Source organism: Hungatella hathewayi WAL-18680 (genome assembly GCF_000235505.1).
Lineage (GTDB): Bacteria > Bacillota > Clostridia > Lachnospirales > Lachnospiraceae > Hungatella_A > Hungatella_A hathewayi_A.
Genome location: NZ_JH379030.1, coordinates 78,609 through 136,279, shown reverse-complemented (window position 1 = coordinate 136,279; position 57,671 = coordinate 78,609). Strand labels below are relative to the sequence as shown.

Sequence of the window (57,671 nt, the reverse complement as noted above, 5' to 3'; positions counted from 1 at the left end):
GCTTCGACGGTTGGAAGATGGTATTATAGATAACAGGAGGATTTATTTGGATAACAAATTGATTGTCCGGGAGACTGTAAAAGACATAAGGTAAGGGAGAAATAGAGAGTTATGAAGAAAGTAGAAGACTATGTTAGAAGTATACCTGATTTTCCGGAGCCGGGCATCATATTCCGGGATGTAACCACGATTCTCCAGGATGCGGACGGACTGCATCTGGCGGTTGACGAGATTTTGGACATGCTGAAGGATGTGGACTTTGATGTGGTGGTAGGTCCTGAGTCCAGAGGCTTTATCTTCGGCGTGCCGGTGGCCTATGCGGCCCACAAGGGCTTTGTACCAGTCAGAAAGAAGGGAAAACTTCCCTGTGAGACGGTGTCCATGGAGTACGATTTGGAGTACGGAAGCGCCGTGATAGAGATTCACAAGGATGCGATTAAGCCTGGACAGAAGGTAGTCATCGTGGATGACTTGATTGCCACAGGCGGTACCATAGAAGCGATTATCAAGCTGATTGAGGGCCTGGGCGGCGAAGTGGTGAAGATTTGTTTCGTCATGGAGCTGGCAGGATTGAAGGGAAGAGAAAAGCTGAGTGGGTATGATGTGGATTCCATCATTACCTATGAAGGGAATTAAGAGTTGAATCAAAACGCCGGAGCGTGGACAAGTATCAGTTGTCTGCGCCCCGGCGTTTTTTCTTTTTCATTTGCCGTGTACTGATTTGCTACGCACTGGTTACGTGGCGTTTATGGTGTCCACGATGGACATGGCGTGAATTCGTCTTACAGGACCAAGGACAGCGACGATGGCTGTGACGAGAACGATCAGCACGATGGCGCTTAAGGCATGAATGGGGAGAGTCCAGGGTTCTCCCCACTGGGCGGTGACCATGGTTTCATACAGATACTTATGGAGCGGCAGGCCCACTGCACAGCCAGTGATGCTGCCGCAGACGGCGTAGGAAGCGGCCTCCGCGGTGACCATCAAAACCAGCTGGCGGCTGCTCATACCGATGGCCCGCAGGGCACCGTACTGCCGGGTCCGCGCGGAGACGCTCATGGCGATGCTGTTGATGATGTTGAACACGGTGATCAGCGCAATCACGGCGAGGAACCCGTAGATAAAGAGGGCCATGGCCCAGTAGGCCCCCCGGGCCTCGGCGTTGCCTGTCCGCTGGTCGGAGAAGATGATACCAGGTCCGGCCAGATCACGCAGGGCTTTTACATCGTTTTCGGTGGCGTCTCTTTTGAGCTGGATATCTATGATGGTGTAGCCGGAAGCGCCGGTGAGCCGGCGGAAGGTATCCTCCGTGCAGATGACATTCTCTGTTCCTGCGTCCTGCGTAAAGGGGCAGGTGGACAGTACTCCCGCACAGTTGAGGTTTAATACCCCGCCGTTTGATTCCAGGGTGATCTGGCTGCCGATGGGCAGGGGGCTGTCGGGATGGTACACGGACAGCACGGCATTTTCATCTGCCTTCAGAGTGCTTAAGGCGCCGTCGACCACGGTGTCCCCGGCCCAGCGAAACTGGTGTTCCTCATAGGAAATTAGGTTGATCCGGATATCGTTTCCGTCTGCCCTGGCGGGAAGGCCGTAGGCGAACATGCGGCCATAGGCGCGCTTCACCGCGGGATGCTCCGACAGTTTTGCGGCAAGTCCCGGATCGATGGACAGAGTATTGTCCGGGCTGATGTAAGAGAGGTCCGGGGTGTAGGGCCTTAAGGGCCGGATGGCGTGGCCCATAAAATTCACCAGGGTTGAAAAGGATAAAAACAGGATGATGCTCAGTGCAAAGGAGCTTGTCATCAGGAGAAAATTTTTCTTGCTTGCCCTGGCGTGGTAGATGCCGAGGGCAGTCTCCACCTTGAAAAAACGGGGGAGAATCGGGCGGAAGAGGACTGCTTCTTTGAAGGCGGGAGCCGTCAGCGCCGCGCCGCCGGATGCCGCTGTCAGCGGTGAGACGCGGGAGGCGCGTTTGGCGGGAGAACCCGAGGCGATGTAGACGGTCAAAAGCCCTACTATTGCGCCGGACAGGATACCGGCCGGGCTGACCCCAAAGGCTGGCAGTCCTGAAAAATAGACCGGGCTTAAGAAGCGCAGCAGGGCGCAGAGAACCCAGACCACAGCAACTCCCGCACCGGCTCCCAGCGGAATCGCCAGACAGCACCAGCGAAGCGCCTCCAGCCGGACGAAGCGGATGATCTGTTTTTTGCTGGCGCCCAGACACCGCAGCATGCCGAAAAACTGGGTCCGCTGGGCTACATTGCTGTTTAAGCTGCCGGCAATCATGAGAATGCCGGCGGTCATCACCAGCAGAAACAGGATCACAGCCACCGCATACAGCATCATAATATAGGAACTGCCGGATTGCCCCATCACGCCCAGCAGTTTCACATTTTCACCCACCTGTGTTTCGGAGAGGTGGAATTCCTGTTTGATCTCGTTTATCTCTGCTCTCATATTGGCAGACTGGTCAAACTGCACGTAGTAGACGCCGTGATCCGGGGCCGGCGGCTGGCCGGTGGCATTCTGAAGGATGGACTGATACGTAGTTTTGGAGACAAAAGCTCCAGTAGCATCCCAGCGCAGCAGGGTGGAGGGATTCTCTGTAAAACCGGAGACGGTGAAATCCATGGAAACACTGTTTGGCAGTGTAATCGTGACGTCATCACCGAGAGCCACATTCTGGATGGCTTTGGCATTTTCGCTTAACAGGATTTCTCCGTCACCGGGATAGCTCCCCTCCAGGATGTCGGCCATGGTCATAATGTCCGTAAGAAGCGGCGGCTCGATTCCGCAGATGGCGGCCTGGCGTCCGTCAATGGCGTAGCCCTCGTCCAGCCGGTAGTTTAAAATATCGTACCAGGACATGGCAGCTACCTTGGGCCGGGCGGCGATTAAGGCCGCGTCCTCCCCGGTGATATCGGATAGCTGGATGTGCCAGTTTCCGTATTCGTGAAGGGCCTGGATGGTCTGGCTGCGGACCTCCATATCCGCCATACTGAATATCGTGGTGACAAGGAAGACGGAGAGCGCTATGCAGAGTAAAGTCATCCGGTGCTGCCTTGCGTGTACCCGGGAGGAGATGAGAATCAGTTCTAAATAATGTTTCATGGCCGCATCCCTCCAAGATCAGAAAGCACACCGTCGCTCACCTTCAAAACCCGGTCCACCGAGGAGGTGAGGCCTAAGTTGTGGGTGATCATCAGTATCGTCTGCTGATAATGCCTGGAGGCCCGGATCAACAAGTCCATCACATCCTGGCTACTCTTAGTATCTAGGTTTCCGGTGGGTTCGTCGGCCAGAATCAGGGACGGTTTCGTGATCAGGGCGCGTCCGATGGCGGCCCGCTGCTGCTGTCCGCCGGAGAGCTGGGAGGGAAGATGATTCCTGCGGTCGGTGAGACCCAGCATCTCCAGCAGCTCCTCCATGACGCCGGGGTCCGGTTTCTGATAATCCAGCAGGAGTGGGAACATGATATTCTGTTCCACGGTCAGTTCGGATATCAGCTGGAAGGATTGAAAGACAAAGCCCATATTCCGTCTTCGAAAGACGGTGCGGGCTTCCTCTTTCATGGTAAATAAATCACAGCCGTCCACAGTGATGCGTCCGCTTGTGGGGGTGTCCAGAGCACCAACGCAGTTTAACAGCGTGCTTTTGCCGGAGCCGGACTCGCCAACTACCGCCGCGAATTCTCCCTTCTGTAAGGAGAAGGAGACATGTTTTAAGGCATGAACGAAACTGGCACCCTGGCCGTAGGTTTTGCATAAATCGGTAACTGTAAGTATGTTCATAGATGGTTAAACCTCCTCTCGTTAACAAAAGTCTATCAGGCACAGATGACAATGAGGTGAATCCACACTTACAGTTTTGTAAGAAAGGAGATGGTGAACGTGGTTCCCACGCCTTCGGTGCTTGTAACCGTGATGACGCCTCCCTGTTCTTCAAGGATGGATTTGGCCAGCGGAAGGCCTAAACCGACACCCTGGGTATCCAGGGAATGCTGGCTGCGGTAAAAGCGTTTGAAAATATGATGAAGGTCCACGGAGGCGATTCCGCAGCCGTTATCGGCTACAAGGATACGCACCATGGAGGGGGAAGACTCCCAGGATATCCGGATGATGCCTCCCGCCCCAGTGTGGTCCAGTGCGTTTTTCACCAGGTTACCAAACGCCTCGGCAGTCCAGGAAAAGTCGCAGAGCAGCCGTTCCCCGCCGCCTTCCAAAATCAGTTCCTTCTCCTCCAGATGTGCTCTTACGTTTAAGTCCTGGATGGCGTGTTCCACAACTTCCCGGATAGGATGAAGTTCAAACTCAAAGGTGATATTGCCGGCATCCAGCCGTGTGATTTTCAACAGGGAGGCGATTAACTGCTCCATACGGTTGAGAGACTGGTGCATTTTGCCGGTAAAGGCAGACACGGTGTCCGGGTGGTCCGGTTCGGCGGCGATGATCTCACTGTACATCGTCATGGCCGCCAGCGGTGTTTTCAATTGATGGGAAATGTCGGAAATCGTATCTTTTAAGAACTCCTTCGTCCGGTGCTCCGTCTCGGTCTGGGAACGCAGCGCCATGGCCAGGCGGTCGATGGAGGAAAACAGCAGATGAAGGGTCCCCTCCTCGGTACGGGGTAAGTGAACGGAATAATCTCCGGCCGTGAAATGTGCCACAGCGTCAACTGCCTGTCGGTATAGGCGCTCCCGGCGGGTAAGAAAACACAGAGAACCTCCCAAAAGCAGCACGGTCATCAGCGCCAGCAGAAACAGGAGGAAACGGTTTAAGGATTGAAGCGGCGCTCTGACAGCCGGAAGATACCGTGAGGAGGTCTGGGCGGTCCGTCCGATCTTTTCCATCAGAGCATTCCCTTCGGGAGAGATGACAGAAGATGGACCGGAAGCCGTGACGGCTTTGACGGCTGCCGCCTCCGGGACTCCCTGTTCTAAGAGTGCGGAGAGAATAGCCCCGTCGTGGGACAGCAGCACGTCTTTTATAAGGCGGTCCTGTCGGAAGGAAAGTGCCAGAAACAGCGCAGAGAGCAGAACCAGAGTGCTAAAGAGAAAGAGAAGGTAATGCCTTGTCTGCCGGTCATGAAACAGCTTCACGAGGATCCCTCCTTCCACTGGTAGCCGAAGCCACGGACGGTGATTAAATGTTCCGGAGCTGACGGTTCGGCCTCCACCTTTTCCCGCAGCCGCCGGATATAGACGGATAAGGTGTTATCATCTACATATTTACCAGTGCCGTCCCACAGTTTATCGAAAATCATATCCCTGGTCAGGGTCTGGCCTGCATTTTGCACCAGCAGAGAGAGCAGCTTGTATTCCGCGCCGGTGAGCTCTAATGGGACGTCTTTTAAGACCGCCCGGTGGTTTAAGCGGTCGATGGTGAGATCGCCGCAGACAAGTGCGGAGACGGTGTCCTGCGGCGTTAAGGAGGTTCGTCTCAACTGGGCGCGGATGCGGGAGCACAGCTCCCCTAGGCGGAAGGGTTTGGTGATATAGTCATCCCCGCCGCAGTCTAAGCCGCGGATGACATGGACCTCCTCGTCAGAGGCCGTGAGGAAGAGGATGGGAGTTTTGCTGTCCCGGCTGCGAACATTCCGGCACACGTCAAACCCGGTTCCATCGGGCAGAGTCACATCTAACAGCAGTAAGTCATAATGCTCTCTGGCCAGCAGAACATTTGCTTCCTTCACAGTGCGGGCCACCTCTGGACGAAACCCGTTTTTTTGAAGCGCGTAAGTCAGGCCGTCCACCAGACTGAAGTCGTCCTCCAGCAGCAGAATTGTTTCGTTCATGGATATCGCCTCCTTTATGAACTCATTATAGGAAATGTAAGGAGATCGCGCAAGGCGATGCGCGCAGATTTTGCTTACAATTCTGTAAGGAAAGAGAAGGGGGAAGCTTCTTTCCGGTACTGGTAAGGCGTCTTTCCTGTGTAGCGCTTGAAGGAATAGCTGAAATAGTGGGAGGTTTCATAGCCCAGCGCGTCTGAAATCTCAAACACCTTCATGGTGGTTTCCCGAAGCATCCGTTTTCCTTCCTGCATTTTCACGTCCAGCAGGTAATCGTGGATGGTTTGTCCACATTCTTTTTTGAAAACCCCGCAGATATAATTGGTGGACATATAGACGGCGGAGGAAATATCGTTCAGCGTGATATTTTCCGTCCGGTGTTCCTGGATATAAGTCTTAATCTGTTCCACCAGCAGAAGATGGCGGTTCTGGTATTTGCGGGCAAAATGTTTTGCAATGGCCAGGAGGATATCCTGGGTGAAACGGCGGATTTCTGCCACGGTCTCCGCTTTTAAAATGGCCTGGGTGGCGGCGGTGTAGCGGGCGGCCATGTCGGGAAGTTCCTGCTCCGTTTCACAGAATTCCCGGTAGGCGTGGATGACCAGCTCAAAGAACTGGCCCCGGATATATTCCCGGGAGAGAGAACCCGGGCCGGTCAGTATCAGGAGATAATCATTCAGTGTACCGGCTATGAGAGCGGTGTCACCCGATTTTACATATTGGAGAAGCTGGCGGGCCAGAGTCTGAAGGCGGAAGCTTTCATCCTCGTTTAGGACTGTCCGGTGGGTGGTTGGGACGGTGATATCATCAATCTGGATAATAGCCTGGTTTCCCACAAAGAATTTGTGTTCCAGGGCTCTGCGGGCTTCGTTGTAGGAGTTGCAGGCCAGGCGGACGCCGGAGGCGGGGAGGCCGATGCCAAAGGAGATGGAGAGGCAGTCAAGCTCTCCAATCAGCCCGGCGATGGCTTCCAGAATACCGGCCATCTTATCGGGAATGCAGTACTCCCGGTGGAACAGCAGGACGAATTCATTGTCGCGGGTGGCAAAGCTCAAGCCGGCCTGGTAATTGTCCATGGTCCGCTCCATGATATCCCGGACGGCGAAATTCACCATCTGGACCTGGGATTCGCTGCGGCTTGACAACAGCTCCCCGTAATTGTCCAGAACACCGATGGCAGCCACCACGGTCTCCTCGGACTGGAAGGGAAGCTCAAAGTATTCCAGCTTTTCCTGGAGGGCCTCCTCCTGGTCCAGGGTTCCGTGGAGCAGGTTATGGAGGAAGGTGGCTCTGGCAAGGGGTAAATTTTCCCGAAGTCTTGTCTCGATTTTGTCTAAAAATGCAGCCCGGTTGGATTCCAGCTCGATGCTCTCCCGGACCTTCTTTAAGGTGGCAATGATCTCCTTTAAACGGATGGGTTTTAGGAGATAGCCGTCGGCCTGGACATCCAGAGCCGTGCGTGCGTAGTCAAAGTCCTGGATTCCGCTGATAAGGACCACTCTTGTCTTCTGGTTCTGTTCCCGAAGACAGAGAGCCACCTCCAGACCGCTCAGGAGAGGCATGCGGATGTCGGTGATGAGAAGGTCCGGTTTCTGCTCCAGGCAGAGTTCCAGAGTCTGCTTCCCGTCCTCGGCAAAGCCTATCATCTCCATGCCCAGTTCCTCCCATGGAATCATGCTTTGCAGCACATCCTTTACTAAATAATCGTCGTCTGCCAATAATACCCGTATCATGTCTGCTCCTCCGTATTTCGGTTCCTGTTGTTAGGATTGTTCGTTGTGCTGCCGTTTTCCAGCGGCAGGTGAATCTCGGCGGTGAGTCCGCCCTGGGGATTGTCTCTGTAATAGAGTCCGTATTCATTGCCGAATGCATTTTTAATCCGCTGGTGTACGTTGGTGATGGCAAAGGAATCCACGGAGTGGTCCTCCGGGGAGTTTAAAATATCGTTTAACTTTCCGGCGTCAGCGCCTGTGCCGTTGTCGGTGACGGAGATGACGATATCCTCCTCACTGCAGGCGGCGGCAATGGTGATGGAAAGCTGGTGGTTCTGGGAGGAGAATCCGTGGAGCACGGCATTTTCCACCAGAGGCTGGAGCGCCAGTTTGACGATTCGGACCCGGTATAAGCTGCCTGGTATCAAAAAGCGGTACTGTAAATTGGGGCCGTGGCGGATGGCCTGAAGTTCTAAGTAGGCCTGGGTGTGGCGGATTTCCTTTTCCAGCGTGATGACCGGCTCGCCGCGGCTTAAGGAGTAGCGGAAGAAGTCTGCCAGGGCATTAATCATGTCGCTGATTTGTGGCACGTTATATTTGATGGCGCTTAAGTTGATGGAGTCCAGGGTGTTGTAGAGAAAGTGGGGATTAATCTGGGCCTGGAGGGCTTTCAACTGCATTTCCTTGGCTTTCAGCTCCGCCTTCTGTTTGTTGGACTCGCTGATGTAGAGCCCGTCAATGAGCTGCTGGATTCTGGAAATCATCTTGTTGTACTGATTAATCAGATAGCGGAATTCATCATTTTTATCATACTGAATATCAATGGAAAAGTTACCGTCTCCCACGGTGCGCATGGAATCCACAATCGCCAGGATGGGTCGGGACAGATTGCGGGACAGCAAAAGGGCCGTGAATAGAGCGATGCCCATGCTGAGAATAATAAGGAACACCACAATCCAGGTCAGCGCGTTCTGGCTGCTGTTGATATCGTTCAGGTCCGTGATCACCACGATGGTCCAGTCCGCATTTTGAAGCGGTTCCGCGGCGATGACTACCGGGCGTCCATCCAGTTTCAGGCGGGTGGGCGAGGAGGAGAGGTTTGAAAATTCCTGCTTGAGGTAGGCGCTTTCATTGTCGGTCAAATCGCCGCTGGAGCTTAGGAGATTCTGGCCGGAATCGTAGATGAGGGTCTTGCTGCCCGGCGTGGGTTTATAGGTTTCCAGAAGCTGGCCGAAGAAGGAGTGCTCCAGGGATACGGTCAAAAAGGCCGCATACCGGGCTGTCTCCACGGTCTGCAGGTCATAGAGTTTGCGGGTGATGACGACGGAGCCGGTCTGGGAATCGGCGACAATGGCCGTATTCTTCCCGGATGCCTCCGGGTACCAGCTCAAATCCTCCAGGACGGATATATCCCGTACCTTATCGGAGATGTCAAATCTCTGAAACGCGGGCCTGTCGATCATATGGATGACCGGGACGATAGGGGAACTGGTGGAGGCGTAGTAATTGGAGATATAGTAGCTGTCCAGGGCGTGGTCCAGCTTGATAATCTGAGTCACAATGTCGTTGGTGTCATCGGTGGGAGGCGCGCTTAGGACCTCCTGTATCAGGGGATTCATGGAAATCAAGGTGGTCAGCTCATCGATAAAAGCCAGCCGCTGCTGCACCAGCATGCGGACAGAGCTTAGATTTTTTTCCACCAGCTCATTCATTTTTTTTATCGAAAATGCGGACGGAACCGCTGTACATGATGGTGGTGATGAGGATGGAAGGAACCAGAATCGAGAGTAAAAAGTACAGGATTATTTTGTTCCGAAATTTCATGAAAAATCCTCCTTTTGCCAGTTGTTTTGTGGTTATTAGTATAATAAATGAAGAATTGAAAGTCAATGAATCGGACGAAGTGCATAATATTTTGGATTTTTTGAGGTGTTTTTTGTATTTATTTTATACTTTTCCTCTGGTATGGTTATAGGGCAGAGGGAAATGCAAAAACGAATCAAACACAGGAAAGGGGAAACGGATTATGAAATGGAATCGAACAAGCAAACAGGCAATGGGTTTTTTCATGGCTGGCGCGCTGGTACTGGGGAGTCTGGCAGGCTGTGGGAGCAAAACGGAGAGCGTCGAACAGCCGGGAACTGCGGCAGGTGAGACCGGCAGCAATGTGGAGATGGAGACGGTCCGGGTATGGACCAACGACGCTTCCTATAAAGCCGTGCTGGGGCCGATTGTGGAGGAATATAACAAGGGCCAGGGCCTGGTCGACGGAATCAATATTGATTACAAGGTATTTGGCAGTGACTACCATGATGTGCTGAAGGTGGCGCTGACAGCGGACCAGGGACCGGAGCTATATAAGTTTGTCGGCACGGTGAAGGAGCCGTTTATCTCAGCGGGATGGATGGTTCCCATCGATGATATGCCGGGTGGAGCAGAGTTTTTAAAGGATTATGAGGATATCTTAATCAATGGTTACACGACCTTTGAGGGAAAGACTTACAGCGCGCCGATTAAGGTGCTGACGACAAAATTCATGTACAACAAAGACTTGTTACAAAAGTCGGGAATTACTGAAGCGCCGAAAACCTGGGATGATGTTGTGGCTTACGCCAAAAAGGTGACGGAGGACAACAACGGCGAAGCCTACGGTTATGGTGTCCATTTAAAGGACTCCGCATCCTCCGGAAAATGGTATTTTGCGGCACAGTTTGCCAGCTCCGTGGGACATATGGGCTATGACTTCTCCAGCGGAAAGTTCCGTTTCGCCGATTTTACGGATAATGTGGAGAAAATTCTCCAGATGAAGGCTGACGGAAGCATTTTCCCGGGCGGTGAGGGGATGGATAACGATACGCTGATGGCACAGTTCGCGGCAGGACGCATCGCCATGCTGCCGGGTGTAAACTGGGATGTCTCCAACCTGGATAAATTCTGGGCGGAGCTTGGAACGAACTTTGAGCTGGGAGTCTGCGATATCCCGGTGGTAGATACGGCCAATGCACACAAGAACTACGCACAGATTGCAGATATGCTCTGTCTTGGCGCCAGCGCCATGAAGATGCCGGAGAAGGCGATGAAGGTGTACTCCCTGCTTCACGGAGAGAATGTGCAGCTGGAAATCCAGAACAACGAAGTGGACTTTATGGCCCGCGCCGATATTCAGGCCCAGATGCCGGCAGAGTTTAAAAAGGTGGGTACGAAGGAGTTTGGCGATACCTCCAATTCCTATTTTACCATGACGCCTCCGGATGGCGTGATTACGGTGGAGGGAGCGGATTACCAGAGTACGCTGGTGAATTTAATCTCCGGACCGTTAGACGTGGATGTGAATGCGGTGCTGACGGACCTTGACAACCGCTATAACACGGCGCTTGAGACGGCTATTAAGGATGGCCTGGATATGAGCATCTATCTGGATGAGTCCTGGGACACCAGTGCGAAATAAAAGTGAGTAAAAAGAGGAGCGGACGGAAATGAAAAAGAAGAAAAATAGAGGGGCGGGATGGTCGAAAAATAGGGATACCGTGCAGAGCTATCTGATGATTGCCCCGATGCTGGCCGGTTTCCTCCTGTTCACCATCTATCCGATGCTGTGGCTGATCCGGTGGTCGTGGTTTGATTATGACGGCATGACCACCGCAAAATTTATCGGCTTTGCCAATTATATCCGCGCTTTTACCAGGGATACCAGATACTGGCAGTCGTTAGCCAACACCTTTTTAATTGTGGGCGGCAAGCTGGTTCTGGAGATTCCGCTGGCGCTGTTTCTGGCAGTGGTGCTAAACAGCGGGAAGAAGGTTAACGCGTTCTTTCGAACCCTGTTTTTCTCACCGGCGATTGTGAGTACCGCCATTGTGGGAATTGTGTTCTACCTGCTGTTTGACCCCTTCCAGGGGCCGGTTAACCTGCTGTTAAAGCAGTCGGGGCTGATTGCCAGAAATGTGAACTGGTTTGGCACAAAAGGGCTGGCGGATATTGTAATTATCCTGGCCAGTGTGTGGAGGGGCTTTGGCACCAACATGATATTTTTTATCATGGGGCTGCAGAATATCCCGCTGGAGATATACGAGTGCGCCTCCCTTGACGGCGTGAACACATGGACGAGATTTACAAAGATTACGCTGCCGATGCTGTCGCCGACCATCAAGATTGTGATGATGCTGTTTCTGGTTAACGGCATCAAGATGTCGGATATGGTACTGGCGCTGACCAACGGGCAGCCGGGCGGATCCACAGAGGTGGTGATGTCCTACACCTTTAAGTATTTCTTTTCCTACGGCTCGGCGGATACCATCAGCCAGTACGGATATTCTTCCGCGCTGGCGGTGATTACGGCTTTGATTATCAGCATTGTCATCGGCGGCTTTTTGAAGGCCACGAAGCAGGTTGGAGATTTTTATTAGTGAGGGGGAACAGATAAGTGAAAATAAAACGGAGAGTTTATGGGGCAGTCCTGTATCTGGCGCTTGGGGCGCTGGCGGTGGTGGTGGTATTTCCCATCTTCTACGTGGTGCTGTCATCGTTTAAATCCACCGGCGCGATTCTGACTTCCTCCTCGTTTTTCCCGGAGAAGATATCATTTCACAATTATGTCAGAGCGTGGGAGGAGTCAAATTTCAGGAAATATATCTGGAACAGTGTATTTATGTGTACGGCAATTGTGATTGGGACGATTGTCACTTCCATCACATCGGGGTATGTGTTTTCCCGGGGGAATTTTCCGGGGAAGAAACCGCTGTTGGGACTGATTACATTTTCCATGTTTATCTCGGCGGGAAGTCTGTATCTGTTTCCACAGCTGCAGATTGCCAAGAGCATGCATTTGAATAATTCCCTGTGGGGTATCATTATTATCTACATATTTGGAATCAATGTGACGCAGTTGTATCTGTCGAAGGGGTTTATTGACGGAATACCGAGGGAGATTGATGAGGCGGCCCAGATGGACGGGTGCAGTTTTTTTAAGACATTTCTCTATATTATCTTTCCGCTGACGAAGCCGCTCATAGCCACGGTGGGGCTGTTGTCCTTTATGAATTCCTGGAATGATTATCTGCTGCCTCTTGTGTTTACCCTGGGGAATCCGGATAAACAGCCGCTGGTGGTGGGAATTATGTCCATGAAGAATGCGGGGGAAGCCATCTCCTCCTGGGATTTGATGATGGCCGGAACGGTGATGGCGGTTGTGCCGATGCTGATTGTGTTTGTCACGCTGAACAAGTATTTTGTGGCGGGGCTGACCAGCGGGGCGGTGAAGGGGTAGCTGCGTACAAAAGGTGCGTATCTACAGGAAATGCTGGATTTGCAAGATTAGAATATGGGAAAATGGAGGAAAGAATGTATGAAAGAGTTATTGACAGGAGTGCTTCCGGCGCTTGTGACGCCTTTGGATGGGGAGGGCAGAGTGAAAACGGAACTTGCGAAGCCGCTGATTGACATGTATGTCAAACAGGGGGCAGCGGGGCTGTATATGCTTGGCTGGACCGGAGAAGGTGCGGATCTGAGCGTGGAGAAACGAAAAATCTGGGCGCAGGCGGTGCTGGAGGCGGGGAGAGAGCAGTTACCGATCTTCGTGCATGTGGGATATAATGAAAATCTGGACGATTCGGTAGAGCTGGCGGCTCATGCGGAGCGGTACGGCGCCTATGCCGTGGCTTCCGTGGGAATTTCCGAGAGCGCGTCGCTCCAGGACAATGTGGATTATTTTAAGCGGATTGCGCAGGCGGCGCCGGGTACGCCATTTTATATCTACTGGGTGGCCGGCGGTAAGACGCTGACGGCAGGAAAGAGTATCGGGCCGGATGAGCTTTTGAAGGCCATGGAGGCGGTTCCCACATTCCGGGGGATCAAGTTTACGGATAATAACTTTTATATCCTGGAGCGGTTTAAAAATACCGGCCGGATTTAAATATTCTGACCGGGGCGGATGAGCTGGCAGTCTGCTCCCAGATCATGGGGGCGGACGGCAACATCGGTGCGCTTCAGGCGGTCACCTGCTATCATCACAAACAGATTTTTGAGCGTGTGCAGGCGGGAGATTACAAGGGAGCCAGGGAACTTCAGTACTGCGCCAATGAGGTGGCGGAGGCGTATAACCGGCCGGAAATCGGTAATCTGCCGGGGATTAAGCTGCTGTTGGAGCGGATATATGGAATCAAGGCCGGAATCTGTTCTCCGGAGGGACCCTTTGCGGGCCATGAGGTGCCGGAGGACGCGGCAAAGCAGCTGGTGGAGGTATTCCGGAAGAATATTATGATTGCTGAGTAGGAGACAGAAAGGCAGTGACAGGCGGTTCCCCCACAGAGATGAGGTGTGGGGGAACTGTCTGCCGTGTCGGAACCGGTGTGACGGGATGGATCGTGTATTAGTGCTGGAAGGGAGAGGAAAATGAAAGAGACAGCGATAGGAACTGGGAAGAGAAAGACTTCTGCTGTGGTGCTGGGGTGTATGAGGATTGGAGATATGTCTGCCACGGAGGTGGAGGCCCTTGTGGAGACAGCCATGGAGGAGGGAATCACGGCCTTTGACCATGCGGATATCTATGGAGGCGGGAAATCGGAGGAAATCTTCGGACAGGTGCTGGCGGCGAAGCCGGGGCTGCGGGAGCGGATATTTTTGCAGTCCAAATGTGGAATCCGGGATGGATTTTTTGATTTTTCCAGGGAGTATATTCTGGAATCTGTGGACGGAATTCTGCGGCGTCTTTGGACAGACCATCTGGATATGCTTCTGCTGCACCGGCCGGATGCATTGATGGAACCGGAGGAGGTGGCGGAAGCATTTGACCATCTGAAGACCTCGGGGAAGGTGGCGGAGTTCGGGGTAAGCAATATGAACCCGATGCAGATGGAATTGCTGGAAAAGTATCTGGGGATGCCGCTTGCGGCCAACCAGCTGCAGTTTTCTGCCGCCCACACGCCGATGCTGGATGCCGGCTTCCATGTGAACATGGCTTCGGAGCCGGGAATCATGCGGGACGGAAGCGTGCTGGAGTACTGCCGGCTGAAGGGGATGACGGTGCAGGCATGGTCGTCGTTGCAGTATGGATATTTCGAGGGAACCTTTCTGGGAAATGAGGCATTTGGGGAGTTGAATCGGTGTCTGGAGCGTATTGCGGCCGGGCGGGGTGTGACCAGCGCGGCGGTGGCAATCGCCTGGATTCTCCGTTATCCGGGGTCCATGCAGGCGGTTGTGGGAACGACGAAGCCAGAGCGGCTGCGCCAGTTGGCAAAGGCCGGGGATGTGAGGCTTGGCAGAGAAGAGTGGTATGAGATTTATCAGGCGGCAGGGAATTGCCTTCCATAGGAAGCGCGGTTAGAAAGAGAGAGGAATTGCTTATGGGATTGCGAAAAGATTTTCTGTGGGGCGGTGCGGTGGCGGCCCATCAGCTGGAGGGTGGTTATGATTTGGGCGGGAAGGGGTTAAGCATTATGGATGTGATGACTTCCGGCAATCAGAAAACACCGAGAAGAGTGACAGATGGAATTGTGGAGGGGGAGCATTACCCCAATCATGAGGGGATAGACTTTTACCATCATTTCCGTGAAGATATCAAACTGCTGGCAGAGATGGGCTTTCGATGTTTCCGGACCAGCATTGCGTGGACCCGGATTTTCCCAAACGGGGATGAGGAGGAGCCCAATGAGGAGGGGCTGCGATTTTATGATGAAGTGTTTGACGAGTGCTTGAAATATGGGATGGAGCCGGTGGTGACACTGAGCCATTTCGAGATGCCTCTTCATCTGGTGGATGCGTATGGCGCCTGGAGAAACCGGAAGCTGATTGATTTCTTCGTGCGGTTTGCGGCGGTATGTTTTGAGCGGTACCGGGGTAAGGTGAAATACTGGATGACCTTTAATGAGATTAATAATCAGGCCAATTACCGGAGCCTGTTCGGACTGTACGCGGATTCCGGGATTTTGTGCGGGGATGGGGAGGATGCGGAGGCGCTTATGTACCAGGCGGCCCACTATGAGCTGACAGCCAGCGCCCGGGCGGTGAAGCTGGGGCATGAGATAAATCCGGACTTTCAGATTGGGTGTATGATAGCGATGTGCCCGGTTTATCCGGCGTCCTGCCGGCCGGAGGATGTGCTGATGGCAGAGAAGGCCATGCAGAAACGGTATTATTATACGGATGTCCATGTGAAGGGAGAGTACCCGCCCAATATCCTGAAGTACTGGGAGCGGAAGGGGATGACACCGGATGTGACGGAGGAGGATATGGCTGACTTAAAACAGGGGACTGTGGACTATATTGGATTCAGTTATTACATGTCTTTCTGTATTCGTCACAGGGAGGAGAATGCTTGGTTTGACTATGATGAGGCCCGGGATTTGGTGGTGAACCCGTATGTGAAGGCGTCGGACTGGGGCTGGCAGATTGACCCGGTGGGGCTGCGGTACGCCATGAACTGGTTCACGGATAGGTATGATGTGCCGCTGTTTATCGTGGAAAATGGGCTTGGAGCCTATGATAAGGTGGAAGAGGATGGCTCCATTCAGGATGACTACCGGATTGAGTATTTAAAAATCCATATTGAGCAGATGAAAAAGGCGGTGGAGGAGGACGGCGCGGATTTGCTGGGCTATACGCCCTGGGGCTGTATTGATTTGGTCAGCGCCGGAACCGGGGAGCTTGACAAGCGGTATGGGTTTATCTATGTGGATAAGCACAATGACGGCAGCGGGGATATGCACCGGAGCAGGAAGAAGTCTTTTGACTGGTTTAAGAAGGTGATTGCATCCAATGGGGAAGTGTTATAATGGAGAATAGGTATTTGTGTATCGATGTTGGGGGCAGTTCCATCAAATATGCGGTGATGGATAAGGAACTGAACTTTTATGAAAAAGGGAGTGAGCCCACGCCCTATGAGGGAATTGAGAGATATCTGGATGTGCTGGAAGGGATTTATCGCAGATTGGAGGGAAATGTGGCTGGAATTGCCATGTCGGTTCCGGGGATGATTGACAGTGAACGTGGAATCTGTGTGACGGGCGGGAATTTGACTTATGTGGAGCAGTTTCCGTTGGCCAAGCGTTTGGGAGAGCGGTGCCAGGTGCCGGTTACTATCATGAATGATGCCAAATGCGCGGCTCTGGCGGAGGTATCCTGTGGAGCATTGAAGGGCTGCCAGGACGCGGTGGTGCTGGTCTTTGGGACCGGAATCGGAGGAGCTTTTATCAAGGATGGCAAGGTACATACGGGGAAGCATTTTGCGGCGGGAGAGTTCAGCTTTATTATGATGGAACAGGAATGCGATCTGGAGAGCAGTACCTGGGCAAAACGAAATGGCAGTGAACGTCTGATTACCATGGCAGCGAGAGCGAGAGGAGTTTCAAGTGAAGGTGTGACAGGCTTTGACGTGTTCCGGTGGGCTGAGGACGGGGATGAGCTGGTGCGAAAAGCGCTTGATAAGTTTACGCGGGATATTGCCTTTATGATCATGAATTTTCAAGTGATTTTTGACCCGGAGTTGTTTGCAATCGGGGGTGGAATCAGCAGGCAGCCGCTTTTGCTTACGTATATCAGGAAGAATCTGGAGTATTATGAATCCATGTTTCCTTACCGGGTGCCGAAGGCCCAGGTGACGACTTGCCAGTATTTTAACGATGCCAACCTGGTTGGGGCGCTGCAGTATTATTTGGAACGGGAATAGAAATATGGATGAAATTTAAAATAGGAAGCGGCAGGAAAGCCTGGGAAAAATGGACAAGATTCATTTTTCTCTGGCTTTTTTGCTATGGGGGCTATTATAATAGAAGTATCTTGATTGACGGGAGAAAGAATACGGTGAAATTGATTCATTTATCAGATTTACATATCGGGAAACGGGTGCATGAGTTTTCCATGATTGAGGACCAGAAATATATCCTGGCGCAGATTTTGGCGGTGGTGAAAGAGGAGCGGGCAGATGGGGTGATTCTGGCCGGGGACATCTATGATAAGCCGGTTCCGCCGGCGGAGGCGGTGGTGGTGTTTGATGAGTTTCTGACCAGCCTGGCACAGCTTTCAGTTCCGGTGTTTGTGATTAGCGGGAACCATGATTCGGCGGAGCGGCTTTCGTTTGGCGCAAGGCTGCTTGGCGGCAGGGGCATTTTCCTGTCTCCGGTGTATGAGGGAAGCGTGGAGCCGGTGCGGCTTGCAGATGAGTATGGGGAGGTGTGTGTCTATCTTCTGCCGTTTGTGAAGCCGGCGGTGGTCCGCCATGCCTTTGAGGAGGAAGAGATTAAGAGTTATGACGACGCGGTGCGGGCGGCGGTGGCCCATATGGAGGTGGATACGGGGAAACGAAATGTGCTTGTGGCCCATCAATTTGTGACGGGGGCCAGCCGCTGTGAGTCGGAGGAATTGTCGGTAGGCGGCGTGGACCAGGTGGATGTGGAGGCGTTTGAGGTATTTGACTATGTGGCCCTGGGGCATTTGCACAGCCCACAGCAGGTGGGGAGGGAGACGGTGCGTTACTGTGGGACGCCGTTAAAGTATTCCTTCTCGGAGGCGGAGCAGGAGAAGTCGGTGACTGTGGTGGAAATGAAGGAGAAGGGGAACGTCGAAATCCGGAAGATTCCGTTAAAGCCGCTGCGGGATATGAGAAAGATTCGGGGGACCTATCTGGATGTGACAGCACTGTCATGTTATCAGGGGACGAACACAGAGGATTATCTTCAGATTACGCTGACGGATGAGGAGGATATTCCGGATGGGATGCAGAAATTGAGGGTGATTTATCCAAATCTGATGTGGCTTCAGTATGACAATAAGCGGACCAGGGAGAGCCGGGTAGTGGAAGGCGCCGGGGATGTGGAGCGGAAGTCGGAGCTGGAGCTGTTTGAGGAATTTTATGAGATTCAGAATAATCAGCCGATGAGTGAAAAGCAGCAGGAGTTTGCCGGGCGGCTGATCAGAACGATATTGGAAGAGAAGGATGTATTATGAGACCGGAGAAATTGATTATAAGTGCGTTTGGGCCTTATGCGGAGAGGACGGAGATTGATTTTGGACGTCTGGGAAGCAGGGGACTTTATCTGATTACGGGGGATACCGGAGCCGGGAAGACGACCATTTTTGATGCGATTACGTTTGCGCTCTATGGGGAAGCCAGCGGAGAAGTGCGGGAGACGGGGATGTTTCGCAGTAAGTATGCGAAAGATGAGGTTCCGACTTTTGTGGAGCTGACCTTTGGCTACCAGGGGAAAACCTATGTGGTAACGAGGAATCCGGAGTATCTGCGGCCAAAGGGGCGGGGCGAGGGAATGACCATGCAGAAAGGGGATGCGACCCTTGTCTATCCCGACGGGCGGCAGCCGGTGACGAAGACGAAAGAGGTGACGAAGGCAGTTGTGGAGCTGATTGGGCTGGATTACAGACAGTTTACCCAGATTGCCATGATTGCCCAGGGGGATTTCCAAAAGCTGCTGCTGGCGGGGACGGCGGAGCGGAGTGTGATATTCCGGCAGATTTTTCATACGGGGGTGTATCAGGAGATACAGAACCGGTTGAAGGATGATGTGCGGGAGCGGTGGAATGTCTATGATGAGATGAGGCGGAGCGTCTATCAGGATATGAGCGGGGTGGCCTGTGAGGCGGCGGCTGTTAGCGCAGGAGTGCAGGACAGTACAGAACTGGATTGTGAAGTTAGAAGCGTGAGGGAGTTTAAGCACGCTCTGGCGGCGGAACTGGCGGAGTTGAAGGCAGCAAAGTTTGAGGGACAGCTGGAGCGGGGGATGGAGCTGTTAGGAGAACTGCTGGCGGTGGATGAGAAGGATTTGACAGAGCTGGATGGGCATCTTGGGAAGTTGGAATCCGCGATACAGAAGGAAAACCAGCTGTTGGGGAAAGTGAGACAGTATGGGAAATTGAAGGAAGACTTGAAGGTACATGAGGAACGGCTGGGGGTGTTGCTGCCGGAACTGGAGCGGGCCGAATCCGTTCGAAAGGAGACGCGAGAGGCGGCTGGGGCATGTGAGGAACTGGCGGAACTGATTCAGGCCGGGACAAAGAAATTGGAATTATACCAGGCTTTAGAGAGAGAATTGCAGGAGACAGCCCAGAAGCAGAAGGCGGAGCGTGAAGCACGGCTCAGGAAGAAGGAACTGGCGGAGGAGAAACTGGCGCTTGGGAACAAAATAGAAGATGAGAAGAAGCAGCTGGAGACGATAAAAAATGCCGGGGAGGAGAAGGCGCTTTTGGAAGGACGAAGGCGGCAGCTTCAGGAACTGGCAGGGCGGGGACGCCAGTTGGAACAGTGGCGTGTGGAACTTTTGCGGTGCCAGGAAGCCTATGTGGCGGCCACGGATGAGAGAAATCGGAAACGCCGGTTTTATGCGGAACAGGAGCAGCTGTTTCTGGATGCCCAGGCGGGGGTTTTGGCCAGCGGGCTGTCAGAAGGGGAAGCGTGTCCTGTGTGTGGTTCCGTTCATCATCCTGTTTTAGCCCAGTTTCATGCGGAGGCGCCAGGGAAGGAAATGCTGGAGCAGCTGAAGGAAGATGTGACGGCGGCGGAGACCTGTGTGGAGCGGTTCAGCGGGGACGCGAGACATTTGCGCACGCAGATCGAGGAGGAGACGGAACGGATTGTGAAGGAGGGCAGCAAGCTGCTTGAAGAGGCAGGGCCGGAGATATTATCAGCAGAGGCCGTCAGTATGGCATGGACGTCTGAGGTGGCGGCGGCAAGGGAGACTGTGGCTGACAGAAACGGACAGGAAGGGGATGGACTCCGAACGTCTGAGTCGGATGGCGATAAAAATGAAGTGGTAAATTACATATTGGAATGTCTGACAAGATGGCTGGAACAGATTCGGCAGGAGCTTCCCGTATGCGAGAGAAAGCTGGAAATGAAACGTCAGCTGGAACAGTTGATTCCTGAACAGGAACTTCGTTTCAAGAAGTTGGAGGAGGAAATCTGGCAGCAGGAACTTTTGGTGACGCGGCTTACGGCGGAACTGGAATCATTGGCGGCACAGATGGAGGAGAAACAGGTGCTTCTTGGCGGGCAGAGCAGACAGGAACTGGAAACAGAGATTGCTGCTTATAAAGAGAGGAAAATGAGGCTGGAGGAAGAGCGGGATAAGGCGGAGCAGAATTATGCGGCATGTCAGCAGCAGGTTCGCGACAGGGAGTCCGCAATCGCCACGCTTCAAAAACAGCTGGAAGGGGAAGGCGATTTCAAGGAGGAAGAGATTGTGGCGCGCCAGCAGCGACTGGCGGAGGAGAAGGCGCGGCTCTCAGGTGAGAGAACAGAACTGTATACTGCATGCAGAAAGAACCGGGAAATCTATGAGAAAGTCAGCGGGCAGCAGGAAATTATGGCGGCGTTGGAGCGGGAATATACCTGGAAGAAGGCTTTGTCGGACACGGCCAACGGAATGTTGAATGGCAAGAGGAAGGTGGAGCTGGAGACCTACATACAGATGACGTATTTTGACAGCATTATAAGGCGGGCCAATCTGCGCCTTCTGACCATGAGCCGTGGCCAGTATGAGTTGAAGCGCCAGGAGGACGGGGAAGGCAGACGGGAGAAGGCGGGGCTGGAATTGAACGTTATCGACCACTATAACCGGACGGAGCGAAGTGTCAAAACATTGTCCGGCGGTGAGTCCTTTCAGGCATCGTTGGCTTTGGCGCTGGGACTTTCCGATGAGATACAGTCAAGCGCCGGAGGAATCCGACTGGATGTTATGTTTGTGGACGAGGGGTTTGGCTCTCTGGATGAGGAATCCTTAAACCAGGCCATGAAGGCGCTGGAGGGACTGACGGAAGGAAGCCGGATGGTCGGGATTATTTCCCATGTGGCGGAATTGAAGGAGCGGATAGATAAGAAAATTGTTGTGACTAAAAACAGAGGAAGGGATGGAATCGGGAGTCGGGTAGCGATAGAAGTTTGACTAAATTATAACATTTTTGGAATTTGTTTCTAACAACAGGCTTGCCAACAAGCCTGCTTCAGTGTATTATAGTAAGTAAAAAGGACGCTTATCCATAAATCGTAAAACGTGGATAAATGCGAATGAGGAAGGCAGGCGGAAAAAGGGAATGAGAATAAGAAAAATGGTGGCGGGCATGATGATGGCCTGTCTCCTGTTCCAGATGCCACAGATGCAGGCGCTTACATATGGGGCAGTGGAAAGTGATGGGGGAACCGCGGATATTCAGCTGCAGGGGAAAGTGCTGAAGAATAATATGTCTGTGACGGTTGTGGTTTACGACGGTAAGGATGGAACATTATTAGAAAATGCAACCGTAGCTCTTGATAGTTGGAGTAACTATGCATTAACAAATAAAACAGGGAAAGTAACATTGACAGGTCTGGTAGAGCAGCAGAAATATGATGTTTATGTTGGCTGTGGAGGCTATGAAAGTGAAATTGTAGAATATACTTGTATAGAGGATAATGTAGAGATAGAAGTATACCTGCCACTAGATAAGAGTGGTGGCAGTGGTGGTGGTCCAGGTGGTGGCGGAAGTGGAACCAACGGTCCAAGTACAGGTAAAGGCCCCGGCATTGATACCTCTGAGAGCCAGCCAGGTGGAATCACACCGGGCGACACTGGAGAAAATATTCCAGGACAGGACGACACCACCATCATCCCCGGTCAGCCGACAACCGGCAATCAAAATCCAGCCGGCACCCAGCCAGGCGAAGACGACCAGAACACAGAACCCACAGACGAGAACAACCAGGACGAAGACAATCAGCCGGAGTCACCAGGCGGCATCGAGACGAATCCTACCATGCCGGAAAGCGGAGATGGTGTCTGGATACGGATTACCGAGGATGAGATAAACAACTCCATCGATTCCGGAGAACCGTTAACGATTGAGGCAGGAGAAGAGGGTGTGGACCCTCTGAAAACGGGCGTATTTTCCGAGCATGACAAAGGACTTCTTGGAGATAATGAACTTTGGACGAGATACACCGAAGAGGATGGCTGGAGTTTGATTGTCATCAACGAGGAGCCCAAAACAGAAACTTTGGTAGTCAGACAGGCCCAAATCCCTCACAGCGTTATGGATACGGCAAAATCGAAAAAAGCCGATGTTCAGGTTATATTCCGCGAGGGCGATAAAGACGGTGCCGCCGCCATCTTCCCGGCAGGTTTCTTTGAGAAGGAGGATACGGAAGGAAAAGATTTATCGGTTGAATATGACAAAGAGACCGGCGCCATGACGATGACATACAGTCTTCCGGGAGCGCACAGCGATGCAGGCAGTCTGGTCATATCGGAGAATGCATTTGCCTTTGCAGGAGAGAAAGGGTTTAACCTGAAATCGAAGATTTACAATCCGAGCGATGATGAAGATTTATGGTATGAATGGCATTTCACATCCGAAGATTTGAAGCAGGTGGAGGCAGTTGACACTGACCTGTATATCCATAATGACAGTCAGGACATCGAGAATGCGGAAAATGCATTGAGTTCCCTTGCAAGATGGAGACGGGTACAACTGTTCAGCATCAATTACCACGGTCCCCTGCCAGCGCCGGCATCTTTAAGAGTCAAGAACCTTGCCGGTTTCCCGGAGGAGAAAACCGTTTCTTATCAGACCTACAACACCGATTTAGGCAAACCGGAGACATTATACACCAATGTCGGTTTTGACAGCGAAGGTTTCGCAGTAATACCAAGAATGGAGCACTGTTCCAGTTACGCGCTGGTAGGAGCCATCTGGTGGTGGTGGCTGGCGGCAGGGGCAGCAGGAATAGCCGCGGTTCTGGCATTGCTGTACTATATGATCAAACAGAAGAAGAAACGTTCCGCCATCATGAATGAAGTGTGGGTGGAAAGCCAGGAAGAAGAAAGCACCGGCGGAATTGTGGAAGAGGGTGTTCAGAGTGAGCCAATGGCACCAGTGGAGCAGATTGAGCAAAGTGAGGAGGGGAAATAAGCATATGGCTATAAAAAAGATATTGAAATACGCAATGACAGCAGTTGTCTGTATTGCCACATGTGGAACTGTCTGGGCCTCCTCAACGGATGCGCCGCCAACGGTTGCCACAGAAGCGGTCAGCGGCGCGGCAGACGGAATGTACAATGAATTCAGCATGACCGGAAAAGTAAAAGCGGTAGACATCATCAGCGTCGTTATGCCGTCCGATATTGTGTTCAATATTGAGTGTGACAAGGATGATGGAGCTATCAGCAAGATACAGTCCGGCGTAGGCGAAATCAGAAACAACTCCAACCAGAATATGGATTTGTCAGTGATCGCGGTGCAGGATGACAGCAACGGGGATGGAAGTACCTTCCTTCAAACCGTAAATCTGTATCTCGCCGAGGACAACAAGACGCTGGATGAGATAAAGGTTCTTTCTGAAGCCAAACTGGAATCAGGAGCGCAGAATAAGAAGATAACGACCCTTCAAAGGTCAAGCAGCCAGCAAATCAGGCTGTACGGGGAAGCCGCGTCGGATACCAGCCGTCTCCAGAAGGAGAGGTATACCATCCAGGTAACGATGAAGATATCAAAGGCGCCCGCCAATTAAGAACAGAACTATCACGGATGACTCATAACAGGAATGACAGAAGGAGGAAAACAGATGGCAGCAAGAGTCCCATGTACCGATTTTGGAAAAAAGATGAAGATCGCAATGGTAGAGCAGGATATTCCCCAGCACCAGCTGGCGAAAGAATTGGGAGTGGCCACATCCACCATCAGCGATATTATCTACGGCCGAAACTGCAGTGAAAAGACAAAAGCACGCATCGCGAAGGCACTGGGAATCGAATTATGAGTTGATAAAGTCAGGCCAGACCCTGGCAGCAAACTAGCTGCCAGGGCCTTTTTTGTATTTTGTAATTGTACAAAATCAAAAAATACTTGATGATAAATTAACATTTCTTGATTTGCATAACAGAATATGTAAAATAAAGGGAGAGAAAAAAATATTGTTTTATATGAGGAGGATATTATGGCAGTTCATGTAATTGACGAAGCAAACCGCTGTTTAAACTGTAAAAAGCCCCTGTGTCAGGAGGGCTGTCCCATTCACACGCCGATTCCGAAGATGATACAGGCATTTAAAAACGGGCAGTTAAATGATGCCGCCGAGATGGTCTTTGAGAACAATCCCATGTCTGTCATCTGCTCCCTGGTGTGCAACCATGAGAATCAGTGCGAGGGCCACTGCGTCCTCGGCAGAAAAGGGCAGCCAGTTCATATCAGCAGTATTGAAAACTACATCTCCAACACCTGTCTGGATAAAATGAAGATAGAATGTGAGCCGAAGAACGGGAAAAAGGTAGCCGTGATTGGCGCCGGACCTGCCGGTATCACCATTGCCATCATGCTGACCAAGAAGGGATACAGCGTGACCATCTTTGACGCCAAGGACCAGATAGGAGGCGTTCTCCGCTACGGGATTCCGGAGTTCCGTCTGCCAAAGACGGTTCTGGACCGGTATAAGAAGAAACTTCTGGAGATAGGCATCAAGGTCCGCCCCAACACGGCTATCGGCACGGCGCTGGAGATTAAGGACCTGCTCCGTGACGGCTACGAGAGCATTTTCATCGGCACGGGAGTCTGGAAACCGAAGACTCTGGGGGTAAAAGGGGAATCCCTGGGAAATGTTCACTTTGCCATCGACTATCTTGCCAATCCCGACTCCTATGATTTGGGCGAGCGGGTGGCGATTATCGGCATGGGCAACTCCGCCATGGACGTAGCCAGAACCGCTCTGAGAAAAGGAGCCACGGAGGTGACTCTCTATGCCAGAGGACTCACCGGCAACGCCAGTGTCCACGAGACCTCCTACGCCAAGCTGGACGGCGCAAGAATGGAATTTGCAAAACAGATTGTCGAGATAACCGACGACGGTCCCGTATTCAGAGATGTGTACTATGATGAGGAGGGCAATAAAACCGGTATGTCCGAGGAAGTTGAGCAGGTCTATGCCGATTCCACCATCATTTCCGTCAGCCAGGGTCCGAAGAGCAAGCTGGTCAATACCACTGACGGCCTGAAAGCATCCGAGAGCGGTCTTCTGATGACGAATCAGTATGGCGAGACCACCCACCCCGGTATCTTTGCCGCGGGAGACGTGGTGCTTGGGGCCAAAACCGTGGTGGAAGCCACGGCTTATTCCAAAATTGTGGCGGAAGCCATGGACGAGTACATGAAGCAGAAAGATAATCAGTAAAAGAGATTTCCCAAATCTCATCCTTTGTGGTATATTGTATCTGTAAATGAAATGATTTTGAAACGAATCTGATCATACATTCAAAATTGAAACGGAGACGACAATGGGAAAGATTGCATTGCTGGTTTCGCGGGAGGAGATGCTGTACCAGGCTCACAACATCCTCCAGGAGAAACCATATGCCATTCAGGAGATGCGGGTTATCAAGACAGAGGATTCTGTGGTGGAAGCCAGGAATTCTATCGCCGGCGGCGCGTCGATTATCATAGCCAGGGGACTTCAGGCGTCGTTAATCAAGCAGTACACCGACATTCCCGTGGTGGAAATCGTTATGACGGCACAGGAAATGGCGCTGCTTATCATGAAGGCAAAGCAGATTATCAGAAAACCCCGGCCAGTCATTGCGGTTGTCGGTTTTCAAAACATGTTCTGCGACATGTCCTACTTTGAGGAACTCTATGATATAGAACTGCGCAGATACTATGCAAAGCATGGCGGTGAGTTATCCGAAGCGGCCCGGAAAGCGGTAGAGGAAGACGCGGATTTGCTGATAGGCGGGGACACGGCGGTGAAGGCAGCCACGGAGGCGGGAAAACCATCCCTGTTTTTGTCCATCACGGAAGATTCGCTGAAGAACGCATTTTCCATGGCGGAGCGGGTGGACTATGCCATGAGTGTGGAGAAAAAGAGTGCGGCCCAGATGGAGACGCTGCTGGATTACTCATACAGCGGTGTCATGCGGCTGGACGCCTCAGGTCTGATAACTACGGTCAACCCGCTGATGGCGGAAATGATGGGATGGCAGGAGCAGGCGCCGGATGAAACGGAGGGACAGGAGCATGGGCTGACAGGCCGCAGTATCCAGTCCATATTTCCGGATATAGATAACGAGGCCATGAAACAGGTATTCCAGGAAGGACGGGAATACTCCCTGTTCATGCAGGTGAACCGCTCATCGATTTTCGCCGTCCTGGCTCCGGTGCTGGTGGAAGGCCGGGTGGACGGAGGGATTCTGACCTGCCACAAGATGAAAAAGCGCCAGCCGGCCCCGGATGACGGGAGAAAGAAGCAGCGGGGCATGGGGATGATACCGCTGGCCCAGTTTGGAGACATGCTCCAGGCCTCGAAAGCGATGCAGGAATGCATCCGGCTGGCCCGGCTGTTTGCCCTGTCGGAGAAACCGGTTGTCATTATGGGAGAACCGGGAACGGAGAAATTGATGATGGCCCAGAGCATCCACAACAGCAGCCTGCGAAGCAGCGGCCCGTTTCTGGATGTGCCCTGTGAAGGTCTGACAGATGAGGAACAACGGGCCCTCCTGTTTGGGGAGAAGGGGGCGGCCGTGCAGGTAAACGGAGGTTCCCTGCTCATCCAGGATGCAGACTGTCTCACAGGCGCCAACCAATACCGCCTGTACCAGCTAATCCGCTATCACCTCTGCCACGGCGCGGACGTGGCCCAGATAAAGAAACTGGATGTGCGGGTGATGGTGACCACAAACACACCTCTGGAGCAGCTGCTGGCAGAAAAACGCATCCGCCAGGACCTTTATTACCTTCTGAGCGGCATGACGCTCACTATCCCACCATTCCGGGAGCGGCCAGAGGACTTAAGACAGAAGCTGGAGGACTGCCTGAAGGAGAGCTGCGAGCGCTATGCCTGCTATCACGCCTTGACCCAGGGGGCCTGGACTGCATTGCTTACCTATCCCTGGCCCGGAAATCTGTTCCAGATAGAAAACTTCTGCGAGCGCCTGATACTGACGGCGGATAGGAGAAGTATTGATGAAATCATGGTAACGAAATGCCTGCGTGATCTCTATCCGGAAATCGCTCAGCAAACCATCCGCCCGGTATCCGGCGGGTGTAAGATCACTACTGCTGTCACGGATGAGCATCAGATGAGCGAGGGAGCCCGGGAAATCTGCCAGGCCCTGCGCCGCTATGACGGCAGCCGCCAGAAGACCGCCGAGGCCCTTGGAATCAGCAAGGCGACCCTCTGGAGAAAAATGAAGAAGTATGGAATTGAATTCCGGTAAAAATCAGGAATTCCCAATTTCATATTGAAACAGATTGAAATACAAAACAGAAGATTTGCAATAAAATGCTTCCATTTTGAAATGCGTGTCTGATTCATGAAAAAGACGCGCATTTTCTTTGTGGTTTTATCAATAGGCAGCTTTGACAGGAACCGCTATAATTCATGGTAAAGAAGCACAGAAGGGAGCTAGATATGATGAAAAAAAGTATGTTTTTTGTACTGGGGGCCATGGCGCTGATGCTGAGCGCCTGCGGAAACAAGACAGCCACAGAAAACCAGCCTGCACAGGGGAACACAGGCGGAGTGGAGACAACACAGGGAAATGCGGCCGCAGGGGATACCACATCCTCCGACGAGACTGTGGAGATTAAATTTTCCTGGTGGGGCGGTGACTCCAGACATGAGGCCACGGAGAAAGCCATTGCCGCATTTATGGAGAAATATCCAAACATCAAGGTCACACCGGAGTACGGTGCATGGACCGGCTGGGAGGAAAAACAGTCGTTGAATATCATCGGCGGAAATGCCGCGGATGTGATGCAGATTAACTGGAACTGGATAGAGTCGTACAGTCAGGGTGGTACTTCCTTTGCAAACCTGGAGGATTATTCCGACGTGCTGGATTTATCGCAGTTTCCACAGGAGAGCCTGGAACTGTGCAAGGTGGACGGAAAACTGATGGCCGTGCCGGTAGCCATGACGGGTAGATTGTTCTACTGGAACAAGACAACCTTTGAGGAAGTGGGATGCCCGATACCGACGGATACGGATTCCCTGCTTGTGGCAGGCGCTGCCTTCCAGGCATACGATGAAGAGTATTATCCGCTCATTCTTCAGGAATACGACCGAGCCATTTTCCTGGTGTATTATCTGGAATCTGTCTATAACAAACCGTGGGTGGTTGACGGACAGTTAAATTACACGGAGGCGGAGATTCAGGAAGGGCTGGAATTCCTCTGCAAGCTGGAGGCGGAGCACGTCATTCCGACTCTATCTGTTGTGAGCGGCGATATGGCCGATTCCATTGACAAGAATGCGAAATGGATTGATGGAAAATATGCCGGTATTTTCGAGTGGGACTCCTCTGCTACCAAGATGCGTCAGGCTATGGAGGAGAGCTTAAACAAACCGGGCCAGGAGTTTGTCATCGGTGATTTCGTGAAATTCGGTGACTACCAGGGCGGTTTCACAAAGATTTCCATGGGCCTTGCAGTGGCAGGGACCTCCGCTCATCCGAGAGAGGCGGCAATGCTGATAGAATTCTTATTAAACGACCCGGAGGGAATTGAAATCAGTTCCACAGAACGCGGTATTCCGTGTTCCGCCAAAGCGGTTGAAGTGCTGAATGAAAAGGGAATCGGCGATGAGCTTGTCAGGGAGTCCAACGAAAAAGTTATCAATTACTCCAAATTCCCATTGGATGCCAAATTTGAGCACAATGACTTAAAGGCAAATCCAGACGGCGTTTACTATAAGGTATTTGGAAAATTAAGCTCCGGAGAGACAGATGCGGCGCAGGCTGCAAAACAGTTGATGGATGGAGTGACGGAGTGTCTGGAAAGTTGACAGACTGATTAAAAAATTTCCCGGGGAAGATGTACATGATCTTCCCCGGTATTTTTCATATATAGGGAAAATGCCGTTGCCAGCCTGTGGGAGAAACAGGTTGCAAATCTTATTTTCTTATACGATAATGAAACTACCGGGAAAGGAGAACGGGCATGTCGGGAATTGCATTGTTTGTGCCAAATGAGGAAATGTTTGAACAGGCACAGGAGATATTGAAAGAAAAAGAGCATCATGTAGTGATTGTGAAGAAAATCACCACCGAGGAAGCGGTGACGGAAGCCCAGAAGGCCATATCGGAGGGCGTGAACATTATCGTGGCACGTGGGCGTCAGGCGGTGGAAATCCGTCATCATACCAATGTGGCAGTCGCGGAAATCATGATGACGGCCCAGGAGCTTGGCCTTCTGGTGATGAGGGCCAAAGATATCGTGGGAAAAGAATGTCCGAGGATAGGCATATTCGGCTGGGGGGATATGCTCTGTGACACCACGTATTTTAATGAGCTGTATCATGTGGATTTGAGGCGTTACATTCTGAAGGATAAGAACGAATGGAGAAATACCATCGAGCAGGCCGTTGGAGATGGGCTGGATATCATTATCGGCGGGGAAGCGGCTCTGGAGGGCGGCCGGCAGGCGGGGATTCCCGGAATATACATGGCATCCACCGGGGAAGCCCTGCGTCTGGCACTGAAAAATGCGGAATCCCTCTACTATATGTCGGAGATTGAGCAGCATAACTATGCCCAGTTCTCCACGATTCTGGACAGCTCCTTCAATGGGATTATCAAAGCAGGAGTGTCAGGCAAGGTTCTGGTGATGAACCGGGCCATGGAGCAGATACTGGACTGCACCCAGGAGGAGGCCATGGGCCAGCCGGTGATAAAGCTGCTTCCCGGTCTGGACGAAGCGGTTGTCCGGCAGGTGCTGGGCGGGGAGTTGGATAATTACTCCACATTTCTGACGATCAGAGAGCAGTCCGTGGTTCTGTCCGTGGAATCGATCGTGGTGGGAAAACGGGTGGATGGCGCAATTCTCTCCTGCAGCCGCTTAAAACGGCTGGATATGAAGGGCGCGGATATAGGGACGGAGCAGTATCTGCGCGGTTATGTGGCTTATGGAACCTTTGACGATATCAGCCGGAATCTGAAAGGAATGAAAAAGGTGGTGGAGCTGGCCAAGCTCTATGCCCAGTCCTCCAGTCCTATGCTTGTGGAAGCTATCTCCGGACCGGAGCTGGATGCGGTGGTACAGGGAATCCACAATTACAGCATGAGGAGAAACGGTCCCTTCATCATGATTAATATGGCCGGGCTGACCCAGGAGGAGCAGAAACAGGCGCTGTTTGGCTATCCCGGCACGGGGAAAACGGGGCGGGAGCCTGGAATGCTTGAGGAGGCCAGTCACGGAACCCTGGTTATCCAGGGAATTGACAAGCTGACGCTCCCCAATCAGTACCAGCTGGCCCGCGTCATGCGGACAAAGAGGCTGTCGAAGAGCGGCCGGCTGGAGGATACCCAGATGATTGATACCAGGATAATCGCCTGCACGGCCAAAAATCTGACGGAACTGCGCAGTAATTTCCAGTTCCGCTCGGACCTTTATTTCACGTTGAAATCCCTGCGGCTTAAGATTCCGAATCTGAAGGACCGGCGGGAGGATGTGGAGTATCTGCTTGACACCTTTACCAGAAAATATATGGAGCAGTATTCCAGATATCACGTGATGACCCCAGGGGCGAGAAGGACGCTTTTGGATTACCCGTGGGAGGGTAACAGCATCCAGCTGGAGGCATTTTGTGAGCGGATGATATTGACGGTAGGACGGCGGACCATCACGGAGGGCTATGTGAGAGACCTGCTGGAGGAGCTTTATCACCAGGATAGCGGCATTTATGCGAATGATATCAGGGGCGAAGAAACACCCGAAGAGAGGAAAGACCGCAGGGAAGATAACACGGAACTGGCCCTGCTGAAACATGCTCTTCAGAAATATAATGGCAGCCGGGCATTGACGGCCAAAGAGCTGGGAATCAGCACCACGACATTGTGGAGGAAACTGAAAAAATACGGACTTGATGGAAAATAACCAATACATCGACATTTCAAATTTTCATAAGAATGGAATATATTGAAATGAGTTGAAATAAATACGGCGATAATTGAAATGCATGCACGATATATAAAATGTGCATGCATTTTCTAGTTGATTCTGTCAATTGAATTGGACTGGAAACACCGCTATACTTTGGGTAAATCAAAGCCAGGAATGCTTTGGACAACAGAGTGAGGAGGAGTATCATGAAAAATCTGTTTGATTACGAGGACCGGATAAAGTTTGTGAAGGCGGTTTACTATCATTTCCATCCAATTCCGCTTCCGAAACCATTTAAGGATGGAACAGGCGGAATGGGGAAATATGCGCCGGAGCAGGGATGCATCGAGTTGTATGATTCCGAAGGGGCGTGCGCCCATCTGAGTGTTGGGAGAAGTTTTGTGGCCAATGTGCTGCCCATGATTCTGAATGGGGAGACGAAGACTTACAATGAGTGGAGGGATACCCTGTACTGGAAAATCCGAAATTCCGGATTCCAGAGCAGCCAGGCGGTGGAGGTAGGCCAGCTGGATTTGATGATGCTGGATATTCTGGCACAGCGGGCGGGAAAACCACTGCACCGGTTCCTGGGAGCGGAGAAAGACTGGGCGGCCGCCTACAAGGGCGGCGGCTCTCTGCTGCTGGAGGACTCGGAACTGGTGGAGGATATGGTCCGCTATGTGGAAGAGGGATACCGGACGGTGAAATTCAAGGTCGGCAGCGACAACGGCACCAATATGGAACGGGATATCCGCAGGCTGGAGAAAGTGAGAGCCGCGGTGGGGGCAGATATCGGTGTGGCTGTGGATGCCAACCAGAGATGGGAGGTGGAGGAAGCCTGGCAGTTTGCGCAGCTTGCGAAGCCTTATCATCTGGCCTGGTTTGAGGAGCCTATCCATTCCCACGATATGAACGGAATAAAACGCTTGAAGGAGATGGGCATAACTATGCCAATTGCCTTCGGAGAATCAATGAGAACCTATTACGCCTATGAAACCTATGTGGAGAAGGGGGTGGACCACTTGCAGCCGTCCATCGGACGTATGACCCGGATCGACGACATTTTAAAAATTCGTGATTTGGCCAGGGAAAACCAGGTCAGATTCTCCTCCGGTGGAAGGATCTACTTAAATGCCATCTTTGGCTGTCTCTACAATGAGGAAGAGGAGATCGAATATCACGAGCCAATCAGTAAGCCGGTGGGCGTTTACACGCTGTTTCAGCCGGAAGAGAGAAATGGCAGATTTTACTGCCAGCCGGATATCCCGGGCAATCCCCAGCGCATGGATATAGAAAAGCTGGAGAAGGACGGACTGTTGGAAAGCAGGCAGATTTTTTATGCTGAATAGAGAAATGGGTGAAATAAATATGAAACTAAATAGCAATTATATTTCATTATAGTGAAAGACTATTGCTTTTGCATATTTTCTGACTCATTGTTTGGGCAAACGTCCATTGTTTCCGTGACGATGGGACCCTATAATGAATCCATAAGCTGGCGCAGAGCTCTTTGCCTGCGCCGGCTGCCCCTCCTAAGAAACTCTATATAACAAAGAAAGTCGAGGTAATTGAGATGAAGGTTGGATTTATCGGATTAGGAATTATGGGAAGACCCATGGCGAAGAACCTGTTAAAGGCCGGCTACGAGCTGGTAGTCAATGATTTTAATAAAGATGCGGTGGCAGACGTGGTTTCCTGCGGCGCAGTGGCAGCATCGAGCGGGGCTGAGGCAGCCTCCCAGTGTGAAGTTATCATCACCATGGTTCCCAACTCCCCTCATGTGAGAGCGGCGGCTCTCGGCGAGGGCGGTATTGCGGAAGGTGCAAAGCCGGGCACGGTGTTGATTGATATGAGCTCCATCGACCCCACCGAGAGCAAGGCCATCGGCGCGGAACTGGCAAAAAAGGGCATCGAGATGATGGACTGCCCCGTATCAGGCGGGGAGCCGAAAGCCATTGACGGGACTCTGTCCGTGATGTGCGGCGGCAAAAAAGAATTATTTGACAAGTACTATGACATGCTGATGGTGATGGCCGGCTCCGTGGTCTACGTTGGTGAGCTGGGCTCCGGCAACGTGGCGAAGCTGGCAAACCAGATTGTGGTGGCTGTGAATATTGCGGCAGTGTCCGAGGCGCTGACATTTGCAAAGAAAGCGGGAACAGACCCGGAACTGGTTTACCAGGCTATCCGCGGCGGTCTGGCCGGCTCCACGGTGATGGATGCCAAAGCTCCCATGATGCTTGCCAGAAACTTTAAACCGGGCTTTCGCATTGAATTACATATCAAGGATTTGAACAATGCGTTGAATGCGGCTCACGCCATCAGTTCCCCAGTCCCACTGACCGGACAGCTGATGGAAATCATGCAGGGCTTAAAAGCGGACGGCTTTGAGAAGGAAGACCACTCCAGCATCGTAAAATACTACGAAAAGATTGCCAATACGACGGTGGAATCATAAAAAATAAAACATGGCCGCTTGGCGGTCCGAGAGGTGTTTGAATATGAATACAGATTTTATCAAGGGCGTTATCGTGCCCATTCTGACTCCCATCGATGAGGAGGAGAACATTGACGAGAAAAAGCTGAGAGAACAGGTAGATTATGTCATCGAGGGCGGCGTGCTGGGCATCCTGGCATTTGGAAGCAACGGGGAATTCTATGTCATCGAAGAGGACGAGATGGAGCGCGGTCTAACGATCATGGTGGACCAGGCGGCCGGAAGAGTTCCGGTATATTTTGGGATTGGGGCCATCAGCACGAAGAAATGCTGCCACCTGGCGAAAATGGCCGTGGCAAACGGTGCGGCCGGCATTTCCGTTCTGCAGCCCATGTTCTTAAAACCGACGGAGAGCGAGCTGTATCTGCATTTCAAAACCATTGCAAAATCCGTGCCGGAGACGCCGATGCTGTTATACAACAATCCCGGCCGGGTAAATTACACTCTGTCAGCTAATCTGGTGGACCATCTGGCCCATGAGGTGGAAAACATTGTGGGGATGAAGGATACCAGCGGTGATATCACCCAGACCTCTGAGTTCATCCGCAGGACAAGGGATGTGAACTTCAAAGTGTTTGGCGGCAAGGACACGCTGCTGTACGCCTCCCTGTGCCACGGTGCGGTGGGCGGCGTCTGCACCGCGGCCAACTTTATGCCGGAGCTTATCACGGATGTGTACAATAAATTCGTGGCCGGAGACTTGAATGGCTCCTTGGAAGCCCAGTTTAAGCTGAACCCGGTGCGCCTCTCCATGGACGGAGCCAGCTTCCCGGTTGCGGCCAAGGACATGGCAAATCTGCGGGGCCGTGAGATCGGTCTCCCCTACACCCCCAACCTGCCAACGCCGGAAGGACCGGTACTTGACAGGATTCGGAGAGAGATGGAGCTTGCCGGCTTAATCTAAATTTACGGAATCATACATACAATCAAACATAGACTGGTGACCCTGCATGAACAGGCTGCCAGTCTATTTTGTTATCACGAATGCATTTTTATATCTCATAATTCTCCGCCATATAAGGCCGTTCCGTATGAATGGAAAAATATTCCGTAATAAAAGAATAAAACACATTTTCCGGCTCGTTGCGCACCCAGTTTTTCCGCTGAATGACAACATTTTGCCGATAAAGCGGTGGATCCAATGCGTAGTAGGCGATATGGTCTCTGTCCACGGAGCAGGATTCTGCGATAAAAGCTACACCTGCATCCTTGGCTATCATGCTCCGTGTGGCGGAGATGCTGTTAGTCTCACATACAGCAATGGGGGAGAACGAATAGTTGTCAAATAATTCGTCAGATAATGCCCGCAGAGAGGAACCACGTTTGGAGAGAAGAAAATTGTCATGAGAAAAATGCTCAATTAAATCTTCCCGTGTGATGATGCCGGAGGGATTTTCCAGGCAGTAAGGGTGTTTTCTGGAGACAGCAAAGAACACCTCTTCCTCACGCAGAATATCCGTCTGCTCTTCAAAGGGAGCGGCATTCAGGGCCGCGGCAATTCCTAAATCTATATTTTCTTCCATCAGCATTTTTTTGACAGCCGGGAAATTCGTCTCGGAAATCTCAATGGTCACTTCCGGGTAGAGAGCCTTGAACTGTGGAATAATCTCCGAGAGCATCCGCAGGCCGAAGTTGGAGGTGACACCAACGGAGATATGTCCCCGTTTATCTAAACTTGCAATGTTTTGATAGAGTTCCTTTTGAATTTGAATCACTTTTTTGGCTGCTTCCACATAGAGTTTTCCGGCGGGAGTCAGCGTCAGTTCTCCCTTAGCCCGGAAGAAAAGTGGAGAGCCAATCTCCTGCTCCAGTTTGGTCAAAAACTGGCTTAAGGAGGACTGGGAGATATAGAGATTTTCCGCTGCTTTTGTCATGTTTTTTCTGTCGGCAATGGCCAGTACGTACTTTAAGTATTTTACATCCAAAATAATCACCCCGGATAGTTGTTGCGAAGGGTTTGCCAGGCAGCAACCCCTACGATAAGTAAATGTGATTGTCACAATCGATTTTACATATTGGATTAATTAACCCTCAACGTGTATAGTAAAACCATAGATTAAAACTATTATAGCAGATAAAAAAATTGAAGTAAAATTATTTGTAATAAAAAAGCCGGAGGAAGATTATGGAAAGAGGAACTCCCATTGTAACGGAAATGCAGGTGATACCGGTAGCTGGTTACGATAGTATGTTGATGACACTAAGCGGCGCTCACGCCCCGTTCTTTACACGGAATTTAGTCATCATAACGGACAGCGCCGGTCACACCGGAATTGGGGAAATACATGGCGGCGATTATACCTGCCTGGCGCTGAGAAGCTGTATTCCCCTGGTGGTGGGGCAGCCCATTGGTACATACCGGGCTATCCTTGACAGGATACGGAAAGCTTCCAAGCGAGCCAGGGAAGATGACGGTGAGGGAATCCAGAGTCTGGATATCAGCAAACTGAAATTTGTTGTGAAAGCAGAATGGGCCATTGAATGCGCCCTGCTGGATTTGATGGGGCAGTATCTGGATTTACCCATGTGTGAACTGCTGGGAAACGGAAAACAGCGGGATAAGATTGAGACCCTGGGTTACCTCTTCTACGTCAGCGATAAGGAAAAAGCCGATTTGCCTTATCTGGATGAGAGCTTCAGCAGCGATGAGTGGTTCAGGCTGCGGCGTCAGGAGATGATGACTCCGGAGCAGATTGTCCAACAGGCCTGTGTCCTGCAGGAAAAATATGGATTTCGAAATTTTAAATTAAAAGGCGGCGTGCTCCGTGGAGACCAGGAGATGGAGGCGGTCCGGGCCCTAAAAAAACAATTTCCGGAAGGCAGAATCAACATTGACCCCAATGGGGCCTGGAGTCTGTTGGAGGCTATCGAGCTTTGCAGACCCATGGAGGGAATTCTCTCTTATATCGAAGACCCCTGTGGCCCGGAGGAGGGATTTTCCAGCCGGGAGATTATGGCGGAATTCAAGAATGCGGTTCACCTGCCGACGGCTACCAACATGATAGCCACCAACTGGAGACAGTTCTACCATGCGGCGGCTTTAAAGTCCGTGGACATTGTGCTGGCGGACCCACATTTCTGGGGCATGGAGGGTAGCGTCAGGATGGGCCAGGTCTTACAGGACTGGGGACTGACCTGGGGCTCCCACTCCAACAATCATTTTGATATCACATTGGCCACATTTGCCCAGGTGGCGGCGGCGGTACCCGGACAGCCCACAGCGCTGGATACCCACTGGATTTGGCAGGATGGCCAGAACCTGCTTCTGGACACGCCAAAGATTAGAGATGGTTATCTGGAGGTGCCGCAGGGCCCCGGACTTGGAGTGACGCTTAATATGGACCGGGTCATAGAAGCTAACCAGCTCTACAACCAGATGCAAAGCCACGACCGTGACGATGCGGCCAGTATGCAGTATCTGATTCCAGGCTGGAAATATGATTCAAAGAAACCATGCCTGGTGCGGGAATAAATTGGGAAAGAGGAGAATAAATGACGCCGATTATCACAAAAATGGAAGTCTATCCGGTTGCCGGAAAAGACTGTATGGAATTGAACTTGAGTGGAGCACACGCCCCTTTTTTCACCAGAAATATTGTAATCTTGTATGCGGATAACGGAGAGATGGGAGTGGGAGAGGTCCCAGGAGGGGAAAAAATCAAGAATACACTGATAGAATGTATCCCTTTTGTGGAAGGCAGCCGGCTGGCAGAATACAAAAGCATGCTGCTGAAAGTAAAAAAATATTTAGACAGCAAAAACGAGGAGGATGTCCGGGGAAATCAGACCTTTGACCTTCGTACGGGGGTCCATGTGCTGACCGCCATCGAGGCTCCCTGTCTGGACCTTCTTGGAAAATATTTAGGCGTTCCTGTCTGCGAGCTTTTGGGAGACGGACAGCAGAGGGATAAGGTGCGGATGCTTGGTTACTTATTCTTTGTGGGCGACCGCCGAAAGACAGACCTGCCTTATGACGCCGAGCCGGATGCGGATTGTGAGTGGTACAGAATACGCCATGAGGAAGCCATGACAGCAGAAAAAATCGTGGCTTTTGCCAGGGCTGCAAAAGAAAAATACGGATTTCAGGATTTCAAGTTAAAGGGTGGAGTTCTTGACGGATGGGAAGAGATGAATGTGATACGGGCCTTGAAAAAGGAATTCCCGGACGCAAGAATTGATTTGGACCCCAATGGGGGGTGGCTTTTGGAGGAAGCAGTTGAGTATGTAAAGGGGATGCAGGGGATTTTGACGTACTGTGAAGACCCATGTGGGGCGGAAGGCGTCTATTCCGGAAGAGAAATTGTCAGTGAATTCCGCCGGCGTACCGGTTTCCCCACCGCGACGAATATGATTGCCACGGACTGGCGTGAGGTAGGACATTCCCTGGAATCCCAGGCAGTGGACATCATACTGGCAGACCCGCATTTCTGGACCATGAGCGGTTCTGTGAGAATTGCGCAGATGTGTCATGATTTTGGCTATACATGGGGGTCTCATTCGAACAACCATTTTGATATATCACTTGCAATGTTTACCCAGGTCGGCGCAGCGGTACCGGGAGAGTACAACGCTCTGGACACCCACTGGATTTGGCAGGAAGGTCTGGAACGTCTGACCAAAGAGCCGCTTCAAATTGTGGACGGTTGTGTGGAGGTTCCGAAGAAACCGGGACTTGGCATTGAAGTGGATATGGAACAGGTGAAAAAAGCGAATCAGGTATATCTGGCCAATTGTCTTGGAGGAAGAGATGACGCGGCCGGCATGCAGTATCTGATACCTGGATGGAAGTTCAATCCGAAGAAACCATGTATGGTAAGGTAGGGGCAAAACACAAAAATGAATTCATAAAAGGAGAAGAGAACATGAAAAAAATGATAGCATTTGCATTGAGTGCAGTAATGGTGATGGGGTTAACTGCATGTTCAAGTGGAACACAGACAACACAGACGGAGCCGGCGAAGACGGAGACAGCCGCCACAGCAGAGACAGCAAAACAGGAAGCGGGGGAAAATGCGGAAAGCGGTGAGGCGGCCGTGTGGCCAATCGGGACCGTTACGGTAGTGGTGCCCGCAGCAGCGGGAAGCACCCTGGACTTAAATGCCCGTATTATGACCACCTATTTACAGAATAAAACCGGATGTCCTTTCGTTGTCACCAATGATGTGACAGGAAACGGAACCGTAGCCTATGAGACCGTGAGAAATGCAAAACCGGACGGTTCCACACTTCTGTTTACCCAGAATTTATTTATCCAGGCCCGCGGTGGCATCTATAATCAGGAACCGTGGGATAACTTCGAGGTAGTGGGAGACGGCGGAGAGAATACGGAGGCATATATTTTAGTTGCCAAGTCAGGAAAAGAATATTCCAACTGGGAGGAGTTTGCAGAGTATGCGAAAGCTCATCCGGGTGAACTGGTAGCCGGAATTCAGAATGGTGGTCAGGCCCACATGCTTCAGGCGATTTTAGGTGAGCAGGCCGGTCTGGAGTTCCAGATGGTGGAGGCAGGTTCTTCCGCTGATAAAATTACCGGAATTTTAGGCGGCTACATAGATGTGGCGTTTGTATCGACACCAACCGGAGCCGGTTATGTGGAAGCAGGTGATTTAATTGGTCTGATGACAACGACACCGGAGAGAAGCACCTTCAACAGTGAGTGGCCTACATCGGCGGAGCTTGGCTATCCGGACGTGAAGATTCTCACAAGAACCTCCTGGTTTGTGCCAAAGGGAATGGATGCCCAGTTAAAGGAAGCCATCAACAGCGCGTTTGCAGGAATGGAGACAGATGCTGACGTGGAAGAGCAGTTAGGAAAATTATCAATCAAATACACCCACTATTCCATCGAGGAGTCAGAAAATCTTGTAAAAGAATCCGATGAGCTTTTGAAAGAGGGCTATAAGTTGATGGAAGCAAGTCAGTCATAAGCAGCTGAAGGGAGAGAAGGGGTTGCGCAGATGAAGAGTTTAAATAAAGATAAAGTGATAGCGTTCTGCTGTCTGATACTGGGAATTGTATATGTGGCCGGTGCGCTGATGCTGCCGGAGACAAACCTGGCGAAAGACCCCGGACCCAAGATTTTCCCAATTATCGGCGGTTCGGTGACCATACTAAGCAGCCTGGCGATTTTGCTCAAAAAATATGTGGAGCAGCCGAAGACGGCTTACACAAAGGAGCAGTGGAAAAAGGTTGGAATCATGTTTGGAATGTTTGTTCTGTATGCCGGTCTGCTTTGGCTGGTGGGCTACGTGATCGCTACACCAGTGCTCCTTGTGATTACCAGCTTTCTGTTTACGGAGGAGGACAAAAAAGTTGCTTTGTGGAAGAAACTTCTGTTTGCCGCGATACTTACCGGAGCTCTGTATTGGATATTTGCAAAAGTTCTGGTGATGCTGCTGCCGATGGGAATCTTGTTTAAGTAGGAGGAGAAAAATGGAAGCATTGAGCGTTGCGCTTGGCAATTTGGCCAATCCACTTGTACTTGTCCTGTGTGCGGTTGGAGGAATTTTGGGAGTAATATTGGGGGCAATTCCAGGACTGTCCGGCGGTCTTGCTATCACAGTCATGCTGCCGATGACATTCACTATGAAGGCAGAGATAGCCATTCCATTTCTGATGGCCATCTATGTGGGAAGTATGTCGGGAAGCTATATCGGCGCCATCCTGCTGGGAATTCCCGGGACACCTTCCTCCATAGCCACGGTGTACGACGGGTATGCATATACAAAAAAGGGGCAGACGGTGAAGGCTTTGTCACTGGCTACCATGTGTAATTTTATCGGAACCGTTCCTTCTGTTCTGATTGCCATGTTTTTAAGCTCCGTCATTGCAAAATGGGCGGTTCAGCTGGGCCCCTGGGAGTTCTTCTCTCTGGGAGCCTGTGCTATCATCATGGTTATCTCCCTGTCAAAGGGAAATATGGCAAAGGGGCTTTTAGGGGCTGGTCTTGCGATATTGATTACGTCCATCGGAACCTCCCCCCTGTGTGGAACCCAGAGATTTGCATTTCATAACTATTATTTATCCGGCGGTCTTCCGCTGACAGGCGTGATGCTTGGCCTGTTTGCTGGACGAGTACTGATTGATGAGTACGCGAAGGGCTCAGAGTTAAAGGGAGCCGATGTGAAAGTCGGACGGTTTACATTTCCGGGGAAGGAACTGCTGTCCAATGTGGTGAATATGATTCGCTCTTTTATCGTAGGACTTTGGATTGGATTTCTGCCGGGGCTTGGAGGCTCCCTGTCAAACCAGATGGCCTATGCCATGGCCAAGAATTCCTCCAAACATCCGGAGGAATTCGGGAACGGATGCCCGGACGGTGTGATTGCTCCTGAGGTTGCAAACAATGCATCTCTAGGAGGCGCGTTGATTCCGTTTATCGCTCTGGGGATTCCGGGGGATATGGTTACCGCACTTTTGCTGGGGGCTTTGACCATTCAGGGAGTAGAGACTGGTCCATTGATTTTTAGAAATGCACCGGAGATTGTGTACCTGATTTTTGGAGCCTGTGTTGTAACTGCGGTGATTGTAGTATTGTTCCAGATAATTGGAATGCCGCTGTTCCCTATGCTGTTAAAAATTCCGCGCCATTACTTATACCCGGCAATTTTTGTCATCTGCATTACCGGGGCTTATACCAGCAGTAGTAATCTGTTTGCAGTGATTGTGGTGGTGGCAGCCACGGCGTTTGGTGTGCTGATGGCGGTTATGGATATTCCGTCAGGACCGTTTATGCTGACTTATGTGCTGGCCAGCGTTTTGGAGAATAACTTAAGAAAAGGTGTCAGCTATGCGAAAAACGGTTACGCGTCCTTCTTTACCAGACCGATTTCCTGTATCCTGTTGATTGTGGCGTTGATTCTGCTGGTTATGCCTTTTATCCAGGAACACCGAAGAAAGAAAAATGCCCGGAAGGTGGATGCTTGAAGTTATTAGGAGAGAAAATGATGAGTACAGTAATTGAAAACATCCGGATTATCACCGGAAATGGTGACGTGATGGAGCATGGTTCTTTAAAATATGAAGGAGATACAATTGTAGAAATTGGGGCAGGGAAGCTGTCGGGAGATACTTATATTGACGGTAGTCATAAGACTATGATTCCGGGGCTGTTTGACTGTCATGTTCATCTGGGCATGGAGGTACCGGAGAATGGAAAGGGCGCAGACCCGGACAATGAGACGGAGTTTGGAGTGAGGCTCATGCGGCAGTGTTTGGAATTTCCCAAATACGGCGTGACCTGTGTGCGAAATATGTCCACGGAGCTGGACGGGGATTTGACGGTCAGGGACGTGCTGGAACAGGAGCATTATCCGGCAATCCGGATACTGGCCAGTGGTGGGGCCATCTCCATTACGGGTGGCCATGGCAATTTGGCTGAAGGATTTGACAGTGCGGATGAGGTGCTATCGGAGACCAGACGGAAGATTAAGAAGAACATGGATGTCATCAAATTCGTGGTTACCGGTGGAATGGCTACGAAGGCGTCGAAACCGGGAAGTGTGCAGTACTCGGTGGAAGAGCTTAAGCCGGCAGTGGATGAGGCAAAAATATGCGGAAAAATTACCGGAGCCCATTGCACCAGCCTGCCTGGGGCCAGAAATGCCATCCTGGCGGGAGTGCGCTCTATCGAGCATGCACAGCTGGATGAGGAGACGGTGGAGCTGATGGTGCAAAGGCAGGAGCAGGGAGATGAGATTTTCTATTGTCCGACCTTAATTGCCAGGTACTCCATCCTTCACAATACCAATCCGGAATTTGCCTGGCTGAAAGCAAAAGCGAAGCCGGGGGACATGGAGCGGAAGATGAATGCCGTCCGCCTGTGCCATGAAAGGGGAATTCCGATCTGCGCCTCCACCGATACGAATGCTCCGTTTGTCCATATCGGAGATGTGCTGGATGAGATAGCCCTTTACACGGAGTGTGGTTTGAGTGAGATGGAAGCTATCCTGACGGCCACCCGTGATGCGGCAAGACTTTGCATGCTGGATGGAATAACCGGCACGCTGGAGGTGGGAAAACGGGCTGATTTTGTCATTCTGTCGGAAAATCCTCTGGATGATATCAGGAATCTAAAACTGGTGGAGATGACCTGCCGCGACGGACAGGTGTTGTATGAGAAGCGTGCATAGGAAAGGGGAACTATGAAAAAGGTAATACATAATGTACGGATTATCGATGGAACCGGCTCGGTTCTGGAACGAGGGGCAATCCTGTTTGATGAGACCGGAATCATAGAAATTTCAGAACATCCCCTGAAAGGTGATTGGGAGCTTGACGGGGGAAGAAAGACCTTGCTTCCTGGGTTGATTGACTGCCACGTCCACCTGGGAAAAGGGGCGCTGGGAAGCGCAGCCACTGAAGTGGAACAGGGGATGTGCATTACGGTTCAGCTGGAAGAATGCTTGAAGTATGGAATCACCACGCTCCGCAATATGGGGACGGCAGATGACTGTGACATCAAGGTGAGAAATTTGATGAATAAAGGGTTGCTGAAGGGTCCGCGGCTGATTGCCAGCGGCCGGGGCATCAGCATCACCGGAGGCCATGGCTGGCAGATGAATTATGAGTGTGACACACCGGAACAAGCGAGAAAGGCCGCCAGAAAAGCAATTTACGCAGGGGCGGATATTTTGAAAATGTTTGCAACCGGAGGAATGGGCACCAAGGGTTCTATCCCCAACGCTCCGCAGCTTAGTGAAGAACAGATGCGTGTCATCTGTGAGGAAGCAGACCGGGTCGGCCTGTTGACAGGCGCTCACTGCACCGGAATTGAAGGTGCCAAAAGAGCCATCCGCGCAGGTGTGCGCTCTATCGAACACATTCAGTTGAATGAGGAGACCGCCCGGCTCATGAAGGAAAAAGGCAGTTATTACTGCCCGACTATTGTGACCAGGTACAATATCATTCACAGTACGGAGCCGGAATACGAATACATGAGAAAGAAAGCCAGTCCCCAGGACTTGGAGAGGAAGAGACGGGCGATTGAACTATGTCTGAACTATGATATTCCCATCTGTGCCTCCACCGATTCTATCGGTACTTTGAAGAATAATGGTTTGACGAAGATGGGAGAAAGCCTGCACATGGAACTGATGATTTATCACGAGTATGGTCTTACCAATATGCAGGCCATCCAGTCGGCCACCAGGACGGCAGCCAGGATGCTCCGCATTGACGATATTACCGGAACGCTGGAACCGGGGAAATGCGCAGATATGGTTTTGATTGACGGAAACCCGGACGAACATCTGGAGGATATACGAAATGTAGTTATGACATTCCGAGGTGGGGAAGTGTTATATCAAAAATAGAGTAACTATATATAATAATTCGAAACGTCTTGCCCTTAAATGGACAGGCGTTTTGTTTTTTGTTACAAATTTCTCCAAAAAAACGACAATTATTTCCAATTTTTACAATTCAACAAAAAATATGATAAATTAATAAAAAAGAGGTCAGCTAAGACCAATTATGGTTTAGGGGAGAGTTTGCATATGATGTTTGTTGCAATTGTTGAGAGTGAAAAGCTGTTTGCGGATTATTTATCAAGTTTATTGTATTCCTGGGTACAAAAAAGAAATAGCCCCAGTTTACTAAGAATTCATATCTTTTCTAGCGGCGAGGAATTTTTAGAGAGTGAATTGAATGATTATCGTGTAATTTTTATGGCAGTCAAATTGGCTGGCAATTTGGATGGGATAGAGACGGCCAGATGCGTGAAGAAGATGGGATATTCCACTCCTGTGGTGATTACGACATTATATGAGGAATATGTTTTTGAGGGATATCAGGTGGATGCCCTGGATTATCTTATCAAACCTGTGTCGCCGGAAAGGCTCGAGGCATGTATGGAGCGTATTATGGAGCAGGATGCTGCCGGAGTCTATACTATTATCACGGCGACTTCTATGCAGAAGATTCCATACAGAGATATTATGTACTTCCAGAGTTTTAATCATTACGTAGAAATTCACATGGCAGACGGGTATCATAAGCAGCTAATCGCTCTTTCCAAATTGGTCCGAACGCTGCCATTGCAATTCTGTCGATGTCATCGCACGATGATTGTCAATATGAATTACGTAAAAAGAATATCAGGCATGGAAGTTGAGATGCAGAATGGGAAATGTTTCCCTATCAGTGCATCGTATTTGAACGAAATGAAAGAATGTTTTTTGAAAAGATTACTATAATTCCAGAACCAAAACAGACCCCCCTTTTTAATTGGTGCATAAAACGACATCGTTCGTGTATGAGTGGTTGTTTCCTGTCGAAATTAATGATATTTTATCAATATGGGCCAAAAGAGGGGGGATTCCTATCAAAATCATAAAATCTATTTCGATTTATCTGATAATTTTTATATTCCTGTTTCACATACATACGTTTGTCTCTTGTGCCGAAGTAGAAGAGAACAGAGGAAGCGAGGTCGTGTTCCTGCTGGACGCCAGTAATTCCATGAATGCTCAGGATAAAAACCGGCTGGCTATCGATGCTATCCGGCAGATGGTGTACGGCCTGCCATCTGACTATCAGACAGGATTTGTCGCTTACAGTACGGAAATCCAGGCGGTGTCAAAGGTTGGAGGCGGAAAAGAAGAGCTGGAGGCGCAGCTGGAACGGGTCCGGTACACCGGCTATACGAATGCCGGCGAGGGGCTGAGTCAGGCGATGGATTTGTTTTCGGATGCGGAGGAGACAGACCGTTACATTGTAATGCTGTCCGACGGCGAAATCGTTATGAAAAAGAACGAGGACACCGAGAAGTCCAGAGCCATGTTTGTAGACGCCGCGCAGCGTGCCAAAGAGCGGGGAGTCAAAGTATATATTGTGGCAATCGGCGAGGAACTCCAGCCGAAGATGCATATTTTTGATGCGGCGGAAATGACGGACGGCGCCATCTACTGGGAGGGGCAGTCCGGTTCCATATCGCAGATTTTTGAACAGTTGATGTTCCACCGCTTTCAGGTGCCGAAACGCTTGGCAGGCACCACCGGAGGAGGAAGTGGAAACTTTCAGATAAAGCTTCCCGGCACAGGCGCGTCAAAGTCCAAAATTTTGTTGACCGCATCCCATGGAATCAGCAATGTAACCGCTGACTATACGGCGAAGGACGGAAGTCTTTATTCCGGCCAAAACTTCAGTGTTGTACAGATAGACAGCCCCTATGAAACGGAGGTGGATGTCCGGTTTGAAGCTCCCGAATCCTCCATTGTTCAAGCGTATCTTATGACAGAGTTTCAGGCGGAGCTGGTTACCCAGATTGCGTATCGGGGAGAGGAACAGCCCCGCAGTGAGGAGGAGATGAAAAAGGAGATTCCTCCTGAATACAAGCACTATGCCGATATCACGATATGGGCGGCGGAGGCGGGCAGCCAGGAAACCAGTATCTGGGACTGTGACTATTATGCGGGACAGAAAGTCACCTATACCATCAATGGAATCGAGTATACAGGGACCATTCAGGATGGAAAACTGGAGCAGTCTCTGGAGATAGACGGCATGGATTATCTTTCTGTGCTGGTGGATACGGGCGGATTTGCGGAGCAGTATTTTATGGAGCAGCCGGTGGAAGCTGCGCTTGTCATCCCGCCAGACCCGGAGCCGGAACCGAGACCGGACTATCGTCCCTTATGGATTGGACTTGGCGTTCTCGCCGCCGGATTACTCCTGATTCTCTTTCTCTGGGTGAAAAAAAGCCGAACTACCGTTATCTATATGGCGCAGTCACCGGCGGCCAGAGAATCCGGCAAAAAGCTGGAGACAAAGAACTGTGATTACACCGGCAAGTTTAACATGTATGTCATCCGCACGGAGAGCGGCCGGGATATTCCGCCGCAGACCTTCCGCCTGTTTGGCCGGAAAGGCGGGCGAATGACGCTGGATTGGATACTGAACTCCTGTGGCTTGAAATTTGGAAAAATAGGAGCCGATGATATCACGTTTTATCCGGGGCCGGACCAGTCCATCATCATTATGGACCAGTCGGAACGGTGCACCGTTCTGCGGGGGACAGAGATTTTAAAAAAGGGAATGGGGTACCCGGTGTTCTTTGACGAGAAGCTGACGATTTGTTTTGAGGACGAGACAACGGAGATGGAGATTCATTACAAAAATTTAAAACCCAGTGAACGTTAAGAGCACCGGGAACAATAAGGAGGAACAAGATGGCAAACGTAATTAAACAAACCAACAGGACCATGTTAATGGAGACATTAAATCCGGAAAAAATGGATTTATTGACCCTGGTTGGGGATGTAAGAGGGATGGAGAGTCTGTCCGACGACAAAATTAAGGAGATAAACGAGCATCTGATGGTGCGGAGTTTTGACGAGGTTCTGGAAAAATTCAGCCCGGCGGTCTACTGCTATTTTAACGCCAATAATCAGAGAGTCTCCTATCGCCTGGACAAGCCGGAGGGCGTCCCCGAGGAAATGATTACGGAGATTCCACTGAACCGTCAGAATGAGTTTATGAACATGCTCATGTCCATGGTTGACACGAAACGTTCCGAGGGAAGAATCAATGTGGATTTCAAGTTTGAGAAAATCACGGATATGATTTCACCGAAAAAGGTCATGGATGACATCCGCCAGAACCGGAAAGAGCTTCAGTATACATACGGGGAGTACGCCAAGTTAGATGACGGCGACCCACACAAAAAGGACTTGGCGGACAAGTTAAACGTGATGTTCGAGGAGGCCAGCGCCAACTATAACAACGTGATGGCGATGCTCCCTCTGGCCATCGAGGACACCAAGACTCGGCTTCTTCTGGGAGACGGCTCGGAAAAGAAAGACAACACCCCGCTGGCTCTTGGAGTCCTGAGCATGGGGGAGACCGGGGAACTGCGAATCCTGGAAGCTCCGAAAGCGGAAACCACGGCATTGGCCACAGTGGATGACAATGTAAACGCCGGCCTGATTGCCGCGTTAAAAGAGGACTATGAGGCGCTCAATGAGGAGAGCAACGACTATGTGACATCCCTTGTGGCCAGGACGTTCTGCCCGCTGGCTTCCACCATGGAAAGCCAGATTGACAAAGAGCGGGAGGTGGCCAATTACAATGAGTATCTGGAATTTTATAAAGAGTCCAAAGATGAGTTTATCAAAACAGTAAAACCGTTGATGGAAAAATTACTTGGCATCTGGTGTTTCTTCGAGCAGTATCCAAGAAAAGTGAAGGGAATGAAGCCGTCTCTGCTGATTACCAATGTGGAAAACGAGCTGATGGCTAAGTCCAGCAACATTTCCAGATTAATCACTTACTTAAGCACGGTCAATGCCAAAAATGATTTCAGCAACACGGTCTGGTATGCCATTGTGCCTTCCGTCTCCCTGGACCAGTTCTCAAAGATGAAGCTGACAAGAGAGCGGTTTAAGGGAAATACCGTGTCAGTCAAGACCGATGTAAACAGTGTGGAATCCCTGGGGCGTTTGATGGACGTGTTTAAGGATTACGCGGTACAGTGTTTCTTCAGCTATGAGACAGGCGACAGTACTACCTTCAATGCGCTGGCCACGGAAGGAATCGAGAAATATGAGGACCGCTGCGCTCCCCTTATGGGAAAACCGTTCAGCGAGTATGCGATTCCGTGTCTTCCCAACTTCACCATTATACCAAAGGATAAATCCGGCGTCGTGCTGGACCGCCGCATGGTGATTCGCGATGACGTGGTGGAGTTATCCGGGGAAAAAGAAGACATTATGAAAATCTGGATAGACGGTGTCTATGTGGGAGCGGCCTATGTGGCAGCCGGAATCGCCGCCGCGTGTCAGTGCCCGGAATACCTGCGGGATAAATTTGGCAGCCGGTTCAAGATAGACCCGGAACTCCCCGGAGTGCGCTACGATATTGAGGCGGATAACCACGCGCTGGTGACTTACACCAGTATGGCGAAAGAAATCACGGGATTTACCAATTCCATCAAGGCCGATATCAATCGCAAGAATTTTGGGTTTGTATTCTCTTCCGAAAATGCTGCCCTCAATGGAACGGATATCACGAATATCATGGTTTACAAAGCCAGAAACCTGATGTCAGACGGCTATACCTTTGAACCGATTTATAAGACACAGGTCACCACATATATTGAACGCGTGATGCGGCATGGTACGGGGGACTTCAAGGAGGACGCCATTGTCTCCTTCTTCTCCAACAATCCGAATAGCCAGAAGAGCCAGTGGCTGGCCAAGAGAGAATGTTTAAACGCTATTTTAGGAAATGGCGATGACATTGAATACATCATTGACGAAGAACTTGGATTCTGTACGTTGAACATCACCTTTAACGGCAATGTAAAGAATCTGGAAGTGGAAATCAACCGCTTGAATGCTGCCAGCAGAGCATAGCTCTGTTCAGATAAAATCAAAAAAGTAAGGAGGAAGACTTATGGGATTCAGATTGAAAGTTACCGGCGGGTCGGAGGAGATTGCCTTTGACGAGAGAAGTATCATCAAAGTGGATTTTGATTCCAAGTCAGCATTGGATTCCAATGCAAGAGCAACTGATTACAGCCTCTCCGTGAAAATCTGGGGAAAAATGCTGTACAAACTTGGAGGCGAGGGCAGTGACCCGACGTTAGGCCTGGCACAGTGGTCACAAGTGCCGTCTGAGAAAGCCGAGTGCTACCGTGGCGTGGAAATCACCGTGGTATCCGCAAGCCAGATTGTGCGCCAGTTCAAGCTCCCCAACGCGTTTGTGATGGAGTATACGGAAGAGGTGGATGATGAGGCAGGCGTAGGAACCTTTTACATCCATGTGAAACAGAAAAAAGATGAGAACGCTGCTGTAAGCATTGAGGGCGGTTTTGGCGGAGAATAAGGAAAGGAGGAATCAGTCATGTCATATAAAGTAACAATTGAAGGTACCGAGAGTTTTGAGGTGGCAAAGGAATGTGTCAGAAAAGTGACATTTACAACCGATATTCCCCTGGATGCCAACGCCAGGACAAAGGATGTGGGAAGTACGCTGACCATTACCGGTAGAATATTGACAGCTGTGGACGGCGACCCGTTTGACAGCACAAGAAAGATGGCCATATGGTCTTCCATTCCGGCGGAAAAGTCTGACTGTTACCGGAAAGTAACGGTGGAGCATGTGGCGGCAGGCGTGATGGAGAGAAAGTATTACTTCCCCAATGCATTTGTAGTTGACTACAAAGAGGATTTTGGAGATGCGGAAGGTACCGGAACATTTACGCTGGTTATCAAACAGAAAAAGGATAAGCTGGGGCTGATTACAATAGAAGGCGGATACCCGGCCGCATAAAGCTGCGTAAGGGCGTGTTCGGATACGGAAAATGGGCACGCCCTTATTCCTATGAAGCAAATATAATACACAGGCAGGTACCTAATGAGGAACTTATATGATATACTGGGAGTAACAATACGAGCGGACCAGAAGGAAATAAAAAAAGCATACCGCACACTGTCCAAACGGTATCATCCCGACAGCAACCAGGGAGACCGGCGGGCTGCGGAACATTTTCATGAAATTACGGAAGCCTATGGCATCCTGAGTGACGAAAAAAAACGGGCTGACTATGATGCCAGACTGAAGGAAGCGGATGTGCGCCCGGAGGGAAAAAAGGCAGCCAAAAAGCCATCCGGAAATAACGGGTATCAGAAAAACGGGTATCAAAAAAATGAGAAAATGAAAGCAAATCCGCTGGATGTATCGGATTTGTTTGAGCGATATATGGGTATCAGAAAATAGGGGGGCTTAGACGTGAACGCGAGGAAAGCCATTGATTTGATGATTGTATGTGTCTGGGGAGCGATTGCATGGATCGCATGGCGGTATGTGGAAAGCGGAGTTATTCGAAATGTACTTGTGGGGGTGTCCGTTGTCTATGTGCTGGGCTTTTCCGTGGGAGCTTATCTGGACAAAGATAGGAGAAAGCTGGCGTTATCCCCCGGCGCTTCCAGGCTGCCGGTGAAGACTGACCATATCACGGAGCTGGCCTTTTTGAGTGAGGAAGATACGGAACTGATGGTGTGGGATTTGTACGGAAAAGTATCCATGGTAATCGGCCGGGATGTCAAAGAAAACCGGGTGGATGTGGATTTGAGCGGCGGCCCCTATGCGAGTATGGTAGATATGGAGCATGCGGTGCTGAACTATTCGAATGGGAACTGGTATGTGGAGGATTTGGGGAGCGTGAACGGACTGGGGATTCAGAAGGCGGAAGACGGCAGATTATACCGACTGTCCCCGGACACGCCGTGTAAACTGGAGCAGGGCGATGTCATCTGTATTGGCATGAACAGGCTGTTAATCCGATAAGACGAAAATGAAGAACAAAGGAGCATGAATGATGGGAAATTTAATTCGCTGCCAGAACGGGCATATGTTTTCAGCCAGAAGATATGGGACAGTCTGTCCTTACTGTCATATCGAGACGGCGACAAAGGAAAAACAGGAGACGGGGAGCACGGAGGAAGAGATCGAAGAGATGCTCTTTGCCCAGGACCTGGCCCCTGTATGTGGATGGATTGTGTGCATCTCAGGCGCCAGACAGGGTAAGGATTATAAGATAAAGTCCGGCAAAAACTTCATCGGGCGGGCAGATGACATGGATATCCAGATACTGGGAGATAACAAGATATCCAGACGCAATCACAGCGTTATCGTGTTTGACCCCAAAAAGAAAGAGACCGTCATCCTGCCGGGAGATTCCAGCGGCATCGTCTACTTAAATGACAACGCGGTCTACACCCCCATCGTGTTGAAATCCTATGACGTCATAGAAATGGGGGACAGTAAATTCGTATTTGTACCATTCTGTGGCGAAAGCTTCATGTGGGAGGACGACGGAGGAAAGTCATGAGTGTTCCTATGATGGCAATCGTGGTCCTCTGCGTGTCAGGTTTTATTCTGACGCTGATCAGGAGCACAATGGGAAGAGAACCAGCCTATGTAAGAGGCAATGGAGGCGGCTGCGGTTCCGGGGCCTGCAAGACCATAGGAAGCCGGCAGGTGCAGGAGGACGAATACGGTGTTGTGGAATCCGAGGATGGCACCATGGCCGTGCTGGCCGACGGAATGGGAAAGCAGTACGGAGGGAAAATAGCCAGCCGTATCGCGGTGGAGTCTTTTCAGGATTTGTTTCAGGATGCCAACGCATTCTACAATCCGCAGTACTATTTCCGGAAAGCATTTCACAGGGCGAACCAGGAGATCTTAAACCAGCTGGATGATGGCCGCGGCTCCGCGTCTGTGGCCGCCGTGCTTTTGAAAAAACAGAAAATTATATTTTGCCTCCGTTGGAAATGTGAAGATAGCGGTCTATCGAAACGGAGACTTAATTCCGGTGACATCCGGCCACACCATCCAGGTCCTTGCAAAGCAGAAGTACATGGAAGGAAAACTGACGAGAAAAGAAGCTGTCACAATGTTACATAACCACCGCCTTTACAACTATGTAGGGCAGGATGATTTTCACGATGTGGAATTCTTTGACACGCCGGTCTCGCTTTATGGCGGGGAATATGTGGTATTGATGAGCGACGGACTTTATGAGGGAACCAGCTGGAAATCGCTGGAAGACTGTCTGGCGGTGGAGGAAAGCTGCGAGAAAAAAGCGCTCCATATGATAGAGCTGATTAATCAGAGTGAAGAGAAAGATAAGGACAACGCATCAGTAGTATTGCTGCGTGTGGATTGAATGACCATGAAGGAGGAGCGCATATCATGAGGAAACAAAACAGCGTGTTTAAGACCGCCTTTTTGTCGGAAGCAGGCAGTGAACTGAACAATCATGATTACTTTGCATATGTGGAGCTGGATGAATTTGCCTGTTACGTGCTGGCAGACGGTCTCAACGATTTGGGGGAGGCGGAAAGTGCAAAACTGGCGATCGAGACGATTATCTTAAAATTCCAGGAGCATCCGTCCATCAAGAAAAAAGCGGTCAGCTCCTACCTGCACGCGGCCAATGAGGCGCTGCTTCATTCCGGAAGCAAGGAGCGGCTGAAAGCATCCATCACCGTGCTGGTGTCCGACTACGCGTCGATTCGTTATGGCTTTGCCGGAAACACAAGACTGCGCATGTATCGGGACGGAAACATGATGGAGCAGAGCCGGGATATGTCCTTAAGCCAGGAACTGTTAGGCCGGGAGAAGATATCGGAGGATGTGGTTTCGAAACATGAGGAGCGCAACAATCTTTACGGATATCTGGGCCAGGAGCAGGGGTTCAGCCCGGACATATCGGAGCGGATCAAGCTGGTAAACGGAGACATTATCACGCTGTATACCCGGGGAATCTGGGAAAATGTGGACGAAGGGGAACTGGACGACGTCTTTTCCGAGGCGAAGGATGAGCCCCAGGAGAGTCTGGACAACGTGGAGGAACTGCTGCTGGCAAGACAGCCGGAACAGCTGGAAAACTATACGCTGGCCGTTCTTTTCGTAGATAAAGTCTATTTGGACCCGAACCGGGCGAGGAAGATAAAAAAGAGAGTGACCGTGGCCGTGATAGCCATCCTTGTGATTCTGTGCGTGTGCCTGGTGACATGGATTGTTAAGCGGGTACATAGAAATGCGGTAGACAGCATGAATCAATATTATGCTGACACCGTGGATTACATCCATGACCAGAATTTCGTGCGGGCCGGGGAGGAGTGCAAGGAGGCGCTGAAAGGAGCGAAAAAACTTCGCGACAAGAAGAAAACAGCAGAACTTACGGCCTATTTGAAACTGATAGAGGCTGTGAATGAAGCCGACGATGCCTATGGAAGTGGAAAATACGAGGACGCCCAGGCCGGCTACGTGACAGCCAGGGAGCGCTCCCGGTACGCGGACCATGTGGCGGATTCCTACATTGAGAAACGTTTATCAGGCGTCACAAATTATTTGTCCGTGTTTGACTATATTCAGCTGGGAGACAGTTTGACGGCCCAGGGAGATTATGTCAGGGCGGAAGAAAAATACCTGGAAGCCAAGCGGATGGCAACGGCGGCGTATTACCCGGAGGGAAGAACAAACGCCATGGAGGCCCTGGAAGCGATGTACACAGCCAGGGATAAGGCGGAGGAAGAAGAGGAGAAAGCAGCCAAAGCCAGAGCCGCAGACGAGATAGGGGCCGCGGAACTGGCATTAAAGGGCGACAAGGCGTTTGAGGAAGGCGATTATATGGGCGCCAATGCTTTTTACACCATGGCAATGGAAAAATACCAGGAGCTGGGTGACGAGAATCACACAGTAACGCTCCAGGTTAAGATACAGTCAGGAAATGCAAAGACAGAGGAACTGGCGGAAAAAGAGATGGAGGCCGATACATATCTGAGCCTGGCGGAGGAGGCAGAGGCCGCCGGAGATATGCTGGAGGCGAAGAAGCAGTACCTGAGTGCAAAAAATGTTTATAAGAATCTTAATCAAGAGGAAAAGGTGACGGAGATTGATGGGATTTTGGATGTGGTGAATGCGGAGATTGAGCAGCAGGCGGAAGAGAAAGAGAAGATAGCGGCGCAGGAAATCAGTGAGGAAGATGGAAGCGTGGAAGAGGAACCACAAGGAAAGGACAGCAAAGGAGAGGCTGTGAAAGCAGAAACAGGACCGGGGGTTGAGGTTCGAGAGGGGGAGGCGTGAGTATGGAGTATTTTCGTATAAGTCAGGATAAGCGTTATACTCATCCACCGGTAATAACCAATTTAAATGACATCATTCAAAGAAGGACCCAGCTTTCGGAGGAGGAAGCGCAGGAGGTGGCGGATATCAATGTGGCTTTTGCTAAACCAGAGAAGACACTGGACTTTGTGGATGTTTTGGATAGTCAGATGTTTTTAGTTGGGGAACAGGTACGAGATGTATTTGGTATGTATGAACCATTATTGACTTTTAAATCGGTCTGCATTCTGAATAATATGACTGGAGATTACAGGAATTATTATGCACCTGTATTTCGGACGATAGACTGCTATTCAGAGAAAAGTGAGGCAAATCGTAACCGGAGCATTATTGAAAAACTGGTGCTTAGAGAATCAGAAATAAGAAATTTGGGGATTTTTAAGGTGGGAAATGTAGGAACGGAGGTGGTGGTAATTCGATTGGACGTGGCAGAGAGTCTTTTGCGAAGGGGAATATGTCAATTCTGGTTGGAGCGGGTTCAATTGGAGGGGGAAAAATCGTTATGAAAAAGTGGCTTTTATTAATCGTAAGTTTAATTATTATAGGAATTGGAAGTCTGATTTACCAGAGTGCCAGAACGGATACAAATGGTTATTTGGAATTAGCAGAAAAATTTCAAAAGATGGGTGCAGATGACCAGGAACTTTTTAATTTACGAAAAGCACTGGAAAGCTCCATTAAGGAAAATGGAAATGTATCACTGGAAACGGCAGAAATATATAGAAAATTGGGAAACAAAGAAAAGAATTTGACTCAGGCAGCAGAAGATTTCGATAAGGCAATTTTGATATACGAGATGGAAGACGTTCAAAAAATACCGGATACCTATTACGAAAAAGGTTATAAGCTGTTATGGGGAGGGAGTAAGACACAAGAAGAGGCGTTGGAATCATTTTATGAGGTGATTCGTCTTTATGAAGAAAACCAGTATGAAGATTCTAATAGTCTTTGTATGAGCTATAATTACATTGCTTATTTGCAGGAAGATGTAACTGATAAACTTACGTATTTAAAAAAAGCAGAAGAATATTTTTCCACTTTAACGGAACAGCAAAGCTGGGAGATATCAACCACGATTGAATTGGCAATCGGTCAAATGTTGTTTATTCAGAGTGATTATACGGCTGCACTATCTTATTATGATAGCCTTTTGGAAAAATCAGAGACGATTGAGGAGGAACAGGCCTGGTATATTTATGCTGAGGCGAGCCATATGTCTGGAGCATGTCTGACTTTTCTAAATAGAGCGGATGAAGGGGAGAGCCGAATAAAGAAAGCAATTGAGATTTACAGTGAAAGAGATGACGGTTCCTTGTATTATGAGCAGGCAGTGGCTCATACATTCCTGGCATTTGCTTATGCGAATATGGAGCCGCCGAAACAGGAGGAGGCGTTGGAAGCAGGAATTGATGCTTTTTCGTATTACAAACAAAGAGATGTTATTACTAATATTGATTTAAGAAGTATGGAAGAGATGAAAATATATTTGCAGATTGCCTATGAAAAAATGTACCCAGAAAAGGAGTCCTGGGCGTTTAGAGAGTGGTTTGATGAAAATTGCCAAGTAAAGTCAAGAAACTATCAAATTTATACAAATTAGACCAGGAGGACATAATGGCAGTAACAGATGCAGGTGGAATCAAGGTATTTTGTGATATCCCGTATTTGAAAATAATGGAATTGGAGTCCTTGGAAAGAGTGAATGAACACGCAAATATCAGCATAAAGCTGCAAGTCTCTGAAGAGAGTATATCCTGGCTTGAGATGCATTCTTTGTGTAATAGAGGCTTGCGGATTGATATGATAACAGAAGAAAATACACTAATTAGATTATGCGGTAATATTATCTCTGCTAGGTGGGAGTCATGCAATGATAAGTATTATGTTTCAATATGTGCGTTGTCAACGACAAAAAGAATGGATGAGAAAGAGAATACATGTATTTATCAAAGGATAGGTTTTCCTTATAAAACTTTTATAAAAAAATAGTAGAAAACCATCGTGGAAATATTCTTATGATAGATGGAAGCAGCGAAGTGGTGAGGCAACCCATAATCCAATATCGGGAGACAGATTGGGAACTAATCCGACGATTGGCGGCACAGTTAAATACGGTAGTTATTGTGAATGCTGGCAGTGATAGACCAGAGTTTTCGGTGGGATGTATAAAGGGGAAGGTACATCCCGTTCCATCGTTTTTAAAACTCAAAGAATCTTATTTAGAAAAAGGTTTTGTAATACACACATGGGATAATTATATGCTGGGAGAACAGGTAATAATCGCGAATAAAACTCTGACAGTATTAGAAAAAATATGAAATTAAGCAAGGGCGGTATTGAGTATACCTATCATGTGGGAAATCCGGAAAGGAGTATTTTTAAGGCCGAGGAAAAGTTGAGGGGAGTATCTGTTTGTGGAAAAATTGTTGAGGTGATGGATGAATATGTGAAATTAGATTTTGGTAGAATTGAGGACATATCAGAAATGAGTCAGAATTACAAGTATCGTTATCTTCCTATCACTGGGAACATTATGTATGCTATGCCGGAAAAAGGAACAAAAGTGGAACTCTATTTTCCGACATCAAATATAAAGCAGGCATATGTGCGAAATTGTTTTCTTCCTTCATCGGAATGGTTGGATGAATCTACAAAATGTCTGGTAACCTGTTATGGCAAAGCAATGATAATGGAGCCTGCAGGAATCGTGTGGAGAGCACAATCAGAAAAAGGAAGTCAGGAAATCAGATTGCAGCAAACCGCTGGAATACAGCTGTCAAGTAGCAGAGAAATTATGCTTACAGCCAAAGGTGACATTACATTACAGGCAAGAATGACCTGTATGATTTCGTCAGGGACGGAAATAGAGATGGAGCAGACTGGTACAATAAATTCATTAAAGGTATTCGGGAGCAGCATAAAGATGTCTTCGGAACGGTATGAAACAGCAGCCTCTGATATAGGAGGGAAAGTCCAACAGCAGAATTCAGATTCTATGCCAGAGTGTGATTTATCAGAGATAAAGCAATATGTGTTTGCGGCAATTCCATATCAACAATGTGACCCGCTGACAGAACAGGTACTGGCTTCAACACCAATGATTTTGTCAATATCTTCATCTAAAGATACGGGAGCGGGGTATTCAAGATGATAGGAGATTATAGATGAAGAAACACTATGATGATGAGATTATT

General features: G+C 50.3%; 52 protein-coding genes (1 of these 52 only partly in view). 45 read left to right on the top strand and 7 right to left on the bottom strand.

Annotation, left to right across the window (positions count from 1 at the left end; all coding sequences use genetic code 11):
- Together HMPREF9473_RS24445 and HMPREF9473_RS24440 are read left to right on the top strand one after the other, a co-directional pair.
- Positions 1–94, top strand: partial view of a LacI family DNA-binding transcriptional regulator gene (locus HMPREF9473_RS24445; RefSeq protein ID WP_006782913.1) — the 3' portion only. The gene continues 902 nt to the left of window position 1, outside the view; only the last 94 of its 996 coding nucleotides appear in the window; the start codon falls outside the window, past its left edge; its stop codon occupies positions 92–94.
- A gap of 17 nt (positions 95–111) precedes the next feature.
- The gene (locus tag HMPREF9473_RS24440; protein ID WP_006782912.1) at positions 112–636 is read left to right on the top strand and encodes an adenine phosphoribosyltransferase; all 525 of its coding nucleotides are present in this window, start codon (positions 112–114) and stop codon (positions 634–636) included.
- 99 nt (positions 637–735) lie between these two features.
- Here the strand turns inward: HMPREF9473_RS24440 and HMPREF9473_RS24435 are convergent, their stop codons facing one another.
- The 6 genes from HMPREF9473_RS24435 to HMPREF9473_RS24410 all read right to left on the bottom strand — a co-directional run bounded on the left by HMPREF9473_RS24435 (position 736) and on the right by HMPREF9473_RS24410 (position 9,217).
- Positions 736–3,114 carry an ABC transporter permease gene (locus HMPREF9473_RS24435; protein ID WP_006782911.1) on the bottom strand — a complete coding sequence of 793 codons (2,379 nt, stop codon included), beginning with the start codon at positions 3,112–3,114 and terminating at the stop codon, positions 736–738.
- Entirely contained in the window at positions 3,111–3,794 is a 684-nt protein-coding gene (locus HMPREF9473_RS24430; RefSeq protein WP_006782910.1) for an ABC transporter ATP-binding protein, read from the bottom strand. The genes HMPREF9473_RS24435 and HMPREF9473_RS24430 overlap by 4 nt, the downstream gene beginning before the upstream one ends.
- Before the next feature lie 68 nt (positions 3,795–3,862).
- Entirely contained in the window at positions 3,863–5,101 is a 1,239-nt protein-coding gene (locus HMPREF9473_RS24425) for a sensor histidine kinase (RefSeq protein WP_006782909.1), read from the bottom strand.
- Positions 5,098–5,796 (bottom strand): response regulator transcription factor, encoded by a 699-nt coding sequence (locus HMPREF9473_RS24420; protein ID WP_006782908.1) that lies wholly within the window; start codon positions 5,794–5,796, stop codon positions 5,098–5,100. The genes HMPREF9473_RS24425 and HMPREF9473_RS24420 overlap by 4 nt, the downstream gene beginning before the upstream one ends.
- A gap of 74 nt (positions 5,797–5,870) precedes the next feature.
- Positions 5,871–7,526 carry a response regulator gene (locus tag HMPREF9473_RS24415; protein WP_006782907.1) on the bottom strand — a complete coding sequence of 552 codons (1,656 nt, stop codon included), beginning with the start codon at positions 7,524–7,526 and terminating at the stop codon, positions 5,871–5,873.
- On the bottom strand, positions 7,523–9,217 hold the full coding sequence (locus tag HMPREF9473_RS24410) for a cache domain-containing sensor histidine kinase (protein ID WP_006782906.1): 1,695 nt from the start codon (positions 9,215–9,217) through the stop codon (positions 7,523–7,525). Before HMPREF9473_RS24410 ends, HMPREF9473_RS24415 begins: the two co-directional genes overlap by 4 nt.
- 314 nt (positions 9,218–9,531) lie before the next feature.
- On the opposite strand from HMPREF9473_RS24410, the gene HMPREF9473_RS24405 reads away from it, so the two are divergent.
- The 20 genes from HMPREF9473_RS24405 (at position 9,532) to HMPREF9473_RS24310 (ending at position 34,747) form a co-directional block, all read left to right on the top strand.
- The gene (locus HMPREF9473_RS24405; RefSeq protein WP_006782904.1) at positions 9,532–10,953 is read left to right on the top strand and encodes an ABC transporter substrate-binding protein; all 1,422 of its coding nucleotides are present in this window, start codon (positions 9,532–9,534) and stop codon (positions 10,951–10,953) included.
- 28 nt (positions 10,954–10,981) lie between these two features.
- Entirely contained in the window at positions 10,982–11,911 is a 930-nt protein-coding gene (locus HMPREF9473_RS24400; RefSeq protein ID WP_006782903.1) for a carbohydrate ABC transporter permease, read from the top strand.
- 17 nt (positions 11,912–11,928) lie between these two features.
- Positions 11,929–12,771: a carbohydrate ABC transporter permease gene (locus tag HMPREF9473_RS24395; RefSeq protein WP_006782902.1), complete on the top strand. Its 843-nt coding sequence runs from the start codon at positions 11,929–11,931 to the stop codon at positions 12,769–12,771.
- Positions 12,772–12,849: 78 nt separating this feature from the next.
- Positions 12,850–13,416 (top strand): dihydrodipicolinate synthase family protein, encoded by a 567-nt coding sequence (locus HMPREF9473_RS28450; protein WP_006782901.1) that lies wholly within the window; start codon positions 12,850–12,852, stop codon positions 13,414–13,416.
- Between the two features lie 44 nt (positions 13,417–13,460).
- Complete coding sequence (locus HMPREF9473_RS28445) at positions 13,461–13,775, top strand: hypothetical protein (RefSeq protein ID WP_006782900.1); 315 nt, start codon at positions 13,461–13,463, stop codon at positions 13,773–13,775.
- A gap of 120 nt (positions 13,776–13,895) precedes the next feature.
- Complete coding sequence (locus HMPREF9473_RS24380) at positions 13,896–14,813, top strand: aldo/keto reductase (protein ID WP_006782899.1); 918 nt, start codon at positions 13,896–13,898, stop codon at positions 14,811–14,813.
- Positions 14,814–14,845: 32 nt separating this feature from the next.
- Positions 14,846–16,273 (top strand): 6-phospho-beta-glucosidase, encoded by a 1,428-nt coding sequence (locus HMPREF9473_RS24375; protein WP_006782898.1) that lies wholly within the window; start codon positions 14,846–14,848, stop codon positions 16,271–16,273.
- A complete protein-coding gene (locus HMPREF9473_RS24370; protein WP_006782897.1) occupies positions 16,273–17,166 on the top strand; it encodes an ROK family protein in 894 nt (297 codons plus the stop codon). Before HMPREF9473_RS24375 ends, HMPREF9473_RS24370 begins: the two co-directional genes overlap by 1 nt.
- Before the next feature lie 8 nt (positions 17,167–17,174).
- Positions 17,175–18,443, top strand: a complete 1,269-nt coding sequence (locus tag HMPREF9473_RS24365) for an exonuclease SbcCD subunit D (RefSeq protein WP_006782896.1) — start codon at positions 17,175–17,177, stop codon at positions 18,441–18,443.
- The gene (locus HMPREF9473_RS24360) at positions 18,440–21,391 is read left to right on the top strand and encodes an AAA family ATPase (RefSeq protein WP_006782895.1); all 2,952 of its coding nucleotides are present in this window, start codon (positions 18,440–18,442) and stop codon (positions 21,389–21,391) included. Before HMPREF9473_RS24365 ends, HMPREF9473_RS24360 begins: the two co-directional genes overlap by 4 nt.
- Positions 21,392–21,539: 148 nt before the next feature.
- The gene (locus HMPREF9473_RS24355; protein ID WP_006782894.1) at positions 21,540–23,393 is read left to right on the top strand and encodes a hypothetical protein; all 1,854 of its coding nucleotides are present in this window, start codon (positions 21,540–21,542) and stop codon (positions 23,391–23,393) included.
- Between the two features lie 4 nt (positions 23,394–23,397).
- The gene (locus HMPREF9473_RS24350; RefSeq protein ID WP_006782893.1) at positions 23,398–23,991 is read left to right on the top strand and encodes a hypothetical protein; all 594 of its coding nucleotides are present in this window, start codon (positions 23,398–23,400) and stop codon (positions 23,989–23,991) included.
- Between the two features lie 54 nt (positions 23,992–24,045).
- Positions 24,046–24,240 (top strand): helix-turn-helix transcriptional regulator, encoded by a 195-nt coding sequence (locus HMPREF9473_RS24345; RefSeq protein WP_006782892.1) that lies wholly within the window; start codon positions 24,046–24,048, stop codon positions 24,238–24,240.
- Positions 24,241–24,417: 177 nt separating this feature from the next.
- The gene (locus tag HMPREF9473_RS24340) at positions 24,418–25,644 is read left to right on the top strand and encodes an NAD(P)-dependent oxidoreductase (RefSeq protein ID WP_006782891.1); all 1,227 of its coding nucleotides are present in this window, start codon (positions 24,418–24,420) and stop codon (positions 25,642–25,644) included.
- 103 nt (positions 25,645–25,747) lie between these two features.
- The gene (locus tag HMPREF9473_RS24335) at positions 25,748–27,682 is read left to right on the top strand and encodes a sigma-54-dependent Fis family transcriptional regulator (protein ID WP_006782890.1); all 1,935 of its coding nucleotides are present in this window, start codon (positions 25,748–25,750) and stop codon (positions 27,680–27,682) included.
- 194 nt (positions 27,683–27,876) lie between these two features.
- A complete protein-coding gene (locus tag HMPREF9473_RS24330; protein ID WP_006782889.1) occupies positions 27,877–29,250 on the top strand; it encodes an ABC transporter substrate-binding protein in 1,374 nt (457 codons plus the stop codon).
- 155 nt (positions 29,251–29,405) lie between these two features.
- The gene (locus HMPREF9473_RS24325; RefSeq protein WP_006782888.1) at positions 29,406–31,340 is read left to right on the top strand and encodes a sigma-54-dependent Fis family transcriptional regulator; all 1,935 of its coding nucleotides are present in this window, start codon (positions 29,406–29,408) and stop codon (positions 31,338–31,340) included.
- Between the two features lie 212 nt (positions 31,341–31,552).
- Complete coding sequence (locus HMPREF9473_RS24320; protein ID WP_006782887.1) at positions 31,553–32,695, top strand: enolase C-terminal domain-like protein; 1,143 nt, start codon at positions 31,553–31,555, stop codon at positions 32,693–32,695.
- Between the two features lie 218 nt (positions 32,696–32,913).
- On the top strand, positions 32,914–33,804 hold the full coding sequence (gene garR / locus HMPREF9473_RS24315; protein WP_242830901.1) for a 2-hydroxy-3-oxopropionate reductase: 891 nt from the start codon (positions 32,914–32,916) through the stop codon (positions 33,802–33,804).
- A gap of 43 nt (positions 33,805–33,847) precedes the next feature.
- Complete coding sequence (locus HMPREF9473_RS24310; protein ID WP_006782885.1) at positions 33,848–34,747, top strand: dihydrodipicolinate synthase family protein; 900 nt, start codon at positions 33,848–33,850, stop codon at positions 34,745–34,747.
- Positions 34,748–34,835: 88 nt separating this feature from the next.
- Here HMPREF9473_RS24310 and HMPREF9473_RS24305 read toward each other — a convergent pair whose 3' ends face one another.
- Positions 34,836–35,777: a LysR family transcriptional regulator gene (locus HMPREF9473_RS24305; protein ID WP_243140392.1), complete on the bottom strand. Its 942-nt coding sequence runs from the start codon at positions 35,775–35,777 to the stop codon at positions 34,836–34,838.
- 188 nt (positions 35,778–35,965) lie between these two features.
- Between HMPREF9473_RS24305 and HMPREF9473_RS24300 the strand changes: the two genes are divergently transcribed.
- From HMPREF9473_RS24300 to HMPREF9473_RS24190, 23 genes are all read left to right on the top strand, one after another.
- Positions 35,966–37,315, top strand: coding sequence for an enolase C-terminal domain-like protein (locus tag HMPREF9473_RS24300; RefSeq protein WP_034860121.1), 1,350 nt, complete (start codon positions 35,966–35,968; stop codon positions 37,313–37,315).
- Between the two features lie 20 nt (positions 37,316–37,335).
- Positions 37,336–38,664 (top strand): enolase C-terminal domain-like protein, encoded by a 1,329-nt coding sequence (locus HMPREF9473_RS24295; RefSeq protein ID WP_006782882.1) that lies wholly within the window; start codon positions 37,336–37,338, stop codon positions 38,662–38,664.
- Between the two features lie 41 nt (positions 38,665–38,705).
- Entirely contained in the window at positions 38,706–39,770 is a 1,065-nt protein-coding gene (locus tag HMPREF9473_RS24290) for a Bug family tripartite tricarboxylate transporter substrate binding protein (protein ID WP_006782881.1), read from the top strand.
- Between the two features lie 30 nt (positions 39,771–39,800).
- On the top strand, positions 39,801–40,265 hold the full coding sequence (locus tag HMPREF9473_RS26590) for a tripartite tricarboxylate transporter TctB family protein (RefSeq protein ID WP_006782880.1): 465 nt from the start codon (positions 39,801–39,803) through the stop codon (positions 40,263–40,265).
- A 10-nt stretch (positions 40,266–40,275) separates the two neighbouring features.
- Positions 40,276–41,769 carry a tripartite tricarboxylate transporter permease gene (locus HMPREF9473_RS24275; protein ID WP_006782879.1) on the top strand — a complete coding sequence of 498 codons (1,494 nt, stop codon included), beginning with the start codon at positions 40,276–40,278 and terminating at the stop codon, positions 41,767–41,769.
- Between the two features lie 20 nt (positions 41,770–41,789).
- Entirely contained in the window at positions 41,790–42,974 is a 1,185-nt protein-coding gene (locus tag HMPREF9473_RS24270) for a metal-dependent hydrolase family protein (RefSeq protein ID WP_034860120.1), read from the top strand.
- Positions 42,975–42,986: 12 nt separating this feature from the next.
- Positions 42,987–44,156 (top strand): metal-dependent hydrolase family protein, encoded by a 1,170-nt coding sequence (locus HMPREF9473_RS24265; protein ID WP_006782877.1) that lies wholly within the window; start codon positions 42,987–42,989, stop codon positions 44,154–44,156.
- A gap of 183 nt (positions 44,157–44,339) precedes the next feature.
- Positions 44,340–45,038, top strand: coding sequence for a LytR/AlgR family response regulator transcription factor (locus tag HMPREF9473_RS24260; protein ID WP_006782876.1), 699 nt, complete (start codon positions 44,340–44,342; stop codon positions 45,036–45,038).
- Positions 45,039–45,072: 34 nt separating this feature from the next.
- The gene (locus HMPREF9473_RS24255; protein ID WP_347509673.1) at positions 45,073–46,983 is read left to right on the top strand and encodes a vWA domain-containing protein; all 1,911 of its coding nucleotides are present in this window, start codon (positions 45,073–45,075) and stop codon (positions 46,981–46,983) included.
- A gap of 29 nt (positions 46,984–47,012) precedes the next feature.
- The gene (locus tag HMPREF9473_RS24250; RefSeq protein ID WP_006782874.1) at positions 47,013–49,196 is read left to right on the top strand and encodes a hypothetical protein; all 2,184 of its coding nucleotides are present in this window, start codon (positions 47,013–47,015) and stop codon (positions 49,194–49,196) included.
- Positions 49,197–49,236: 40 nt separating this feature from the next.
- Positions 49,237–49,668: a hypothetical protein gene (locus HMPREF9473_RS24245; protein ID WP_006782873.1), complete on the top strand. Its 432-nt coding sequence runs from the start codon at positions 49,237–49,239 to the stop codon at positions 49,666–49,668.
- 18 nt (positions 49,669–49,686) lie between these two features.
- Positions 49,687–50,115, top strand: coding sequence for a hypothetical protein (locus tag HMPREF9473_RS24240; protein ID WP_006782872.1), 429 nt, complete (start codon positions 49,687–49,689; stop codon positions 50,113–50,115).
- Between the two features lie 84 nt (positions 50,116–50,199).
- On the top strand, positions 50,200–50,562 hold the full coding sequence (locus HMPREF9473_RS24235; protein WP_006782871.1) for a DnaJ domain-containing protein: 363 nt from the start codon (positions 50,200–50,202) through the stop codon (positions 50,560–50,562).
- Positions 50,563–50,574: 12 nt separating this feature from the next.
- Positions 50,575–51,132, top strand: a complete 558-nt coding sequence (locus HMPREF9473_RS24230; protein ID WP_006782870.1) for an FHA domain-containing protein — start codon at positions 50,575–50,577, stop codon at positions 51,130–51,132.
- Positions 51,133–51,160: 28 nt separating this feature from the next.
- Positions 51,161–51,676, top strand: coding sequence for an FHA domain-containing protein (locus HMPREF9473_RS24225; RefSeq protein ID WP_006782869.1), 516 nt, complete (start codon positions 51,161–51,163; stop codon positions 51,674–51,676).
- Entirely contained in the window at positions 51,673–52,251 is a 579-nt protein-coding gene (locus HMPREF9473_RS24220; protein WP_006782868.1) for a PP2C family protein-serine/threonine phosphatase, read from the top strand. Before HMPREF9473_RS24225 ends, HMPREF9473_RS24220 begins: the two co-directional genes overlap by 4 nt.
- Positions 52,241–52,513: a hypothetical protein gene (locus HMPREF9473_RS27150; RefSeq protein WP_006782867.1), complete on the top strand. Its 273-nt coding sequence runs from the start codon at positions 52,241–52,243 to the stop codon at positions 52,511–52,513. The genes HMPREF9473_RS24220 and HMPREF9473_RS27150 overlap by 11 nt, the downstream gene beginning before the upstream one ends.
- Positions 52,514–52,539: 26 nt before the next feature.
- Positions 52,540–54,438: a PP2C family protein-serine/threonine phosphatase gene (locus tag HMPREF9473_RS24215; protein ID WP_006782866.1), complete on the top strand. Its 1,899-nt coding sequence runs from the start codon at positions 52,540–52,542 to the stop codon at positions 54,436–54,438.
- On the top strand, positions 54,435–54,983 hold the full coding sequence (locus HMPREF9473_RS24210; protein WP_138669738.1) for a hypothetical protein: 549 nt from the start codon (positions 54,435–54,437) through the stop codon (positions 54,981–54,983). Before HMPREF9473_RS24215 ends, HMPREF9473_RS24210 begins: the two co-directional genes overlap by 4 nt.
- Positions 54,932–56,077: a hypothetical protein gene (locus HMPREF9473_RS24205; RefSeq protein ID WP_187388730.1), complete on the top strand. Its 1,146-nt coding sequence runs from the start codon at positions 54,932–54,934 to the stop codon at positions 56,075–56,077. Before HMPREF9473_RS24210 ends, HMPREF9473_RS24205 begins: the two co-directional genes overlap by 52 nt.
- A gap of 14 nt (positions 56,078–56,091) precedes the next feature.
- A complete protein-coding gene (locus HMPREF9473_RS24200) occupies positions 56,092–56,466 on the top strand; it encodes a hypothetical protein (RefSeq protein WP_006782863.1) in 375 nt (124 codons plus the stop codon).
- 26 nt (positions 56,467–56,492) lie between these two features.
- Entirely contained in the window at positions 56,493–56,795 is a 303-nt protein-coding gene (locus HMPREF9473_RS24195) for a hypothetical protein (RefSeq protein WP_006782862.1), read from the top strand.
- Positions 56,792–57,628, top strand: a complete 837-nt coding sequence (locus HMPREF9473_RS24190) for a hypothetical protein (RefSeq protein ID WP_006782861.1) — start codon at positions 56,792–56,794, stop codon at positions 57,626–57,628. Before HMPREF9473_RS24195 ends, HMPREF9473_RS24190 begins: the two co-directional genes overlap by 4 nt.
- Positions 57,629–57,671: the final 43 nt, after the last annotated feature.

Bases quoted from the DNA above. Each gene is read 5' to 3' on its own strand.
- HMPREF9473_RS24430 (WP_006782910.1), bottom strand. From the start codon at position 3,794: ATGAACATACTTACAGTTACCGATTTATGCAAAACCTACGGCCAGGGT.
- HMPREF9473_RS24265 (WP_006782877.1), top strand. From the start codon at position 42,987: ATGAAAAAGGTAATACATAATGTACGGATTATCGATGGAACCGGCTCG.
- HMPREF9473_RS24310 (WP_006782885.1), top strand. From the start codon at position 33,848: ATGAATACAGATTTTATCAAGGGCGTTATCGTGCCCATTCTGACTCCC.
- HMPREF9473_RS24245 (WP_006782873.1), top strand. From the start codon at position 49,237: ATGGGATTCAGATTGAAAGTTACCGGCGGGTCGGAGGAGATTGCCTTT.
- HMPREF9473_RS24350 (WP_006782893.1), top strand. From the start codon at position 23,398: ATGGCTATAAAAAAGATATTGAAATACGCAATGACAGCAGTTGTCTGT.
- HMPREF9473_RS24220 (WP_006782868.1), top strand. From the start codon at position 51,673: ATGAGTGTTCCTATGATGGCAATCGTGGTCCTCTGCGTGTCAGGTTTT.
- HMPREF9473_RS24215 (WP_006782866.1), top strand. From the start codon at position 52,540: ATGAGGAAACAAAACAGCGTGTTTAAGACCGCCTTTTTGTCGGAAGCA.
- HMPREF9473_RS24415 (WP_006782907.1), bottom strand. From the start codon at position 7,526: ATGATACGGGTATTATTGGCAGACGACGATTATTTAGTAAAGGATGTG.
- HMPREF9473_RS24320 (WP_006782887.1), top strand. From the start codon at position 31,553: ATGAAAAATCTGTTTGATTACGAGGACCGGATAAAGTTTGTGAAGGCG.
- HMPREF9473_RS27150 (WP_006782867.1), top strand. From the start codon at position 52,241: ATGTTACATAACCACCGCCTTTACAACTATGTAGGGCAGGATGATTTT.
- HMPREF9473_RS26590 (WP_006782880.1), top strand. From the start codon at position 39,801: ATGAAGAGTTTAAATAAAGATAAAGTGATAGCGTTCTGCTGTCTGATA.
- HMPREF9473_RS24325 (WP_006782888.1), top strand. From the start codon at position 29,406: ATGTCGGGAATTGCATTGTTTGTGCCAAATGAGGAAATGTTTGAACAG.
- HMPREF9473_RS24295 (WP_006782882.1), top strand. From the start codon at position 37,336: ATGACGCCGATTATCACAAAAATGGAAGTCTATCCGGTTGCCGGAAAA.
- HMPREF9473_RS24275 (WP_006782879.1), top strand. From the start codon at position 40,276: ATGGAAGCATTGAGCGTTGCGCTTGGCAATTTGGCCAATCCACTTGTA.
- HMPREF9473_RS24225 (WP_006782869.1), top strand. From the start codon at position 51,161: ATGATGGGAAATTTAATTCGCTGCCAGAACGGGCATATGTTTTCAGCC.
- HMPREF9473_RS24405 (WP_006782904.1), top strand. From the start codon at position 9,532: ATGAAATGGAATCGAACAAGCAAACAGGCAATGGGTTTTTTCATGGCT.
- HMPREF9473_RS24420 (WP_006782908.1), bottom strand. From the start codon at position 5,796: ATGAACGAAACAATTCTGCTGCTGGAGGACGACTTCAGTCTGGTGGAC.
- HMPREF9473_RS24330 (WP_006782889.1), top strand. From the start codon at position 27,877: ATGATGAAAAAAAGTATGTTTTTTGTACTGGGGGCCATGGCGCTGATG.
- HMPREF9473_RS24410 (WP_006782906.1), bottom strand. From the start codon at position 9,217: ATGAATGAGCTGGTGGAAAAAAATCTAAGCTCTGTCCGCATGCTGGTG.
- HMPREF9473_RS24440 (WP_006782912.1), top strand. From the start codon at position 112: ATGAAGAAAGTAGAAGACTATGTTAGAAGTATACCTGATTTTCCGGAG.
- HMPREF9473_RS24195 (WP_006782862.1), top strand. From the start codon at position 56,493: ATGATAGATGGAAGCAGCGAAGTGGTGAGGCAACCCATAATCCAATAT.
- HMPREF9473_RS24435 (WP_006782911.1), bottom strand. From the start codon at position 3,114: ATGAAACATTATTTAGAACTGATTCTCATCTCCTCCCGGGTACACGCA.
- HMPREF9473_RS24355 (WP_006782894.1), top strand. From the start codon at position 21,540: ATGAGAATAAGAAAAATGGTGGCGGGCATGATGATGGCCTGTCTCCTG.
- HMPREF9473_RS24240 (WP_006782872.1), top strand. From the start codon at position 49,687: ATGTCATATAAAGTAACAATTGAAGGTACCGAGAGTTTTGAGGTGGCA.
- HMPREF9473_RS24340 (WP_006782891.1), top strand. From the start codon at position 24,418: ATGGCAGTTCATGTAATTGACGAAGCAAACCGCTGTTTAAACTGTAAA.
- HMPREF9473_RS24375 (WP_006782898.1), top strand. From the start codon at position 14,846: ATGGGATTGCGAAAAGATTTTCTGTGGGGCGGTGCGGTGGCGGCCCAT.
- HMPREF9473_RS24200 (WP_006782863.1), top strand. From the start codon at position 56,092: ATGGCAGTAACAGATGCAGGTGGAATCAAGGTATTTTGTGATATCCCG.
- HMPREF9473_RS24380 (WP_006782899.1), top strand. From the start codon at position 13,896: ATGAAAGAGACAGCGATAGGAACTGGGAAGAGAAAGACTTCTGCTGTG.
- HMPREF9473_RS24250 (WP_006782874.1), top strand. From the start codon at position 47,013: ATGGCAAACGTAATTAAACAAACCAACAGGACCATGTTAATGGAGACA.
- HMPREF9473_RS28450 (WP_006782901.1), top strand. From the start codon at position 12,850: ATGAAAGAGTTATTGACAGGAGTGCTTCCGGCGCTTGTGACGCCTTTG.
- HMPREF9473_RS24190 (WP_006782861.1), top strand. From the start codon at position 56,792: ATGAAATTAAGCAAGGGCGGTATTGAGTATACCTATCATGTGGGAAAT.
- HMPREF9473_RS24345 (WP_006782892.1), top strand. From the start codon at position 24,046: ATGGCAGCAAGAGTCCCATGTACCGATTTTGGAAAAAAGATGAAGATC.
- HMPREF9473_RS24235 (WP_006782871.1), top strand. From the start codon at position 50,200: ATGAGGAACTTATATGATATACTGGGAGTAACAATACGAGCGGACCAG.
- HMPREF9473_RS24205 (WP_187388730.1), top strand. From the start codon at position 54,932: ATGTCAATTCTGGTTGGAGCGGGTTCAATTGGAGGGGGAAAAATCGTT.
- HMPREF9473_RS24335 (WP_006782890.1), top strand. From the start codon at position 25,748: ATGGGAAAGATTGCATTGCTGGTTTCGCGGGAGGAGATGCTGTACCAG.
- HMPREF9473_RS28445 (WP_006782900.1), top strand. From the start codon at position 13,461: ATGGGGGCGGACGGCAACATCGGTGCGCTTCAGGCGGTCACCTGCTAT.
- HMPREF9473_RS24370 (WP_006782897.1), top strand. From the start codon at position 16,273: ATGGAGAATAGGTATTTGTGTATCGATGTTGGGGGCAGTTCCATCAAA.
- HMPREF9473_RS24260 (WP_006782876.1), top strand. From the start codon at position 44,340: ATGATGTTTGTTGCAATTGTTGAGAGTGAAAAGCTGTTTGCGGATTAT.
- HMPREF9473_RS24360 (WP_006782895.1), top strand. From the start codon at position 18,440: ATGAGACCGGAGAAATTGATTATAAGTGCGTTTGGGCCTTATGCGGAG.
- HMPREF9473_RS24290 (WP_006782881.1), top strand. From the start codon at position 38,706: ATGAAAAAAATGATAGCATTTGCATTGAGTGCAGTAATGGTGATGGGG.
- HMPREF9473_RS24365 (WP_006782896.1), top strand. From the start codon at position 17,175: ATGAAATTTAAAATAGGAAGCGGCAGGAAAGCCTGGGAAAAATGGACA.
- HMPREF9473_RS24270 (WP_034860120.1), top strand. From the start codon at position 41,790: ATGAGTACAGTAATTGAAAACATCCGGATTATCACCGGAAATGGTGAC.
- HMPREF9473_RS24400 (WP_006782903.1), top strand. From the start codon at position 10,982: ATGAAAAAGAAGAAAAATAGAGGGGCGGGATGGTCGAAAAATAGGGAT.